Source organism: Stagnihabitans sp., assembly GCF_964946895.1.
The window spans coordinates 55367-110079 of sequence record NZ_CBBQHX010000008.1 but is presented as its reverse complement, the minus strand read 5'-3'; the positions used below and the strand labels follow the sequence as shown (position 1 = coordinate 110079).

Here is a 54713-nt window from a genome sequence, read left to right as displayed (position 1 = left end):
CAAGCTGGGCCGTCGTGAAGACGCCGAGGCGCAAACTCAACCGGCGGCCGACAAAGCCCCGGCGACCCCGGACAAGCCCGCCACGGGCGTGGTGCTGGGGCTGACCCTGCAACCCTTCACCGACGGCATGGCCGCTGATCTGGGCATGCAGGCTGGCGATACCGGGCTGGTGGTGATGAAGGTCGACGTCGCCTCGGAAGCCTATACCAAGGGCCTGCGCGAGGGTGATGTGATCACCGACGCTGGTCAGCAAAAGGTGGCCACCCTGCAAGACCTGCAGGACCGGGTGTCGGAAGCCAAGGATGCCGGCCGCAAGTCGCTGCTGTTGCTGGTGCGCACCCAAGGTGACCCGCGTTTCGTGGCGCTGTCGCTGGAATAAGTGACCTGAAAGACGGAAAAGGCGGCGGGGTCAGACCCGCCGCCTTTTTCATGCGATCTCGTCCAGCAGCCGATTTCGGAAGGCGCGCATCACAGCGACCCACGCTTCGGCGAGGCTGCGGTCGCCGGCACCTGCAAGTCCGCCGGCCCGCCCTGAGCCCGTCTTTGGCAGGTGCGTCAGACCCGGCGCAGGTGTCCCAGATCATGCGCGCCGTCGCGCTGCCCGGCCCAGTGGCGCAGGACTTCGGCCTCCTGGACGCTTACAGCTTGGACGGGTCCACGGCGACCAGCCCGAGTGTCTCGGCCGCTTTCAGCGACAGAACCGGCGTGTCGAGCCCGTGGTCGGCCTGATAGCGGCGGATGGCGGTCATGGTGGCGGGGTCCAGCTGGCCGGTCAGGGTCGCAAGGTAATAGCCCCGTGCCTTCAGGGCGCGCTGCAGGGTGACGATGGTGTCTGGGGTCAACTGGTTATAGCAGGGCGTGCGGATGTAGACGTCCTCGCGGTCGTGCACCATGCGCTGCCGGGCGGTGCTGGAGTAGCTGGCCGGGCGGATCACCTTGCCGGTCTTGTCGCGCAGCTCTGGCTGGTCAAGCACGGTGTCGGTGACGGTTTCGATCATCGCGGGGATGATGTCATGGCCCCAGCAGGCGTCGGCGGGTGTGGCCGGCGGGCCGCCGGCGGACAGGCGGATCGCTTCGGTGCCGAGGTCCTCCGGTTCGGGGGCCGCCACCGGGATCAGCGTGCCGCAGCCGCCAAGGGACAGGGCTGCCACCAGTCCGACCCAAACTGCAACCTTCATATGCCTGCCCCGCCTTTTGTTGCGATCATCATAGGGGCAATGCGACCATTGGAAAAGCCTTACGGCTGATCCCCGGCCCGGGCAATCTCGGCCCGGAACGAGGCTCCGAACTCGGGCGAAAGCAGTCGGTCGAGCATCGGCGACATGTCCTCGATCACCTCGGCCACGACATGCACCACGCCGGCGTCCCGCTGCAAGCGGCCGGTGACGCGCAACAGGCGACCGGCAATCACGGCGCGGCGGTAGCGTTCGTACATGTTGGCCCAGACGACGACATTGGCCACCCCCGTCTCATCCTCCAGCGTCAGGAAAATCACGCCCTTGGCGGTGCCGGGCCGTTGGCGCACCAGCACCAGCCCGGCCACGCAGACCCGCGCCCCGGACGAGGGTTCGTTCAGCCGTGACGCCGGCAAGGCCGCAGGCGGGCGCGGCCAGGTGTTGGGCACGGGGGTGGGGGTCAACCAGTCTGACATGGAACAAAGTTAGAACATCCCGCCCCGCAAGGCAAGTCAGCTGCGGCCTTGCGTCACGATCTTGGTGTGGAACTCCCCGACCGAGTTGCCGTGCGGATAGGGCATCTCCGGCACCGCCACGCCCAGATGCGCGCATAAGGGCTCCCAGCCGTCGCCCAAGCGATGCACCAGAAGCCGGTCAGCCGGGACCTCCTCCAGCACCGCCTCGACATGGGCGCGGTACAGGGCGATGGCATGGTCGCGATCCGCCATCCGGCCGCCGAACACCTGCCCCGCGACCAGCACCTTGGCCACCGCGTCCGGGTCAGGGTTGGCCGCGACGGCCTTGGCGATGGTGTTGGAGAAGCTTTCCCACCAGCTTTCGGCACTCCGCCACGTCAGGATGACCTTGGCCTCGGGGTAAAGCGCCACCAACTCGCGCCAATAGGCTGCCGAGGGCCAGTCGACGCAAGAGCTATAGCCCTCCAGCAAACTGTCCCAATCCCGCACGCCACCCGCCACCATCGCCCGCCAGCGCGCCTTTTGTTCATCGTTTGCAATCACCTCGTACATGTGGTGGCAGGGCCCAAAGCCCAAGACCGTCAACGCGGCCCGCATGGAATCCGTCCCCGTGCGCCCAAACCCTGTGCCAATTACCTTCAAACCCATGCTTTCCTCCCAAATGCCGGATCACAGTGTCAGGAGTGATCCCACTGCGCAACAAGAGGGGTGGCAGCGCGTGCAGGGCTGGGCTAGATAAGTTGCCGAATGGCAATTGCGGGGCAATGCGGCGATGGCGAAGATCACTTATGTCGAATTCGGCGGCAAGGAACACACGCTTGAGGTGGCCAATGGCCTGACCGTGATGGAAGGGGCGCGCGACAACGGCATCCCCGGCATCGAGGCCGATTGCGGTGGTGCCTGCGCCTGCTCCACCTGCCATGTCTATGTCGATCCGGCCTGGGTTGACCGCCTGCCGAAGAAGGATGCGATGGAGGCTGACATGCTTGACTTCGCCTGGCAGCCCGATCCGGCCCGCTCGCGCCTGACCTGCCAGCTCAAGGTTTCGCCCGCGCTGGAAGGCCTGCGCGTGCAGATGCCGCAAAAGCAGATCTGACCCCTTTCAGACTTGTCCAAATATCCCACGGGAGGTCTGGAGGGTGTGAAACCCTCCAGCTGCCTTCCACGGTCGCAATCAGTTGGTCTTGCGCGCCGGCATAAAGGGCAAAGGTGCCACCGGCACGCCGTCTTCCAGCAGCTTGATCGCCTCTTCGGGCTTCGCCTCGCCATAGATCGAGCGTTCGGGCGCGGTGCCTTCGTGCATCTTGCGCGCTTCGGCCACGAAGTTCACGCCCACGTATTCCGAGTTTTCCTCGACCTTGCGCCGCAGCTCGGCCATGGCCTTTTCCATATCATTCTGCGGTGTCGTCAGGGCCTGCGCCTCTGACGTAGTCACCCGCGGCGCCATCAGCGCCTTTTCGACCGAGGTCACGCCGCAGACCGGGCAGGCCACATGACCGGAGCGCGCAAGGCTTTCATAGGCGGAAGCCGACTGGAACCAGCTGTCAAAGCCGTGATCGGCCGAGCATTTCAGAGTGTATCGGATCATGGTCTGGGGTGCCGGGGTTCATGTCACAGGCCCATGACATATGACCGCAGCGCCGGACTTTCCAGCCCGTCTGCGGTCATGTCGCGGACTTGATGCGTTTTGCCCTTGCGCCGGGGGCCAGCAGGCTTGGGTCTTCTGCCAGCCGCTCCAGCATGTCGCGCAACTGCGCCTCGGCGACAAGATGGGCGGCATCAAGGGCCGAGAACCATTTGCGCCGGCGTTCCTTGCGTTCGGGAAAGCTGCTTTTCAGGTTCTGCACCCGCAGCGGAAACACCTCCACCGCGCAGGGCAGGGTGTCGAGATTGCGCAGGACCTTGTCATAGCAATACTGGCCAATCGTGGTGGCGCTGACTTTGCCTTCAACCCCCGCCTCTTCCCAGGCTTCGCGGGCGGCAGCGGCCTCGGGGCCGCGCCCGGGCATCGGCCACCCCTTCGGCAAGACCCAACGACCGGTATCGCGCGAGGTGACCAGAAGCACTTCGGCCTGTCCCTTGTGCATCCGCCAGCACAGCGCCGCGACCTGTCCAGCCGGGACCGTCACGATGGAAACGTCTTGTGCATCTCCCTCATCGTGAGGGATCGGGGATGAAATGGACATATCTGCCTGTGCCTGTCGTCTTGCCCGTCTTGCCTGATGTTCGGGCATCAATGCCGGGGCACCTCAAGCCCGAATCTTGACACATCGGCGCGGCAAAACAAGCGGGTGCGGTACAGTTAGCGGTCCAGAAGCGTCAGTATTTCGTGAATAAGCTCTGCGCCATCGTCTGCGGTGCGCAGGGTTTGGGCACAGGCGGCGGTCAGGGCGGCCTGTTGCGCGCCATCCAGGGCCTGAAGCGCCGTGGCCAGCGTTGCGGGCCCGTCGACCGGAACGGCGGCATTCCCGGCATCAAGGGCGGCATAGGCCGCGGCAAAATTCGCAACCGAGGGGCCATGCAGAATGGCGCTGCCAAAACGCGCGGGCTCCCATGGCGAATGCCCGCCGCGCGGCGCAAGGCTGCCGCCGACAAAGCAGGCTCCGGCGCGGGCATACCATAGGTCCATCTCGCCCATCGTATCGGCAAGGAAAACCGCCTCTTGTCCCGGCATGGCACCGCTGGAGCGGCGGTCCAGCGAAAGGCCGCGCGAGGTCACCAAGGCTGCCACCTCGTCACCCCGGCGCGGGTGGCGCGGGGCCAGGATCAGGTGGTCGAACCGCTCGCGCGCGGCGATGAAGGCGTCCAGCACCGCTGCCTCCTCGCCCTCATGGGTCGAGGCGGCCAGAAGCCAGCGCGTCCGGCCGTCCTGCGGCGGCAGGCTGGGTGCCGGCAAGCGGCGGATGCCCACGGCCTTGAGGTCGCAGTCGGCCCGCAGCCTGTCCTGCAAAAGTCCCAGAGCCACCAGCCGCCGCCCCGAGGCCGGGTCTTGTGCCGAAGCCATGGTCACCGCTGCCAGCGCCCGCGCCATGACCGGTTGCAAGTCCTTCCAGCCCTGAAAGCTGCGCTCTGACATCCGCGCCCCGATCAACGCCACGGGAATGCCCGCAGCGGCACAGGCGGCGAAGCGGCGGGGATAGATCTCGCCTTCAACCGTCAGCAGCAGCTTTGGCACCCAACCGGTCAAAACCCGCCCCAGCGGGCCGCGCAGATCCAGTGGCGCAAAGGCCGCCGTGACGCCGGGCAGGTTCCAGCCCTGCACCATGGCCCGCGCCGTGGCGGTGTTTGTGGTGACCAGAACCGACAGGCCCGGGCGCTGGTCCAGAAGCGTCTCCAGCACCCAGCGGGCCGAGGCGACCTCGCCGTTGGAAGCGCCGTGCAGCCAGACCGCCGGCCCTTGGGCGGGGGGCAAGTGGCCCAGGCGTTCGGACAAGGCCGCTGCCGGTTCTGTTCGGGCAATCCTGCGCCAGACCGCGATCGCCAGCATGACCAGCGGCACCAAAGGCAGCAAGAACCGGGCCAATCCGCGCATGAAACCTCCGCTGAACGATGGCGTTCTTTAGGCCGCCCGGCGGATCAGAGCAAGGTTACAGCGTCGGCGGCTGACGTGCTGGCCAATCCGTCGCCAGGTGCCAGGCTTGGCCCATGGCCAGCACCTTGGCATCCGCGCCCACGGGTCCGGCCAGTTGCATCCCCATCGGCAGGCCGTTGGCGCCAAATCCCACCGGCAGCGACAGCGCGGGCAATCCGATCAGGCCAATCGGAATGACCACTTCCATCCAGCGGTGATAGGTGTCCATCTGGCGGCTGCCGATGCTTTGCGGCCAGCGCCACTCTATCGGGAAGGGCCAGACCTGCGCCGTGGGCAGGGCCACGGCGTCATAGGTTTTGAACAGCCGCGCCATCTGGGCATAGTAGCTGGAGCGGATGACGCTCGCCTTGTACACCGCTTGGGCCGACAGGGTCAGGCCCTGCTCGATTTCCCAGATGGTTTCCGGCTTGATCTGCGCGCGCTTGACGGGATCGCTGTACAGCGCCCGGAAGCCGTTGGCGTTCAGCATGGCGCGCAAGGTGACCCAGGACTGCCACAGCTTTTCCGCAGGGAAGGGCGGCGAGATTGGCTCTACAATCGCCCCCATCTCCTCCATCTGGTGCAGGGCGGCTTGGCACAAGTCCAGAATGCCCGGCTCCATCGCATAGGCGCCGCCCCAGTCGGCGGCCCAGGCGATGCGCTTGCCTTTCAGGCTGGCGCCGTTCAGCGCCGAGACATAGTCGCCCGCAGGCCTGTCAAACGGCACCTCGGGGTTGGGTCCGGCCTGGACCTGCAGCAGGTTGGCGATATCCTCGATGGTGCGGCCCATCGGGCCTTCGGTGGCAAGGGTCGCAAGGTGGGTGTCGCCCTCGGCATCGGCCGGCACCAGACCCCAGGACGGGCGAAAGCCGTAGATGTTGCAGAATGCCGCCGGGTTGCGCAGCGATCCCATCATGTCCGACCCATCGGCCACCGGCAGAAGCCGCGCCGCCAAGCCCGCCGCCGCGCCACCCGAGGATCCGCCCGGCGTGCGTGTGGGATCATAGGGATTGCGTGTCGGCCCAAACACCGGGTTGAAGGTGTTGCTGCCATGGCCCCATTCGGGCGAGTTGGTCTTGCCGATGAAGATCGCCCCGGCCCCGCGCATCCGCGCTGCCAAGAGATCGTCTTTGACCGGCACAAAATCCTTGAACAGGGGCGAACCCCAGGTCGTGCGCAACCCCTTGGTCGCACATAAATCCTTCACCGCAAAGGGCATGCCGTGCAGCCAGCCCGCAGGCGCCGCATCATCGGCCGCCCGCGCTTCAGCCATCAGCGCTTCGCCATCGCGCAGCGACACGATGGCATTCAGCGCCGGGTTCACCGCAGCAATCCGCGCCAGATAGGCCGCCATCACCTCTGACGGGGCGATCCGCCGGGCCGCAATCATCCGCGCCAGATCAGAGGCCGAAACCTGCCAGACTTCCATTTGCTCTTTGTCCAAATACTCTCGGAAGGTTGTGAGGAGGGCAGAAAGCCCTCCTCACGCGGTGGGGGGTGTGGGGGGAGGGCAAGGCCCTCCCCCCAACGCTCCGGTCACTTGTTCAGTTCGGTCCAGATCGCGGTGATATAGTCCTGCGCCTTGCCGGTGCAGCCCAACAGGAAGTGGCCCTTGTCCTTGAACTCGGCCGGGATCACGATTTCCGGCGCGTCTTTCATGTCGGCGGGCATGAAGGCTTCAGACCCCGAAATCCCGTTCGCATAACGCGCGAAGGCGGAAATCAGGGCGGCATTCTCAGGCTCGGCGATGAAGTTCAGGAACTTGTAGGCGTTGTCGACGTTCTTGGCGTCCTTCAGCAGGGCGACCTGGTCCATCCACAGCGGGAAGCCTTCCTTCGGATAGCCGTACTTCACATCCGGGTTGGCCAGACGGGCGCGGAAGATCGCACCGTTCCAGTACAGCGAGGCCATGACGTCGTTGTTCGACATCTTCTCGGTCATGCCATAGTCCATCGACAGCCATTTCGGCTTGGCTTCCAGAAGCTTGTCGCGGACCTTCTTCATCAGCACCGGGTCTTCCGAGCAGGGCTGGCCGCCTTCATACATCGTGGCCAGCGCCAGAACGTCGTTCATTTCCGGCGTCACGTTGACCTTGCCGACCAGTTCCGGCGGCGGGTCGAGGAAGATGGCGCTGGTGTTGATGTCGCCCGAATAGGTCTTCTGGTTCACGGCCATACCGGTCGTGCCCCATTGCCACGGAATCGTATAGGCGCGGCCCTTGTCGTAGGCCACGTCCATCCACTCCGGTGCGATGTTCTTGTGGTTCGGGATCTTGGTCAGGTCCAGCGGAACGATAAGGCCCTTTTGCACATAGATCTGCACGAAGTTGGCCGAGGGCACCACAAGGTCAAAGCCCGAACCACCGGCCTCGATCTTGGCCAAGGCGGTGTCGTTGCTGTCATAGTCGGTGACGGTGACCTTGATGCCGGTTTCGGCTTCGAATTTCTTCAAGAGTTCGGGGTTGGTGTAGTCGCCCCAGTTGTACAGCTGCAGTTCGCCGCCGTCCGCATGGGCGAACCCGGTGGTGGCCAGTATCAAGGCCACGGTGGAGAGGATTTTCTTCATGTCAGTCTCCCGGTTGGTGTTGTTATTGTCAGTCGCTCTTGCGAGTCAGCAAGAAGAAGAGGGTCAGAAGCGCCACGGTCAGCGCCAAGAGAACAGTGGAAATCGCATTGATCTCGGCGGTGACCTGCCGGCGGATCTGGCCCAGCATATAGGTGGGCAAGGTGTCCTGTCCCGCCGATTTGATGAAGACCGTGATGACCACGTCATCAAGCGAGGTCACGAAGGCCAGCATCATGCCCGCAAAGATCCCCGGCAGCAGCAAGGGCAGGGTGACAAAGCGGAAGGTTTGCCAGTTCGACGCGTAAAGATCAGAGGCGGCGGTTTCGAGGGTCAGATCCATGCCCTCCAGCCGGGCGCGGATCGGCAGGTAGGCGAAGGGGATGCAGAACGCCGCGTGGGCCGCGATCAGATAGCCCATGCCCTGATAATCGGTCAGTTGCCGGATCATCGCAAAGAAGATCAGCAGAGCCACCGCCGAGACGATTTCCGGCACCATCAGCGGCTGGTTGATCATGACGTAGATGAAGGTCTGGCCCTTGAAAGCCTTGCGCCGCGTCGTGCCCAAAGCCGCCAGCGTTGCCAGAAAGGTCGAGATCACCGCCGCAGCCAGGGCCAGATACAAGGACCGGATCGTGGCGTCCTTGACCTCGGCATTGTCCCAGGCGACGGCGTACCATTGCAGGGAGAACCCCTCCCACTGGGCGACGGATTTGCCGGCGTTGAAGGAATAGATCACCAGCATCAGGATCGGCAGGTAAAGCGCCACGAAAACGCCGATCGCCACGCCGTTGAAGCCGGGCAGGCGCGAGATGGCGAAGCCCTTATTGGCCATGGGTCGTCTCCCGGTTGGCATAGCGGACATAGACCAGCAGGGCACCGGTCACGATGATCAGAAGCGTGACCGACAGCGAGGCGCCCAGCGGCCAGTTGCGGCCCTGACCGAACTGCAACTCGATGAAGTTGCCGATCATCATGTTCTTGCCGCCGCCCAGAATGCGCGGCGTGACATAGGCGCCCAGCGAGGGGACGAACACCAGAATGGAGCCTGCGATGATCCCCGGTTTCACGATGGGCAGGATCACCCGGCGCAAGACCTGCAAGGGGCTTGCGTAAAGGTCGTAGGCCGCCTCCAGCAGGCGCATGTCGAAACGGTCAAGCGAGGCGAAGAGGGGCAGCACCATCAGGGGCAGGTAGACATAGGTCATGCCGATGAAGACAGCGAAGTCGGTGTAGATCATCTCGATCGGTTTCGAGATGAGGCCGAGTTTCATCATGGCGTTGTTCAGCAGGCCTTCGTTGCGGATGATCTCGTTGATGGCGAAGGTGCGGATCAACAGGTTGGTCCAGAATGGAATGGTAATCAGGAACAGCCACATGGCACGGGATTTCGGCGCGCGGGTGGCGATGAACCAGGCGGTGGGAAACCCCACTATGAAGGTGAAGATCGTGGTCAGTGTCGACAGCTTCACCGAGCGCCAGAAGATCGTCAGGTTGGCATCAGCCCAAGCCAGCGAGCCGTCGAAGATGTCCTTGGTGAACAGGATGCCCTGCCACGCGTCCAACGAAAACCCGGCCTCGACGTTGCCATATTGGCCGGGCAGCATGAAGGAATAGATCACGACGATGATCAGCGGACCCACGGCTGCCAAGGTCAGCACCACCAGCGCGGGGGCGGAGAGAAGCCAGCCGTTGCGGGCGGATTGGGTCACTTGCGCTTGTTCGGCGGGGCTCATTCAGTCCTCCAGAACTTGAATGGCTTCCGGCACGAAGCGCAGACCCACCGATTGGCCGATGGCAAGACCTGCATCGCCGGTGACCGGGCTTTGCAGGCGGGCGACAACCTCGGTGCCATCGGGCAAGGAGACATGGCAATGGGTGTCGGTGCCGAAATAGACAAGGTTGGTGATCTTGGCAGGCAGGGCGTCGGCCTCGGTTTCGGCCACGAGGCGGACCTGTTCGGGGCGCACCGTCAGGGTGACGCGGGCTGCGTTTGACGCAGGTGCGGTGATCTTGATGCCGCAGTCCAGACGGTAGAGGTCGCCGTCACGGGTGGCGGGCAAGAAGTTCGTCTCGCCGATGAAAGAGGCCACGAAGCGGTTGACCGGGTGGTTGTAGATTTCCTTCGGGCTGCCGACCTGCTGCAATTTGCCGGCACTCATCACGCCAATGCGGTCAGACATGGTCAGGGCTTCTTCCTGATCATGGGTGACGAAGATGAAGGTGATGCCGGTTTCAAGCTGCAAGCGCTTGAGTTCGATCTGCATTTCCTTGCGCAGCTTGAGGTCGAGGGCCGACAGGGGTTCGTCCAGCAGCAGCACTTTCGGCGAGGGTGCCAAGGCCCGGGCGAGCGCCACGCGCTGTTGCTGACCGCCCGAAAGCTGACTGGTCTTGCGGTTGGCCAGCGCCTCCAGCTTGACCAAGGCCAGCATGCGGGCCGTGGTGGCCTGCACCTCGGCCTTGGGACGGCCCAGCATTTCCAGACCGAAGCCGACGTTCTGTGCCACCGTCAGATGCGGAAACAGGGCATAGCTTTGGAACACCGTGTTCACCGGGCGCTTGTTGGGCGGCAAGGTGGTGATGTCCGCACCTTCCAGCAGGATCGTGCCGCCCGAAGGCATCTCGAACCCGGCGATCAGGCGCAACAGCGTGGTCTTGCCGCAGCCGGAGGGGCCCAGCAGAGTGAAGAACTCCCCTTTGCGGATCTGGACCGAGACATCATCCAAGGCACGGACGGCGGTGTCGGCATGACCGAAGGCCTTGACGACATTCTTAGCTTCAACGGCGATGGTTTGGGTCACCGCTCACTCCCTATTGTTTTGATCATATTGCGCGGGGGAAAGCGACGCTTGCAAATGATTCCTTGACGTTATGCCACAAGCGGTGGGCGGCGCGCAGCCCAAGGTTGCGCCAGCTCCAGTTCGGCGCACAAAGCGATTAATTCTTCATCGCTGCCAAAGGGCGCTGCAAGGTGGATGCCGATCGGCAGGCCGTCGCTGGATTGGCCCAAAGGAACCGATGCGGCGGGCTGGCCCGAGGCGTTGAAGACTGCACAGAAGGGGGAATAGGCGAAAATTCCTTTCGGACCAATGCGGTAGTCAAGATAATCCGTCGTCGTGTGGGCAAAGCGGCCGACTTTGGCGGCAGGCTCTGCGAGGGTGGCGGACAAAAGGATGTCATAGTCTGAAAAAGCGGCAGCCATCTGGCGGCCAAAGGCGTGAATTTCACCAACCGCCTCAAGATAGCGCAGGGGCGACAGGGTTTCGGCATGGGCCACGGCGCCGCGGCCGACGCCTTCCACCAGATCATCGGTCAGGGCGCGGCCGTGTAACCCACCACGGATCGACAAGGCCGTGCCCACGGCGACGATATCCGTCCAGGCCCGCATCATCATGGGCACGTCGGCGGATGGCAGGGCGGGCAAGACATGGTGACCCAGCGCTTCCAGCAGGCGACCGGTGGCGCGGACAGCCTCGGCCACCTGCGGGTGGATCGGCTGGCCGGTGAAGGTGGTGTCACAGATCGCCACCCGCAGGCGGCGGGGCGGACGGCTGATGGCATCGGCGTGACTTTTATGAAGCGGCGGGGCCACATAGGGCGCGCCAAGGTCGGGGCCAGAGCAGGCGTCCAGCATCCGGGCGGTGTCACGGACAGAGCGGGTCAGGAAGCCGTCAATCGACATGCCTGCCCAGCCCTCGCCCGCAAATGGCCCATCTGGCAGGCGTGCCCGGGTGGGTTTGAAGCCGAACAGTCCGCAGGAGGCCGCCGGGATCCGCACCGAGCCGCCGCCGTCCGAGCCATGCGCAAACGGCACGATCCCCGCCGCCACGGCCGCCCCGGCGCCGCCCGATGACCCGCCCGAGGTGTGGTCAAGGTTCCAAGGGTTGCGCGTCGGACCGCCGTACACCGCGCTTTCCGTCGCAGCACCAATGCCTCCCTCGGGCGACGTGGTGCGGCCGAAGGTGACGACGCCGGTGGCCTGAATTCGGTCGTAGATGGCACTGTTGCCCTTGTAGACCGTGTTGGCAAACAGGCGCGAGCCATTGTGCGAGGGGAAATCCACCGCCTCGCAGCCCAGATCCTTCAGAAGGAAGGGCAGACCGCGGAACGGCCCTTGCGGCAAGCCGGCGGCGATGGCGCGGCGGGCGGCGTCTTCCTGCACCAGCACGACGGCATTCAGGGCTGGGTTGACGGCGTCCACCTTGGCCAGGGCCGCGTCCAGCAATTCGGCGGGGGTGACTTGGCCGCTGGCCACCCGGGCGGCGAGGGCGGTGGCGTCCTCTGCCAGAAAATCGATCATGAAAGGTCCCCGTGCTTGCCGTACATTTCCCGCGATGGTGGGCTGTGAAACCGCGTGCGTCCCAGCCGCTTGCGGCCAGACCATGTCGCAATCAGGCCTTTCAGCGCGGGGCAGGGGTTCACCCTGCGGAACCCGCGCAATGCCGGGCAAGTGGCAACAGAACCTTGCTGAGTCCTTCGACGTTCAACGGTTTGTCGACATAGCCGTCAAAGCACGGACCCGCGCCATCGCCTGTGGATTGGGCGGCGGGATCGGCGGACATGACGACGACCGGCAGGTGCGACGCCGGACCTTCCAGCGCCCGGATCTGCCGCAGCGTTTCGAAACCGTCCATGTCCGGCATCAGAAGATCCAGCAACACCAGATCGGGCGGTGTGGGCCCGGTGATTTCTGCCAAAGCGGCCGCACCGCTGTCAGCCTCGATGGGCTGCGCGCCCAAGAGGCGCAGGTAGGTGCCCGCCACCAGCCGGTTGGTGGAAATGTCATCGACCACCAGCACGCGCACGCCGGCCAGACTGCCATCGCCCAATCGCTCCGGAGCGGGCAGGTCCGTGGCCAGCGCGGGCTCGGTCGCCAGGGTCAGCAGGAATTGCGCCCCGCTGACGGAGGGCAGCAGGACCAGATCGCCCCCCATGCGGCGCGCCAATGTGCGGGCGATGGACATGCCCAATCCGGTGCCGGGGACATTGAGCTGGCCGCGATGAAACGGCTCGAAGATCTTTTCGCGCAGGTCTTCGGGCACGCCGGGACCGCTGTCTGCCACCTTGATGGCCAGAATTCCGGGCTGATGTTCATACACATAGACCGAGATCAGCCCGACTTGCGTATATTTCACCGCGTTGGACAGGATGTTGGACAGGCACTGGCGCAGCCGTTGGCCATCCAGCCGGGCGAAGTGCGGGACGCCAGCATGAACGGTGAAACGCAAGATCAGCCCGGCATCCTCAACCTGCTGGCGGAACATGGCGACGGTGGAGGCGATTTCCGCCCTCAGGTCCAGCGGTTTGGGCCGGATCGGCAACTGACCGGCCTGCGCGGCCGAAAGGTCAAGAATGTCGTCCACCATCACTGCCAGCACCCGCGCCGATTGCACCAGAATGGCCAGCCGTTCGCGACTGTCTGGTGAGGAGGCCAGCGTCAGTTCTGCATTGCCCATGCCCAGAATGGCGTTCAGAGGGGTGCGCAATTCGTGGCTCATCTGTGCCAGAAACCGCGACTTGGCTTGATCCGCCGCCCGTGCGGCCCGGCTTTCGCGCAGGGTTTCGTCGTGCAGATGGTGGACCGACAGCATGGTGATCAGCGCGAAGTAAGCCGCAGCCGCGATGCATGCGGTGGAGATCACGAACCCCGCCGGGTTGCCGGCGTGCAGCCAATACCAGCCGTTGCCCAAGGCCGCAGCGAGGGTTATCACCGTCGCCCCCGTCAGCCCGAGGGGCAGATGCACGGTCCGCACCGTGGCGATATGAATCAGCGAAACCAATGTGGTGCCGACCGCGTAGGACTTCGCCAGCGGATCCTCCAGCTGCCAGCACAGGACCGGCACCAGACAATAGGCCGCTTGCGATAGCGTGTAGCAGGCCAGCATGCCGAAATAGCGATCGGGCTGGCGGGGCGGATCAAGCCGCTTCAAAAGCCTGAAACCCGACAGTTCCGCCGCCATGTCCAGACCGAACAACACGGCGCAGAGCCATAGCGGCAGGAAGACGGCCGAGGTCAGGAAAGCCACGAAGGCCAGAACCCTGCGGTCGATCTCCATGCCGTTTGCCACCGCAAACTGCCGCGCCACTTCTTCGGGCGATTGCCGTCTGGCAAAACGCTGCAAGGAGGCGGGCAGGGTGGGCGACGACGGAAGCGGCATGTCCGATACGATAGAGGCATTCGATCAGAAAAGGGGCAACTCTAAAGAGCGAGTCACTTGGCAGGTGGTTTGACGGCAATTTCCTGCCAGAATTGACCATCTGGTCCGAAGATCAAGATGCGGTTGTCGGTGGTGACGACGGCGACCCAGCCGGTGCCCATGGTGACGGCCGCTGCCGTGGCCCCGGCAGGCATCTGCAGGTGGGCCGGGGCAGTCGGATGCGCCCCGGGCATCGGGAGGCGGGTGACAAGCAACCAAACCACGGTTAAGACGCCACCGATCAGGCTGAGCGTCAATGTCATGACCAGCCACTTCAGCCAGCGCAACGACGGCGGCAGCGTCGCATCATCCTCGGGAGTTTCGGCCATGGTCCCCTCTTATACGTCTGACGACCTGCCGGAGGATGATGCGATCTTCATCTCCATCCCGTTCGGCGCGCCTGTCCGCCTTGATAAGGCGCTGGCTGTCCTTGTGCCAGAGGGGGCCGCCCTGTCGCGCAGCCGTCTGGCGCGGATGATCGACGAAGGCGCGGTGATGCGCGATGGTGTTGCGGTGCGCGACGGCAAGGCGAAGGTGGTCGAGGGCGAGGTGTACCGTATCCAGCTGGATCCGCCAGAGGACGTCGAGACCCTGGCCGAAGACATCCCGTTGTCGGTGATCTGGGAAGATGGCGACCTGATCGTGATCGACAAGCCGGCGGGTATGGTGGTGCATCCTGCGCCCGGCAGCCCGCGCGGCACCTTGGTCAACGCCCTGCTGCATCATTGCGGCGATACTCTGTCGGGCATCGGTGGCGAGCGGCGGCCCGGCATCGTCCACCGCATCGACAAGGACACGACGGGCCTTCTGGTCGTGGCAAAGTCTGACCGTGCCCATCACGGGCTGGCCAAGCAGTTCGAGGAACACTCGGTTGATCGCCGTTACATGGCCGTGGTGCATGGCGTCCCACAAGCCGGCGATCCACGTCTGCGCGGCTTGCGCGGCATCACGGTAGAGGCGGGCGGCATCATCCGCATCGCCACCGAACTGGCCCGACATCGGACCGACCGCCAGCGTCAGGCCGTGGTCTGGGATGGCGTGGGCCGCCATGCCGTGACGCGGGTGCGGGTGATGGAGGACTACCGGGGCGGTGCCGCTTTGGTGGAATGCTGGCTGGAAACCGGGCGGACCCATCAGATCCGGGTCCACATGTCCTATGCCGGACACGGGCTGATCGGGGATCCGACCTATGGCGGCACCCGCAAGCTGGCGCCCAAGACCTTCGAAACCGCAGCGGATCTGGCCAACAGCTTCCCCCGGCAGGCCCTGCACGCCGCCACCCTGGGCTTTGACCATCCGGTGACGGGCGAGCGGTTGTCCTTCGCCTCGCCCCTGCCCGAGGATTTCGCCGGGCTCGTCGCGGCCCTGCGCAGCGCCAGTTGACGGCTGGCGCACCCTTGCCGCGCGAAAATGCGCAGAGAAGGTGCTGGAAGGACGACGGAAAGCGGTTCACGCTGCGTTAATGCCTGCAGGATTAGGCTGCGACACGGTCGGGCACATGCAGGTTAGGGCGGGGCTTGAACCAACGTGGTTGGGTTCCTACTTGATGTAGCCATGTCCGGGGGCGCAGTCGCACCGGATCGTCACAGGGGGCGTCGAATATGAGCACCTATGCAAATCTGCCGGCACCAAGCCCGGAACAGGGGCTGAACCGGTATATGCAGGAAATCCGCAAGTTCCCGCTGCTGGAACCTGAGGAAGAATACATGCTGGCCAAGCGTTGGGTCGACCATCAGGACACCCAGGCCGCGCACAAGATGGTAACCTCGCACCTGAGGTTGGCCGCCAAGATCGCCATGGGCTATCGCGGCTATGGTTTGCCGCAGGCTGAGGTGATTTCAGAGGCCAATGTCGGCCTGATGCAGGCGGTCAAGCGGTTTGACCCCGAGCGCGGCTTCCGGCTTGCGACCTATGCGATGTGGTGGATCCGCGCCTCGATTCAGGAATATATCCTGCGGTCATGGTCCTTGGTGAAGCTGGGCACCACCTCGGCGCAAAAGAAGCTGTTCTTCAACCTGCGCAAGGCCAAGGCCAAGGTTGGCGCGCTGGAAGAGGGTGATCTGCGGCCCGAAAACCTCGCACAGATCGCCAAGGAGCTTTCGGTGTCCGAAGCGGAAGTGACGGCGATGAACCGGCGTCTGTCGGGTGGCGATGCCTCGCTTAACGCGACCGTCGGCTCCGATGGCGAAGGCACGACGCAGTGGCAGGACTGGCTGGAGGATGAAGACAGCGATCAGGCCGGCGACTATGCCGAAAAGAACGAGTTCGATACGCGTCTTGCCCTGCTGACCCAGGCGATGGACGCGCTGAACGAACGGGAACGCGACGTGCTGACCAAGCGCCGCCTGGCCGAGACGCCGATCACGCTGGAAGAACTGTCGGAAAGCTACAAGGTCAGCCGCGAGCGGATCCGCCAGATCGAAGTGCGCGCCTTTGAAAAGCTGCAAGAGCGCATGCGTGACCTTGCCCGCGGAAAAGGCATGGTTGTGCCGGCTTGAGCCGACGCGCCCATGCCGAAGGGCGGTCACGGTTGCAACCCTGACCGCCCCCGCGTATCACCCGCCCTGACACCATGACCAAGCGCCATGTGAGGAGCGGACCCATGACCATGCTGGAAACCTTCATAAAGCCGATGCACCCGGAAGGTTACCGCTTCGTCGGGATCTTCGCGGTCATCACGGCCATTCTGTTCTGGATCTGGGTGCCCTTTGGCTGGATCGGCGTTGGCCTGACCGTCTGGTGCTATTACTTCTTCCGTGACCCCAAGCGTTCGGTTCCCCTGACCGAAAATCTGGTGCTGAGCCCGGCTGACGGTGTGATCTCGTTGATCGAACCGGCGGTGCCGCCGGTGGAGCTGGGCATGGGGCCGCAGCCCTTGACGCGGGTGTCGGTCTTCATGTCGGTGTTCAATTGCCATGTGAACCGGATGCCCGTCGGTGGCAAGATCGAGGCGGTGGCTTACCGGCCCGGCACCTTCGTCAACGCCTCCCTCGACAAGGCGTCGGAAGACAACGAGCGCAATGCGGTGCTGATCTCGATGGTGGATGGCACGCGGGTCGCCGTGGTACAGATTGCAGGTCTGGTGGCGCGGCGGATCGTGTGTTTCACCAAGCCCGGCGCGCAGCTTCGGGCGGGCGACCGCTTCGGCCTGATCCGCTTTGGCTCGCGGTTGGATGTCTACTTGCCGCCCGGTGTGGCGCCGATGGTGGCGCTGGGGCAGACGATGATCGCCGGCGAAAGCATTATTGCCGACCTGTCCTCGCAATCCGCCGCCCGCCTTGCCCGGAGGGAGTGACATGTCCGAAAGCCCGCGCGGCGGATCAGAACTGCATCTGGTCCAGCTTCTGCCCAATCTGATGACGATTTCTGCGATGTGTTCCGGCCTGACCGGCATCCGTTTCGCCGTGGAGGGGTTGTTTACCGCGGCGGTCGGGATGATTCTGCTGGCGGCGGTGCTGGATGGGTTGGACGGCCGGGTGGCGCGGCTGCTGCGCAGCGAAAGCGAGATTGGCGCGGAACTCGACTCGCTGGTCGATTTCGTCAATTTCGGTGTGGCGCCGGGGTTGATCATGTATCTGTGGGGCCTGCATGGCGTGCAAAGCGGCGGCTGGATCGCCACGCTGGTCTACGCCACCTGCTGCCTGCTGCGGTTGGCGCGGTTCAACATCGGCAACCGGATGCTGATGGAAAAAGCCGCCGAGAACCCAAGCGAAAAGCCGACCAGCAACTTCACCGGCGTGCCCTCGCCCGCCGGGGCGATGCTGGCGATGCTGCCACTGTATTTCTCGTTCATGCTGCCTGATGCACCGCATATTCCGGCCTCTGTGCTGGCAGTCTGGATGGTGCTGATCGGTGGGCTGATGATCAGCCGGATCCCGACGCCCTCGTTCAAATCGGTGACCGTCTATTCCGAGAATGTCCGTTTCGTCATCGTGGGATTCGTGGCGCTGGTCGCGGCCTTGCTGACCTTCCCGTGGGAGACGATGGTGGCCATCGATCTGGGCTATGTGGCCATCGTGCTGAAATCCGTGTGGCTCTTTCGCAAGAGCCGCAAGGGTTTGCGCGGTCTTTGATCAAATGGCCCTTGCCGCCCGCGCGGGTTCTTTCTAGCGTTGCGTGACATTTTGGGGGAGACGGCGATGGCGGCAGTGAAATGGGGCGTCCTTGGCGCAGCTAAGTTTGCGCGAGAGCACATGGCTCCAGCGATCCACGCGGCCAAAGGATCGCAGCTTTACGCGTTGGCCACGCATTCAACCGAAAAGGCAGCGCCTTTTGTGGAGTTCTGCCCCGGTCTGAAGGTGCATGACACCTATGACGCGCTGCTGGCCGACCCCGAGGTGGAGGCGGTCTACATTCCGTTGCCCAACCACCTGCATGTCATCTGGACGCTGAAGGCGCTCGCGGCGGGCAAGCATGTGCTGACTGAAAAACCGATCGCCATGCACGCGAGGGAGGTCGATCAGATCATCCACGCCCGCGATGCGGCCAAGAAACTGGCTGCCGAGGCCTATATGATCGTTTTCCACCCGCAATGGCAGCGCGCCAAACAGTTGGTGGAAGAGGGCGCCATTGGCAAGGTCACCCATGTTGACGCGGCATTTTCCTATGACAACCGCTCTGACCTGACCAATATCCGCAACCGCGCCGATGCGGGCGGCGGTGGCATCCGGGATATTGGCGTTTACACCTATGGTTCGGTGCGCTTTGTCACCGGGGCGGAACCGGTGGAACTGCAGTCCAAGATCCGGCGCGAAAATGGCGTCGATGTCTGGGCGCAGGTGACGTCGGTGATGGGCGGGCCGTTGGGTCGCTTCACCTATTCGGCCATGACCTCGATGCGGTTGTTCAACCGTCAGGAAGTTGTGTTCCAGGGTGACAAGGGCATGATCCGCGTGGCAAACGCGCCCTTCAACGCCGCGGTGCATGATCAGGCGCAACTGGAGCTGCATCAACCCGGCAACAAGGTCACCATCGAACGCTTCCCGGGCGTGAACCAGTACAAGCTGCAGGTCGAGGCGTTCAGCCGCTCGGTCCGTGAGGGCGTGCCCTATCCCTGCCCGCTGGAATTTGTGCGCGGCACTCAAGCCATGATCGACCGCGTGTTCCAGATGGAAAGCCCGGTTTCGCTGTAAAAGGGCCGGGCAGCACCCATGTAAGTGCGGCCCATGCTTCCCATATGTCAGGCATGTTCAACCTTGGAGGATGACATGCCCGACCCTATCCCTGCCGCTGGCGAGTCGCTTTGGTTGCGGCTTCTGTGGATGATCCTGATCGGCATTATGATGAGCCTGGCGCAAACCCTGCTCAACGTTCTGGCCGTGGTTCAGTTGATCGTGATGGCGGTGACCACCGCTGTGCCAAACCCCGAGATTGCCGCCTTCGGCAAGCGTCTTGGCCTGTGGCTGGGCAAGGCGACGCGCTATCAGACTGCGGCGAGTGCGGCCAAGCCTTGGCCTTGGGCACCGCTGGACTGAACGCCCGCGCGTTGCTGCAGATCAAAGCACAGGCTTTCAAGTCTGCGATAATGGCCACATCGAAGATGGAGAACACGATGAAAAAGTTGCAGTCCCTTTACCTGATCGCCTCGGACGAAGGTTATCGGCTGGTCCATACCCATGACCTTGATCTGGCAGAGATTTCGCTGGCCGGCACGGATGAGGGTTCTGGCCATGGCCACGGTGTTGCGGTTACGGACAGCAACGGTCCCGAAGGCAAGCTGGAGCAGGAGCGCAACCAGCTTGCCAAGTCCGCCATCGAGACTTTGCAGAAAGTCTGGGCCAAGGGCACCTATGACCGGATCATCATCGCGGCAAGCCCCAAGACTCTGGGCCATTTGCGCGCCGCCCTGCCCAAATCCCTGCATGCCCATGTGGCAGCAGAACTGCACAAGGATCTGCTGAAAATCCCGGTGCATGAACTTGCCGCGCACTTCAAGGAAGTGACCGAAGCGTAAGGGGTGGAGGGCGCCTAGCCCTCCATCGCCTCCAACTCGTCAATGAAGCCTGCAATCATCGACAGCCCGCGATCCCAGAACTTGGGGTCGCTGGCGTCGAGTCCGAAGGGGGCCAACAACTCTTTGTGGTGCTTGCTGCCGCCCGCCTTCAGCATGTCGAAATACTTGTCCTCAAAGCCCGGCAGCCCTTCGGCATAGGTGGCGTACAGCGCATTCACCAGTCCGTCACCGAAGGCGTAGGCGTAGACGTAGAAGGGCGAGTGGATGAAGTGGGGGATGTAGGACCAGAAGGTTTCATACCCGTCCATGAACTCGAACACCGGGCCGAGCGATTGCGCTTGGACAGACATCCACAGCGCGTTGATGTCGTCGGGCGTCAGTTCTCCGTCCGCGCGGGCGGCGTGCAGTTTGCATTCGAAGTCGTAGAAGGCGATCTGGCGGACCACCGTGTTGATCATGTCCTCGACCTTGCCGGCCAGCAGGGTCTTGCGTTCGGCCGGGGTCTTGGCGTTGTCCAGAAGCTTGCGGAAGGTCAGCATTTCGCCGAACACGCTTGCGGTTTCGGCCAGCGTCAGAGGGGTTGAGGACAGGAGTTCGCCCTGGCCAGCCGCCAGAACCTGGTGGACACCGTGGCCCAGTTCATGCGCGAGCGTCATCACATCGCGCGGTTTGCCCAGGTAGTTCAACATGACATAGGGGTGAACGGTGGTGACGGTCGGGTGCGCGAAGGCGCCCGGTGCTTTGCCCGGTTTTACGCCTGCGTCGATCCAGCCCTTGGTGAAGAAGGGGGCGGCAATCTGGGACATGCGGGGGTCGAAGGCGGCATAGGCGGATTGCACGGTTTCCACCGCTTCGTCCCAGCCCACGAGGCGCGGGGTTTCAATCGGCAGGGGCGCGTTGCGGTCCCAGACTTGCAGCTTGTCCAGACCCATCCATTTGGCCTTCAGCTTGTAATAGCGGTGCGACAGCTTGGGGTAGGCCGCGACAACGGCATTGCGCAGGGCCTCGACCACTTCGGGTTCGACGTGGTTGGCAAGGTGGCGACCGGCTTGCGGGCTGGGCATCTTGCGCCAGCGGTCATGGATTTCCTTTTCCTTGGCGAGCGTATTGTGGACCCGGGCGAAGAGTTTGACATTCTTTTCAAAGACCTCGGCCAAGGCATGCGCCGCAGCCTCGCGCTTGGACCGATCGGTGTCGGTCAGGAAGTTCAGGGTGGCTTCCAGCGACAACTCTTCCGGCTCGCCCTCGACCTTGAACATCAGGCCGGCCATCGTCTCGTCAAACAGCTTGTTCCATGCCGAGGCGCCAACGACAGAGGTGTCGTGCAGGAATTGTTCCATTTCGTCCGACAACTGGTGCGGGCGCATGGCGCGCATGCGGTCGAAAACGGGTTTGTAGCGGGCAAGGGCAGGGTTCTGCGCCAGCAAGCCTGCCAGATGCTCATCCTCCAGACGGTTGAACTCAAGGCTGAAGAACACCAACGAGGAGGTGAAGTCGGTGATCTGGCCTTCGGCGTCGGCCATGAATTTGGCACGGTCGCTGTCGAGCGTGTTCTGGTAGTAGCGCAGGCCCGCGTAGGACATGACCCGCCCGCCGGTGGTTTCGATCCGCTCATAGCTTTGCACGCAATCGAGCAGCGCATCGGCGGAAAGGGTGGCAAGTTTGCCCTGATAGGTCGCAGCGAAACCGGCGCAGGATTGCTTCAGCCACGACATGTCGCGCGCGAATTCCGGGCTGTCGGGGCTGGGGTAAAGATCGGTCAGGTCCCAGTCGGGCAGGTTGCCGAAGTTGTCTGCGGAACCGGTGGGGTTGGCGTCAAGGACGGGACGGAATTTGGTGAGCATGAGGACCTCGTTTGGCTTTGGTCTTATGTAGGGGGGCGGGGCAGGAATGGAAACGGGGTTTCGTGGGGCAGGCCGCCGGGGGTTTCACACCCCCGGGCCCCCGTGGGATATTTATGAACAAATGAAGGGGGGCTATTGAAGCGCCTTGAGGGCCGTGGCGCGGTCAGGGCTGAGGCTGGGGTGCCAGGCGATGAGGCGGGGAGCAACAAGGTCGATGCCGGATTTGCGGCGCGGGTTTGGGGTGGTGCCGTCGTAGGCCAGCTCGAATATCTGGCTCGGGATGACCTGGCGGAGGGGGCCGAACCGGTCGGTGGTGTTGGATTTGGCCCATGTCAGGATTTGTGACGTTTCGGGCAGGGTGAGTTTCAGGCGGGTCAGGGGCACGAGGGCGTTGCCATGGGGCAGGGCGAAAGTGGCCTCGGGGCCCGAGTGGTCCAGAAGGGTCAGAAGGGCCAGGCAAGTTCCCGGCGTTTGGTTGATCTCGAGAGGGACGGCAAGTTTGGCGCGGAAGGTGCCGGAGGCGAGGCGGTTCAGGATCAGGCGGGCTGGTAAGGGCAGGGATGCGGCAAGGGTCAGGTAGGCGTCGCGGTCGGTGAGGCGGGCAAGGGTTTCGGTCAGGGTGGGCGCGGGACCTGCGGCGGGGGGCAGCAGCAGGGCTGCGACTTCAGCCTTGTCGAGGGTGACCTTCAGGCAGGCTTCGAGGAGAAAATGTGGGGTGTTGGTCGCCTCGGCCAGCCAGGCGAGAAGTTCGCCGGGGGCCGCAAGACGTTTGGGGCGTTGGCCGGAGAGGATTGCTTGGGCGGTCGCGGCGTCCTGCGGTCCGACCTCGGCGGCGTAGGCGGCTAAGGCCTGGGGCGTGGGGGTGCCTGTGGCGAGGAGAGCGGCGAAACGGATCATGCGATGACACCGGACTGCAGGCCTTGAGTGGCGAGCCACGCGGCGAAGGGCTTGGTGTAGCCATGCATGGTCAGGACTTGGATCGCCCCGGTCGCCTTGACCGCGGAATTGAGGCCGGGCCAGTCGGCGTGGTCTGACAGGGTGAAGGCGGCGGCGGTACCTTTGCGGCGAGCGGCCAGCGCCATCCAGCCGGAGGCGGCCGCGACCTCGTGCGGGCCGAGGGTCAGGGCCCAGTCGGAGGCCATGGCATTCGGCGTGGCGATGATCAGCGCGCCCTTCGGCGCTGGACCATGCAGCGCCGTGGTGGGGGGTAGCGCGTAGCCTTGGGCGCGTAGGGTGGCCGTAACGTCTTCGACCACGGGATGCGTGCAGATTGGGCCAAGACCCGCCAGCCCGGCCATCAGCCGCTGCGCCTTACCGAAGGAATAGGCGAGCAAGACCGCGGCGCGGCCTGCGGCGGAATTGGCCTGCCACCATGCCGCGATCTGGGCCAGAACCTGCGCCTCTGGCTGCCACTGGAAGATCGGCAGGCCGAAGGTGCATTCGGTCAGGAAGGTGTGGCAGCGCACTGGCTCGAACGGCTCGCACAGGGCATCGGCTTCGGTCTTGTAGTCGCCGGAGTTCACCCAGACCTCGCCCTGATGTTCGATGCGGATTTGCGCCGAGCCGGGCACATGGCCTGCGGGGTGAAAGCTGACGGTGACATCGCCGATCTGACGACGCTCGCCATAGGCGATGCCTTCGGCATTGATCCGGCCGAGGCGGTGACGAATCACGGGCAGGGCCTGGTGGGTGCAAAGGTAAGCGCCCATCCCGCGCGCCGCGTGGTCGGAATGGCCGTGCGTGACAAGGGCGCGCGGCACGCGGCCCATCGGGTCGATGTGGAAATCCCCGGCGGGGCAGTAAAGGCCCTGAGGGGTGGCGATGATCAGGGGCGCGCACGACATGGCGGCAGCATAGACCGAAAGCCGGACGGTTATAATCCCGTTTTGTTCCCGACCTGCAGCGCCCTCCGGCGAATCCGCCGTAAAAACAAACTGCATTTCGCCCAATATTTGGGCTTTTCTGCAAGTTAACGCCGTTTTACCGCGCCACCCCCTTTCCGTGGGCTGAAGGGGTGGATTTACTGGTGCCAGACAAGAAAGGTCGCCCGAATGACCCAGCACTTCAACGAGATGTATCTCGACGCCTCCGTCCGCGAGCCCTACGCAAGGTTGGAGGCCTGGATGCGCACCATGCCTGCCGATCTGCGCATCCAGAAACAGGCTGAGGCCGAGGCCCTGTTCCGTCGCATCGGCATCACCTTTGCCGTCTATGGCGAGGGTGGCGACCCGGATCGGCTGATCCCCTTCGACATGTTCCCCCGGGTGTTTACCCACACTGAATGGGCCAAGCTGGAACGCGGCATCAAGCAGCGGGCGCGGGCGTTGAATGCGTTTCTGGTCGATGTGTACGGACGCGGCGAAATCATCCGCGCGGGCCGCATTCCCGGCAATCTGGTCTATCAGAACGAGGCTTACGAGAAGGCCGTGGCAGGCTTCGTGCCGCCCATGGGTGTTTATTCGCACATCGTCGGCATCGACATCGTCCGCACCGGGCCGACCGACTTCTTCGTGCTGGAAGACAACTGCCGCACGCCCTCGGGTGTCAGTTACATGCTGGAAAGTCGCGAGATGATGATGCGGATGTTCCCGGACCTGTTCCGGGAAAATCGCATTGAACCGGTGGATCGCTATCACGAACTGCTGCGCCGCACGCTGACCTCGGTGGCGCCCGCCAAGTGCAAGCATGAGCCGACTGTCGTGATCCTGACGCCCGGGCACTACAACTCGGCCTATTACGAGCACAGCTTTCTGGCTGACCTGATGGGCGTTGAACTGGTTGAGGGGCAGGATCTGTTCGTCGAGGGCGAGTTTGTCTACATGCGGACGACCGAGGGGCCTAAGCGGGTGGATGTGATCTACCGCCGGATCGATGACGCCTACATCGACCCCTTGTGCTTCCGGCCGGATTCCATGCTGGGTGTGCCGGGGCTGATGGATGTCTACCGCTCGGGCGGGGTGTCGATCTGCTCGGCCCCCGGCGCGGGCGTGGCGGATGACAAGGCGGTTTACACCTTTGTGCCGGAGATGATCCGTTTCTATCTGGGCGAAGAGCCCATCCTGAACAACGTCCCCACCTGGCAATGTGCCAAGCAGGATGATCTGAAATACGTCCTCGACCGTTTGCCGGAACTGGTGGTCAAGGAAGTGCACGGCTCGGGCGGCTACGGCATGCTGGTCGGGCCGAAATCGACCAAGGAACAAGTGGAAACCTTCCGCCACAAGATCCTGAAGGATCCCGGCAACTACATCGCACAACCGACTTTGGCCCTTTCAGCCACGCCGACCTTTGTCGCCGAGGGTGTGGCGCCTCGGCACGTAGACCTGCGGCCCTATTGTCTGGTAGGCGAGCGCATCGAACTGGTGCCGGGCGGGTTGACGCGGGTGGCCCTGACCGAGGGCTCGCTGGTCGTGAACTCGTCGCAGGGTGGCGGTGTCAAGGATACCTGGGTGTTGGCGGAGTAAGTCATGCTGTCGAGAACTGCCGATAACCTTTACTGGATTGCCCGCTATATGGAGCGCGCAGAAACGGCGGCCCGCCTGCTGGAGGTGGGGGCGCGCATTTCCTTGCTGCCCACGGCGCACGGATACCGCAACGAGTGGGAGTCGATCCTGCAGTCCACCGGCACCTATGCGGCCTTTGAGGCGAAATACGGCCAGGCGGTGCAGCGCAATATTGAAAGCTTTCTGTTCTTTGACCGGGATAACCCGTCTTCGGTGGCGTCCTGCATCACCCAGGCCCGCGAAAATGGCCGGATCGTGCGCACAGCCCTGACCGGGCAGGTCTGGGATGCCCTCAACACCGCGTTTCAGGAACTGCGCCAAATCGAACGGACACCGCGCAGCGAACTGGAATTGTCCCGCCTGACCGATTGGACGATGAAACATGCGGCCATGGTGCGCGGTGGCATCGAAGCGACCCTGCTGCGCGATGACGGTTATGACTTCCTGAACCTTGGCTACGCGCTGGAGCGGGGGGATGCCACGGCGCGGTTGATGGACGTGAAATACTATGTGCTGCTGCCGCGCATGGGGGTGGGATCGGGCGTCGACAATGACCAATGGTCGATGATGCTGCGGGCGCTGTCGCTGAACCGGGCCTTCCACTGGGCCTATGGCGGCGACGTCAGTGCGGCCAAGATCGCACATTTCCTGATCCTGAACCCGCATTGCCCCCGCGCATTGATCACCTGCGTCACCGACACCAACAACCATCTGGCGCGAATTGCCAAGCTTTACGGCAAATCCACCGATGTGCAGGCCAAGGCACAAGCCCTGCAGGCCGAACTCGACGCCCTGACGCCCGAGGTGATCTTCGAGGAGGGTCTGCACGAATTCCTGTCGCGCTTCATTCTGCACACGGCAGAAATCGCCGGGATGGTTCACGACACTTACCTGTCCGGAGACATGCGCTGATGCTGCTGCTGATCGACCATGTGACGCTGTATCGCTACGATGCCCCGGTGCGGGGTGTGGTGCAAAGCCATCGCCTGACGCCCTCGGGCTGCGAGGGGCAGAGGGTGCTGGAGTGGGAGGTCACCGTGTCAGGCGGCGTCAAGGGCGGCGGCTTTCGTGACGGTGCTGGGGATTGGGTGCAGGGTTGGAGCGTCAAGGGTCCTGTGTCTGAAATATCTGTGCATGTCCGAGGCAGGGTGCAAACCGCCGATATGGCTGGCGTCCTGAAAGGTCACCGGGAGATTGTGGCGCCCGAGGTCTACTTGGCGGAAACTGCCGCCACCGAACTCGCCGGTGGTTTGGTCGCCTTGGCCAAGGCAGCCGAGGGGGCCGAGACCCGGCTGGCCGCAGCCCATGCGATGTCGCGGGCGGTGTCAGAGGCCGTCGCATACAAACCCGGTGCGACCCACGCCCGGACCACGGCCGCCGAGGCCTTGGAGCAGGGCGAGGGTGTCTGTCAGGACCACACCCATATCCTGTGCGCCATTGCCCGGGCCAACGGAATTCCAGCGCGCTATGTCTCGGGCTACTTGCTGGCCGATGCCGAAGGGACGCCGCACGAGGCTGCCCATGCCTGGGCAGAGCTGCACATTCCGGGTCTGGGCTGGGTCGGGTTCGACCCCGCCAACGAATGCTGCCCGGATGACCGCTATGTCAGGCTCGGCTCTGGCCTTGATTCGCGCGAAGCCGCACCCATCCGCGGATCGGCCCGGTCCAATGGGGCGGAAAGTCTGGATGTGACGGTTGCGGTTCTGGCAACGCAGCAATAGGGTCACGCCCTGAGAATATGGGGAAGCGACGATGACCTATTGCGTGGGGCTTTTGCTGAACGAAGGCATGGTGATGCTGTCGGACACCCGCACCAATGCGGGGCTCGACAATATTTCCACCTATCGCAAGATGTTCTTCTTCGAACAGCCCGGGGAACGGGTGATCGCGATCATGACAGCCGGTTCGCTCTCGGTGACGCAAACCACCATCGCCCGTCTGCAAGAGGCGATCGACGACCCGGATGCGACCGAGGACACCTCGATCCTGAAGGCGCCGACCCTGCTGAAAGCTGCATCGATCATCGGCAACATGCTGGCCACCGTGCGGGGCGAGATTGACGAAAAGATGCACGCGATGAAGCAGGGTGTCACCGCCAGCATGATCGTGGCCGGGCAAAGGAAGGGCGGTCCGATGCGGCTGTTCCTGATTTACCCGGAAGGCAACTTCATTCAGGCGACCGAAGACACGCCCTTCCTGCAGATCGGCGAGCATAAATATGGCAAGCCGATCCTTGACCGCGTGGTGAAGCCTTCGACCAGCCTTGCCGATGCGCAAAAGGCGGTGCTGCTGTCAATGGACTCAACCCTGCGGTCGAACCTTTCGGTGGGCATGCCGCTGGATCTGTGCATCATCGAGAAAGACGCGCTGAAGATCGGCCGCAAACGGCGGATCGAGGCGGGCGATGAGCAGTTCCGCGCCATGAGCGAGGCGTGGAGCAAGGCCCTGCGCGACGGCTTCACCCAGATCAACATCTGACGCGCCCTTGGCCGGCAGCCGGGGGTTTCACACCCCCGGACCCCCGTGGGATATTTGGGCCTGAATGAAGGGGCTAGGTTCCGAACAGGGCAATCGCGTCCGCAAGAAACGCATCGCGTATGCCCGGGCGTTCCATCAGGATTTCATGCTCGGCCCCCTGAACGAGGCTCAGCCGGCCCATGCGCCAATGGTGCATGCGGGTGAGAATCGGGGTGGGGTCCACGATCCGCTCATGGCTGCCAAGGGCGCAAAGGGTTCGGACAGCGGGCGAGGGCAGGCGGGCGAGGGCGCGACACTCGGTGAGGGCGGCATGCAGCCAGCCAAAAGACGGGCCGCCGAGCGATAGCGCTGGCTGGGCCAAGGCTTGGCGGCGCATGTAGTCCCACATGTCAGGGTCGGTGGTGAGGGTATTGTCCTGAAACGGCGCTTCGATCACGTAGATCGCCGCACCGGTGCCGAGGACATAGCGGTGGTCGAACTTCAGGGGGCGAGCGACGGCCGACAGGATGGTGGCCACCGGACGCATCAGCGCCGAGATCAGAATGCCCCACATCGGGCCGCTGAAGGCCGCCGATGCGAACGGCAGGTTTCGCAGCAAGGCGCGCAAGCCGATGCAGCCACCCATCGAATGGGCCAGCAGGTGGAAGGGCTGGGGGAGGCCTGCGGACGTCGCATAGGCCAGAAGGGCATCAAGGTCCTGTTGATACTCTGCAAAATCAGAGACATGGCCGACAAGCGGGTCGATCAGCGCGCGGTCCGACATGCCTTGACCACGCCAATCGAGGGTCAGGGTGGCAAACCCGGACTTGGCCAGAACGGCTGCGGTGCGACCATATTTCTCGATGTATTCCGAGCGCCCGGGCAGCAACACGACCGTGCCCTTGGGTGCGGTGCCATTCCAAACGCCGGCCCGGATCCGGGTGCCGTCGGCAGCAGTCAGCCAGATACCCTGCCCATCCGGCGGCCCTTCGGCCACCGTGTTGAACAGGGGGGGCGCGGTCAACTCAGCACCTGGCCCAGTTTCATCGCCAAACCCATCGGGCCATCGACGGTCAGCTTGCCGGACATGAAGGCCGAGGCGGCGGAAAGCTCTCCACCCAGAAGGGCTTGAAACACCTCGGTTGTGGCGGTCAGGGTGACATCGGCCGGCTCATCGCCAGCCCGTGCCCCGCTGGCGTCGAACATGATCGAACCCTCGCCGATAAAGGTGAACTTTGCCACCGCGTCAAAGCCCTTGCCCGCGCGGGCCGTCAGGGCCGCAATCGCAGTATCGATAACTTTGCTCATCTCTGTCCCTTTCGTGATGGCGCAGCACTGGCGTTTTCGGCGCCATGCGTTACCTTGCAGCTTATGAAAGCCCTGCGTCCACTTGCCAATGGTATCCTTGCAGTCCTTCTGCTGATTGCATCGGGACTCTGCCCGGCTTTGGCCGATACCGCAAAGCTGGACGACCTTTTCCAGCAATTGCAGACTGCGACGGACGAGGAAGCCGGGGCCATCACCCAGAACATCTGGCTGGAATGGTCGAAATCCGGATCGGCCTCGATGGACCTGCTGTTGAAGCGTGGGCAAGACGCGCTGGCGGCCGGTGATCCGCAAAGCGCGATTGACCATCTGACTGCGCTGATCGACCACGCCCCTGACTTTCCCGAAGGGTATAATGAGCGGGCGACCGCTTATTTCCAGATCGGCCAGTTGGGGCTGGCGATTGCCGACATTGCCAAGACACTGGCGCTGAACCCAAGGCATTTTGGGGCGCTCTCCGGGCTTGGCATGATCTTTGAACAGCTGAACGAGCCCGACAAGGCGCTGGAAGTCTACCGCGAGGCCTTGAAAATCAACCCGCATATGAAAGATGTGCAGGACGCGGTGAAACGGCTGGACGCCCAGCTTGGCGGGCAGGAGCTGTAAGACAGACATGAGCGAACCCTCACGGGTGACGGCGGTCCTTGGGCCGACCAACACCGGCAAGACTCATTATGCCATCGAAAAGATGCTGTCGCACCGCACCGGGGTGATCGGCCTGCCGCTGCGTCTGCTGGCGCGAGAGGTGTACGACCGCGTGGTCAAGCTGCGCGGGCCCTCCGTCGTGGCGCTGATCACCGGGGAGGAGCGGATCGTGCCGGAGAGGCCCCTGTACTGGGTGGCCACGACCGAGGCGATGCCTTTGGAGATTGGGGCGGACATCGTCATCGTCGACGAGATCCAGTTGTGTGCAGATCCGGAGCGGGGGCATGTGTTCACCAACCGCCTGCTGCACGCGCGCGGGCTGCTGGAGACGCTGTTTCTGGGCTCTGACACAATGCGTCCGGCGATTGCTGGCCTGGTCCCCGGCGTGCAGTTCATGCGCAAGGAGCGGATGTCGACTTTGACCTTCGCAGGTTCGAAAAAGATAAGCCGCATGCCGGAACGCTCTGCCATCGTCGGCTTTTCTGTTGAAAATGTCTATGCCATCGCCGAGCTGATCCGGCGCACCAAAGGCGGTTGCGCGGTGGTGATGGGGGCATTGAGCCCGCGGACACGGAACGCTCAGGTCGCCATGTATCAAAACGGCGATGTGGATTATCTGGTCGCGACCGATGCCATCGGCATGGGGCTGAACCTTGATATAAAGCACGTTGCTTTCGCTTCGACCTCGAAGTTCGACGGGCGGCGGATGCGGATGCTGAACACCCAGGAGATTGGTCAGATCGCCGGTCGTGCCGGGCGCCACATGGAAAATGGCACTTTCGGCGTGACGGGAGAGGCGCGGCCCTTCGATGAGGAAGAGATCGAGGCGATCGAGGCGCACAAGTTCGATCCGGTCCGCAAGCTGATGTGGCGCAATGCCGATCTGGATTTTGGCAGTGCCGACCGGCTGATCCGCAGTCTTGAAGCCCCGACCTTTGACCCCTGGCTGAGCCGTGCGCGTGATGCCGACGATGTGCTGGCGCTGAAATACCTCTCTGCTTTGCCCGAGGTACAGGGGAAACTGACCGGCCCACAGCGGGTGCGGTTGCTGTGGGACGTCTGCCGTGTGCCCGATTTCCGCAGTGCGTCCGACAACGAACACCTGACGCTTCTGGCGCGAATCTTTGATTTCTTGACGGGCCGGGGCCTGTCGCAAACGCGCATCCCCGCCGATTGGCTGAAAAAAGCCATAGAACGCATCGACAAACCGGGTGGCGACATTGACACTATCTCGAAACGTCTGGCCTATATCCGCACCTGGACCTATGTTGCGCAGCGCAAAGGCTGGGTCGAGGACGAAAGCCATTGGCGCGACGAGACGCGTGCAGTAGAAGACCGCCTGTCAGATGGCCTCCATTTGGCGCTGACGCAAAGATTTGTTGACCGGCGCACCAGCGTGTTGCTGCGGCGGTTGAAGCAGAAGGAGACCCTCGTGGCCGAGGTGAATGACAAGGGCGAAGTCACTGTAAGTGGCGAATTCGTAGGCAAGCTGGACGGGTTCCGCTTCCGGCAGGACGCGACCAAGTCGCCGGAAGAGGCGCAGACCCTGCGCACGGCGGCGCTGGCGGCGTTGAAGCCCGAATTCCACCTCAGGGCGGATCGGTTCTACAACGCGCCGGACACTGAGATGGATTACACCACTCAGGGTGGCCTGATGTGGGGCAGTTCTGCCGTGGGCAAGCTGGTGAAGGGCGCTGAAGCCCTGCGCCCGCAGGTCGAGGTCTTCGTGGACGAGGAAGCCGGTCCCGACGTGGCCGACAAGGTGCGCCGCCGCGCCCAGCACTTCATCGACCGCAAGATTGCAGCCCTCTTCGAACCTCTCGCGGCGATGAGCCGGGACGAGGCGCTGACCGGGTTGGCCCGTGGCTTTGCCTTCCGTCTGGTCGAAGCAATGGGTGTCATTCAGCGCGATGACGTGGCGAATGATGTGAAGGCGCTGGATCAGGACTCCCGTGCCGCCTTGCGCAAGCATGGCGTGCGCTTCGGTCAGTTCACCATTTTCCTGCCCCTGCTGCTGAAGCCCGCCGCCACGCGTCTGCGTCTGGTGCTGTGGAGCCTGTGGTCCGGCCTGCAGGATTTCCCCGAAAGCCCGCCTCCGGGCCTGGTGACGATTCCCAATCTGCCCGAAGTGCCGCGCAGCCATTACACGCTGTCGGGCTATCACCCCTCGGGCGTGCGGGCGATCCGGATCGATATGCTGGAGCGTCTGGCCGATATCCTGCGCACCAAGGACAGTCGCGTGGGGTTTGAAGCGACACCGGACATGTTGTCGATCACCGGCATGACGCTGGAACAGTTCGTCGATCTGATGGCGGGTCTGGGTTACAAGGGCGAAAAGGGTGAACGCGCCAAGGTCAAGGCGGCCCCGGTCGTTGCGGCCAAGGTCGAAGAGCCTGTCTCGCTGAACCCGGTGCCGGAAGAGGTCTCGCTGATCAACCCCGTGGTCGATGAGCCTGCGGTTGAGGTCGAAGAGGCCGCGCCCGAAATGGAGGCCTATTTCACCTTCACCTGGGCCCCGAAGCCGCGCCCGCGTCCGGAACGGCCCGCGCGCCCTGAACGCAGCGGCGAACGTTCTGGCGAGCCGCGCGGCGAACGCGCGCCGCGGTCTGGTGCACCGCGCCATGACCGCAACGCCGAACGTGGTCCGCGCAAGGAAGCCGCCCCGGCGGATGCCGCGACGCCTGCTGTCGCCGCCGTCGAAGGTGCTCCGGCAGCCGAGGCCGAGGTGAAGCCGCGCCGCGAGGGGGATCGTGGCGGCTACAAGGGCAATAAACCGCGCGACGGTGGTGGCGAAGGCCGGGGCGAACGTTCAGACCGCAAGCCGCGTCCAAAAGAGGGCGGTCGCGACGGCGGCAAGTTCGAAGGCGGCAAGCCGCAGGACAAGCCGCAGCGCAGCTTCGAAGCCCGTCCGCCGCGTGCGGAAAAGCCCGTTGATCCTGACAATCCGTTCGCTGTGCTCGCGGCGCTCAAGCTGAACAAGTAATTGGCTGGGCCCGGCGATAAGACGACTCTGTCCAGCCCGAAGATGCGGCTGGACAAGTGGCTGGCGCAAGCGCGCTTCTTTCGGCGGCGTGAAATCGCCTCTGACATGGTCAGCGAGGGGCATCTGCGCCTGAACGGTCAGCACTGCGCCAAACCGGGACATGGCGTCTCGGTGGGCGATGTGCTGACCTTTGCGCAGGCCGACCGGATCAGGGTCGTGCGTATCCTGTCTTTGGGCACAAGGCGCGGCCCCGCGCCAGAAGCACGACTGCTCTACGCTGACCTTGATGCCACATCCCCGGTGGATGACGCTTCGACCCTTGAATGATCCTGAAGCCTCGTCTAGTCAAACCTCGCGGAATTCGAAGGATGGACCTGCCATGACCTATGTGGTGATCGACAACTGCATCGCCTGCAAATACACCGACTGCGTCGAAGTGTGTCCGGTGGACTGCTTCTACGAAGGCGAAAACATGCTTGTCATCCATCCCGATGAATGCATTGACTGCGGGGTGTGCGAACCGGAATGCCCCGCCGATGCGATCCGCCCGGATACAGAACCGGATCTGGACCATTGGGTGACCTTCAACCGCAAATATGCCGAACTTTGGCCGGTGATCGTCACCAAGAAAGACGCCTTGCCCGAAGCCACCGAGCGCGATGGCGAAAAGGACAAGGTCAAGAAGTACTTCTCTGAGGCAGCGGGCCTCGGCGGCTGAGTCGCAACAGTTCGGGCGATTCGGACAAATTCGCCAAATTTGGCGGCAACCTTGTGAAAAACCCTTGGGGATCAACCTTCAAGGTTCCTTTAGCGCATAACGCGGACCTTGGTTTTTCGCATTTTTTGTGTTATACACCCGTTACAATCAATGAAGGATGCCTGAAACCCTTCCAGAGCTGCTCGCCTGGGGTGGTTTTGCCGACGAATGTGAGCCTTGGAAACGATGGGTTTATGACCTGTCGCTGTGAATTTTCGTCTGTCCGGGCCGTGCCCCATAGGAAGTGACTGAATGACCAAGAGTAAGAAGCCTGACTTCCACCCGAATGATTTCGTGGTGTATCCTGCCCATGGCGTTGGCAAAATCATGTCCATCGAAGAACAGGAAATCGCCGGGTACCGGCTGGAACTGTTCGTCATCTCGTTCGAGAAGGACAAGATGACCCTCCGCGTGCCGACGCACAAGGCGACCGAAATCGGGATGCGCTCGCTGTCGACTCCGGACGTGGTGACCAAGGCGCTGGACACGCTGAAGGGCAAGGCCCGCGTCAAGCGCGCCATGTGGTCACGTCGGGCGCAGGAATACGAACAGAAGATCAACTCGGGCGACCTGATGGCGATTGCGGAGGTCGTACGCGACTTGCATCGCTCTGACGATCAGCGCGAGCAAAGCTATTCCGAGCGTCAGTTGTATGAAGCGGCGCTGGAGCGGCTTACACGCGAAGTGGCGGCTGTGGCTGGCGTCGATGAAGCGGGCGCGCAGAAGAAAGTCGGCGAAGTTCTGGTCGGCCGCGCGGCCTGACCCGCTTTACAAGTCTGCAAGGGCGGTCCGCTGGGGCCGCCCTTTTGCATGTCGGGAATGGCATCCAAAAGGTCCGCAGCGTCTGGCCATTTATTTGCCCAACGGCTAGGTCACGGGCAACCGCCAAGGAGGCATCCGTGACCCAAACCCCCGCCACCCTGTCTGACATCCGCACCATCCTCGTCAACCTGCCCGCTGCCGATCCAGCGGCCACCGCCGGGGCCGTCGCCCGCAACGGCCAGTTGACCAAGCCACCGGGCGCATTGGGGCGGCTGGAGGATGTGGCGATCTGGCTGGCAGGGTGGCAGGGCACCGACACACCGCGCATCACCGCACCGCAAATCGCGATCTTCGCAGGTAACCATGGCGTGGTTGCAAAGGGCGTTTCGGCCTTCCCGGCTGAGGTGACCGTGCAGATGGTGGCCAATTTCCAGCATGGCGGTGCGGCGATCAACCAACTCGCCCGCAGCTTCGGCGCCAAGATGACGGTTGATGCGATCGAGCTTGACCGTCCCACGGCCGATTTCACCGAGCATGACGCAATGACCGAGGCTGACCTGCTCGCCGCCCTGTTGGTCGGCTGGAACGCGGTCGACCCAAGGGCCGACCTCCTGGTGCCCGGTGAGATGGGGATCGGCAACACCACCTCTGCCGCAGCCATCGCCTGTGCCTTGTTCGGCGGCGCGGCGGAGGACTGGGTTGGGCGTGGCACCGGCGTCGACGACGCGGGTCTGACCCGCAAGGCCAACGCCGTGCGCGCCGGTGTCGCCCGCCTGACCTCGCGCGAGGCGTTGGCGGTGTTGGCCGCAGTGGGGGGGCGCGAGGTCGCCGCCATGACCGGGGCCATGCTGCATGCCCGTGTCCTGCGCATTCCGGTGATCCTGGACGGCTTCATCGCCTGCTCTGCCGCCGCGATCCTGCATGCCGCTGCGCCTGGAGCGTTGGACCACTGCATCGCGGGCCATGCCAGCGCCGAGGCCGCCCACACCCGGCTTTTGGCCGCGCTGAACAAGACCCCCTTGCTCTCCCTCGGCCTGCGCCTTGGCGAAGGATCCGGCGCCGCTCTGGCGCTCGGCATCGTCAAGGCCGCCGCCGAGTGTCATTCGGGCATGGCCACCTTTGCCGAAGCCGGGGTTGCTGCCGGCTGAGGCTTTCGCCTCGCCTTCTCCAAATATCCCGCGGGGATCCGGGGGGCGCGAAGCCCCCCGGCTGGGTCCGCAGAGCGGCGGGCGCCGGGGCTTGCCTCGGCGCCCGCTTTCAGTCCTTGGTGCCATCCATCGGACGCAGCTCGTAAATCTCGTGGATCAGCGCCGTCTCCAGATCGCGGTCAAGCTTCTTGGCGCGTTCGATATAGGCCGGGTTGCGGTCGACTGGCTGGCCCGGCACCCACAACTCTGCCAGATCTCTCATCGCGGCGCGGTCGAGCCGGAAGAATGCCTTCGATACGTTTGCGGCCTCGTATCCTGAAAACCCCATGTTCTCCAACACATAGCGCCCCGCGCGGACAGATGAGTCAAAGGTCTCGCGCACGATGTCGTTGGCACCGGCCTGATACAGTTCATAGACATGTACCCGGTCGAAAGCGCGGGCCACGATGTGGATGTCTGGTCGTTTGGAGCGCACGAATTTGACGATCTGTACGGCTTTGGCCGGTTCATCCACTGCAACCACCAGAACCTGCGCTTCCGAAAGGCCCGCCGCCTCCAGCAGTTCCGGACGCGAGGGGTCGCCGAAGTAGCCCTTCACGCCAAATCGGCGCAAGGTGTCGATCATGGCCATGTCGCTGTCCAGAACCACCGTCGCGATGCCAGAGTTGCGCACCAGCCGGTTGACCACCTGCCCGAAGCGCCCGACCCCAGCGATGATCACCGCGCCCTTTTCGTCGATCACATCGGCGGGTCGCTCCGGATGACGGGCCGACAAGCCGCGGGACAGGGCCTCGTAGCCCAGAAACAGCAGCGGCGTCAGCAGCATCGAGAGGGATATCACCAATTGCGCCATTTGCCCTGCCACGACCGGCAAGGCAGCCTCGTTGCGGGCTATCGAGATGATCAGGAAGCCGAACTCGCCGCCCTGCGCCAACCCAAGCGCAAAGAGCGTGCAGTCGCGCAGACGCAGCCGGAATAGTGCCCCGATCGCGAACAACACGGCGCTCTTGATGACGATCAGGCCCAGCACCAGCGCCAGGACCATCAGCGGCTCGCGGAACAACAGGGCAAAGTTGATGCCGACGCCAACTGTCATGAAGAACAGCCCCATCAGCAGGCCCTTGAAGGGCTGCAGATCGGCCTCCAGCTGATGCCGGAATTCAGAGTTTGCCAGAACCACTCCGGCGACGAAGGTGCCCAAAGCGGGCGAAAGCCCCACCATCATCATCAGGAATGCAATTCCCAGCACCAGAAGCAACGAGATGAAGGTCGACATCTCGGGCAACCGTGCGGCATGGACAAAACGGAAGATCGGGCGCGTCAGGTAATGGCCTGACAGAATGATCGCCGCGACGATCGCCAGGGTCAACGCAGTCACCTGCCATGCGGGCAGGTTCTGGATCATGGTCAGCAAGGGCTCTGCGACACCGGCAGAAGGATCGGCGGGGGCAACCGACGGGTTGGTTACGCCGAAGGTGTTCACAGTCAGTCCGGTCGCCACGGGAAGCGCCAGCAGCGGCATCACCGACAGGATCGGGACCACGGCAAGGTCTTGCGTAAGAAGCACCGCAAAACTCGCCCGTCCGCCCGCCGTTCGCATCAGGTTCTTTTCCGCCAGTGTCTGCAAGACGATCGCAGTCGAGGACATCGCCCCGATCATCCCGGCAATCAGCGCCACCTGTTTGGGTGCCCCAAAGGCGTAAAGCGTGCCCCCGACGGCCCCCATGGTCACCAAGACCTGCAACCCGCCCATGCCCAAAAGCTTGATCCGCATGTCCCACAGGGCCTTCGGCTCCAGCTCCAGCCCGATCAGGAACAGCATCAGCACCACGCCGAATTCTGCAAAATGCTGCAGGTCAGTGGTGCCCGCCCCGGCCAGACCCATCACCGGCCCCATCAGGATGCCCGCTGCCAGGTAGCCCAGAACCGAACCCAGCCCAAGCCTGACAGACAAGGGTACGACAAGGACGGCAGCCCCCAGATAGATCGAGGCTTGCAAAAGAAAACTTTCCATCCGGTCCTTTCAAGTCGTGGTTCTGGTATCCCGGTGACCGGCGAAAATCGGTCGCCTCGCTGCGCAATATATCAGGTTGTGCGTCCAAGATAGGAAGCCCTTGCTGCGGAATAGTCCGCTGCAGTCCGGGAAACATAGGATGTCTGCCGCAGAATTCGTCGGCAAATTGTCCCGGGGGCCAACGTCGCGCTGACGTCAGCCTTTGGGCAGGGCAAGGGTAACGATTTGGCCACCCTTCTGGTATTGAATGGACGTGTCGGTGATTGCATCCACTCGCCCACCGTCAACGCTGTCACCCACCTTGATGGTCTTGACGGTGCCATTGCCCTGCCGAACCATGGCAAAACGGCTCGACACTGTGCCAAAGACCGCCAGAAGCGCCAGTCTGTTGGTGTTCAGGGCGTGTTTGGCGGTCGCCTGTTTGTCGACAGAGGCGCTGACCGGCAAGCGGGGCGCCGGACCCTCGGCCGGATCCGGCTCAGCCTGTGCCTCGGGTGCGGCCGTGTCGTTGCTGACAACCTGCGTGTCTGGCGCAGGTTGATTGAGCGCGGCCTCCACCGCCGTGTCAACGGCCTTGTCCAGACCCGACGGTCGGGCAGGCGGCTTGGGCGAGGTGGCCAGTGCAAAGCCCTTCGCGGCCAAAGAGGCTGAAGCGGCGTTGGCATCTGCGCCAGTGTCGGACGCCAAGGGCGAGGGCAGGTCGGCCGGGCGTGCTTCCGGACGCAAGCTCGCTAGGAGGGCGTCTTCCGGGCTTGTCGCGGCAGTGCCTTGCTGGCCGGGTGCCGGGGCGAGGCCGGCAGGTTTGCCCTTCGGGCGCTTGCCTGCCAGAGTTGGGTCTTGCGCAAGCGCAGGGGCGGCCGCTGCCGGTTCCGCCGTGTCTGGTGTCAAAACTGCGGTAGCGGTCGCCGTGGTTCCCGAGGTGTCAGGCGTTGCCGCCGCCGATGACGCGCGTGTCGCATCCGGGGGCGTGTTGGTGGTCGGTGCGGGGGCCGCGGCCGCGGTGGTTGGTGCATCCGCCACCGGGGCTGTTGCATCTGAGGCCGCAGGGGCGGCGACAGCGGGTGCCAAATCCGCAGGTCGTTCGGGGGGGAGCACCTTCGGCTTGCCCGCAATAAGCAGAACGCCCTCGGGCGTTACGATGCCTTCGGGCGTTGGGATGATGTGGCCATCTGCGTCGAACTTGTAAACCGTGCCGTAGGGCGGTGGAGCAGGTTCGGCGGCGGGGCTCGCATCGGCGCCCGCCGCAAGGGCAGGCAGCGCAAGTGGCCCCGCCGCCTTTGGCGGCGTATCGGCCATTGCCAGCACGATCTTGTCTTGCCCTGCCGTACCGGGGGCTGTTGGCGCCACGCCGGTCGAGGACACCTCGGTCTTCGGGGCTGGTTCCGCCACCGGCGGAGCGGGCGTTGCCGTCGCCTGTGGGGCTGCGGCTGCATCGGCGGTCGGTGTCGATGCAGCCACGGTGTTATCTGTGGTCGTTGTTGGCGCCGCATCTGGCGCAGCACTCGCCACGGTCTGGTCCGCCGTCGGGTTCGAAGCCGGGGCGGTCGGGGTGCTGCTGGTGTCCACAGTCGCGCTGGTCTGGGTTGTCTGAGACGCGGGCGGTGTCAGCTTGGCTGCATCAGGTGCTGCCAAACTGGCCTGCTGCGACGCAGGGGCCGCGGCGTCCGGCGTCGACAGGCTGGCCGCCGGAGAGGACGTCGTGGGGGCGCCGGCGCCTGTCCCCGTCGTATCATTTGCGCCCATCTTCAGGCTGGACCATGCCGCAACCGCAATCAGCAGCAGCAGCAAGATTACTGTCAGGATCAGGCCAAGGTAACGCGGTTTGCCCTTGATGGGGGTTGAGCGGCTGCCGAGCCCCGTAGGCTTGGTCGTGGCCTTGCGGGCCGCCGCTGCGGCCTGTTCTTCCGGCGTGCCCGCCGTGGGCAGTGCCACGACATTACGTTCGCGCCGCGCGCCCAGAATGCCGGCAGCGGTGACCGATCCGGTGCCGGTCTTGCCAGGCTTTGCAGCCGCGGTCTTGGCGGCTCCTGCGGTGGTCTTGACGGGAAAAGGCAGGGTGTCGCGGGGTGAGGCCGGTGCCGGACGCGCCACGTTGGGACGGGGCACCGAGGGACGCTGCGCAGGTGCCGCACCGACCGAGGGAATCTTCGAGACGGCAGGGGCGCTTTGCTTGGCGGCACCCGCCGTCGCGGCGGCGATCGCGGCGGTGCGGCGGCTGGCAAAGGCCGCCACAATCTCGGCTGCCGGGGCAGGCGGGACATCATCGTCCTGAACGCTGGCAAGGTCTGCCACATCCATGGCCATCGGCGCCTCGGGGACCTCGACGACGACCGGCTTGACCGGGTCGGGTTTGGACTGTCGCTGAACGGGCGGCGGCAGCGGATCCACCGCAGGCGCGGCCGGTTTGGAGCGAACCGGGTCTGCCTCGGCTGCGGCCACCGGGGCAACCTCGACCGGTACAATGGCGGGGCTGGCAGCGGGATGAGAGACTGCTGGCGCAGCGACGGGTGCGGGCGTTTCGGCAACCGGTTCAGGCTGTGCGGGCAAATCCGCGACCGGGATGCTTGCAGATGCAGGCTGGATCTGTGGTGCCTCTGACGAGGCTTCTGCGGTCGGATCGCCAGGCGCTGGTTCCTCAGCGGCGGTCTCGGCGATCACCGGCGCGGCGTTTTCGGGCACCATGTCCTTGTCGTCCGGCGCAACGGGCTTGGCCTTGGGTTCGCTGCGGTGGAAGTCGCGCGCGATGACCGTGATCGGATCCTGATCCCGCTCAACCTTCTCACCCTCGGCCAGAAGTGTCGCGGCGAGGGCGGACGGACCAAAGAAGGGCTCGTTCAAAATGGCGGCGTCGTCTGGCACAGCGACGAAGCTGACCGGATTGAAGCGGTGCTCCGTTGCGAAGGCTTCGGCCTCGGCCAGGGTTTCCTTGGCAACCACGGCCACGTTCAGGTCTGCCCCGGTGCCCCACCAGTCATAGACCAGATCGTCAATAGCATAGGGGGTCAGGCCCTCAAGCCCGGCGCGGATCTGGCGCTTGCGCTTTGCAGCATCCGGACCTGGCGCGTGGACGGCCGTATACAGGATCTGCTCGTTCGGGATCACCAGTTTGGTGGTGATCCCGCGCGGCGAGAGGCCAAGCGCGGTAGAGCGCATGTAGCCCAAAGCCTCGGCAAAGTCGGGGGCATCAAGGGCCGTGGATCCCACCTGGCTCCAGCCACGCGAGGTCCGGTGCAGCAAGGTGACGAGACCGTCACGGAAGTCTAGGGCGAACGAAGGTTTCATGAGGAGCGTCTAGCACAGCCATCAGATCGCCGGGAAGTAACCCCGGTTTGGCGGCCTGCTTACAGCAGGATTCTGCCGAATGAAAGAAAAAGCCCGGCCTCCGCCAAGGATCATCTTGCGAGCGGCGTCGTAGAAGGCAATGACGGATCATTCATGGAGGAACCGATGCGCATCCTGACCGCCTTTGCCCTGTCCAGTGTCTTGCTTGCCCCAATCCTGTGCGCCCCGACAGCCGCTTTTGCCGATACGGCCGGCACGATCACCGTCACCGGCAGCGCGACGGTCAATGTGGTGCCTGACCTTGCCACGATCTCGTTGGGTGTCACAACGACGGGTGACAGCGCTGCGGCGGCAATGTCGGCCAACAATGATGCGGTGTCGGCGGTGATTGCGCGGCTGATCGCCGCAAAGGTGGCGGACCGGGACATGCAGACCTCCAGCCTGTCGATCAACCCGAACTGGGTGACCAATGATGCGGGCACCGGGCAGGTGGTGAAGGGGTATGTCGCCTCCAATATGCTGACGGTGCGAATCAAGGCCTTGGACACCACTGGCGCCATTCTGGACGCTGCCATCACCGACGGCGCCAATACGCTGAACGGCTTGACCTTTGGCTTGCAAGACCAGCGTCCGACCGAGGACGAGGCGCGCAAGGCGGCTGTCGCTGACGCCGTGGCGCGGGCCAAGCTGCTGGCGCAGGCGGCGGGTGAAAAGCTGGGGCCGATCGTATCTATCACCGAAGGCGGTGGCGATCCGCCGCCGGGTCCGATGATGTCAAAGATGGTGGGCAGCGCCGCTGTCCCGGTTGCTGCAGGCGAGGTAGGCATCTCTGCCAGCGTCACCATCGTCTGGCAACTGGCGCAGTGAGGGCGGGGTGCGCATCCCTTGCGCACCCCGCGGTTTTCTCAGGCGGTGGCGCGCGTCAGCGCCTGATCCAGATCGGCGATGATATCGCGCACGTCTTCGATCCCGATCGACAGGCGCACCACGTTGGGCAGGGCACCGGCCGCCGCGCGCTGATCATCCGACAGCTGGCGGTGCGTGGTCGAGGCCGAGTGAATAACCAGACTGCGCGTGTCGCCAAGGTTGGCGACATGGCTGAACAGCTTCAGATTGTCGACGAATTTGACGCAGGCATCATAGCCGCCCTTGATCGCGAAGGTGAACAAGGCGCCGGCACCGCCCGGCACGATCATCTTGGCCAGGTTGTGGTAGGGCGAGGATTTCAGGCCCGGATAGGTTACATAATCGACGCGCGGGTCCTGCTCCAGGTATTCGGCCACCGTTTGGGCGTTCTGGACATGGCGTTCCATCCGCAAGGGCAGCGTCTCGATCCCCATCAGGGTGTAGTGCGCGCCTTGCGGGTTCATCGTCATGCCCAGATCGCGCAAGCCCACGGCAATGGAATGGAAGGTGAAGGCCATGGCTCCCAGCGCCGCATGGAAGTTCAGTCCGTGATAGGCCGGCTCTGGTGCCGCCAGCGACGGGAACTTGCCCGAGGCCGACCAATCGAACTTGCCCGAATCAACCACGATGCCGCCAGTGACGGTGCCGTTGCCGGTCAGGTATTTGGTGGCCGAATGCACGACCAGCGTCGCACCATGCTCGATGGGGCGGCAGAGGAACGGCGTGGCGGTGGTGTTGTCGACGATCAGCGGAATGCCGGCCTGGTTTGCAACGCGCGCGATGGCGTCAAGATCGGAAATCGCACCGCCGGGGTTGCAGATCGTCTCGCAGAACAGCGCCCGTGTGTTTTCGTCAATCGCCGCCTCGATCGCCTTCAGGTCGTCAAAGTCGACCAGCTTGGCCGACCAGCCGAACTTGCGGATCGTGTTGGTGAATTGCTGAACGGTGCCGCCGTAAAGCTTGGTGGAGGCGACGACGTTGGTGCCCGGCTGCATCAAGGGAAACAGCGCCATGATCTGCGCCGCATGACCGGACGAGCAGCAAACCGCCCCCGCGCCGCCTTCCAGAGCCGCCACACGGTTGGCCAGGGCCGACACGGTGGGGTTGGTCAGACGGGAATAGATGTAGCCGACTTCCTGCAGATTGAAGAGTTTCGCCGCATGGTCGCTGTCGCGGAACACATAGGCTGTGGTCTGGTAGATCGGTACCTGACGGGCGCCGGTGGCGGGGTCAGGCTCGGTTCCGGCATGGACGGCAAGGGTGTTGAAGCCAAGGGTCATTCTGTCCTCCTTCAGTGGATGGGCGGACGCTAGGGCAGGGCGCAAAATCAGGCAACTGTTAATCAGGCCGTGCGACGAATAAACACGTCAGTTTCTATCGTCTTTTGGGCTATCCATGACAACAAAGGTCGTGATGGCCTGCACCTGCGGCAAAACCCCGAGGATTTCGGTGTGCCAGTGCTTGTAATGCGCCAGATCCCGCGCCTCGACCCGCAACAGGTATTCGACGGTGCCGGTGACGTTGTGACACTCGCGCACTTCCGTTGCGCGGGAGATCGCGCGTTCAAACGCCTCTTGCGCGGCCTTGGTGTGGCTGTTGAGGCCTACCGTCACATAGGCCACAAAGCCGATGCCCACCTTGGCGGAGTCGATGACGGCGCGGTAGCCCTTGATCACGCCGGACCGCTCCAGTTCCTGCACGCGGCGCAGGCAGGCAGAGGGCGAGAGGCCGACCTTTTCCGCGAGGTCCAGGTTCGAGATGCGACCGTCCTGCGACAGGACGCGCAATATCCGGGTGTTTATATCATCCAGTTTCGTCATTTATTGCAAATAATGCTATTGAAGCGGACAGATTGCAATCCTTCGTCCCGTAAGGTGGTGAAGAATTGCGCCATGACACATGACATCCTTCTTGCGCTGATCTCTTTCGCCTTCGTGACCTCGGTGACACCGGGACCGAACAACCTGATGTTGATGGCCTCGGGCGTGAATTTCGGCTTTCGGCGAACGCTGCCGCATATGCTGGGGGTCAGCCTTGGACATGGACTGATGGTGTTTCTGGTGGGCTTCGGCCTGTCAGGCGTGTTTCAGGCGGTTCCCGCGAGCAAGCTGGCGCTGAAGGTGGTCTCGGTCGCCTATATGCTGTGGCTGGCGTGGAAGATCGCCCATGCCTCTGCCCCCGGAGAAGGCACGGCGCGGCCGCATCCGATGACCTTCCTGCAGGCGGCGGCGTTTCAGTGGGTCAACCCCAAGGCTTGGGCGATGGCTTTGGGGGCGATCAGCAACTACGGGCAGGGCGGGATTTCGGCGGTTCTGGTCGTCTGCGTGGTCTTTGCCAGCATCAATCTGCCCTCGGTGTCGTTGTGGTGCTACGCCGGGGAGAGGCTGCGGGCCTTCCTGTCCAATCCGCGCCGTCTGGTGCAATTCAACTGGACGATGGCGGGTTTGCTGGTGCTGTCACTGTGGCCGGTGCTGGAGATTTAGCCGGCTGCCATCGCCGAATAGGCCGTCCGCCCGGCCACCAGCGTCAAGCGCGGCGCTGGGGTGCCCCCCTCTGGCCAGTCGATCAGGGTCAGGTCGGCGCGCTGGCCCACTGCGATCTCGCCCCGGTCACTCAGGCCAGAGGCGCGGGCGGGGTTGGTGGAAACCAACTTCCACAGGGCTGGCAGGGCGTGGCCATCCGCTTGCAACCGCGCCACGGCGGTCAGCATCGCCGGGTAGAAGTAATCCGACGCGAGGATATCGCAGAGCCCCCGCTTGAGCATGTCAGAGGCGCCGGGTGAACCCAGATGGCTGCCGCCCCGCGCCGCATTGGGGGCACCGAAGACGATCCAGTCGCCGGCCTCACGTGCCGCTTCAGCGGTGTGGGCATTCATCGGAAACTCGCTGATCCGGGCGCCAAGGTCACGATAGAAGCGCCGGGTTTCGATCTGGCTGTCATCGTGGCTGAGCATCGGCACAGCGGCGGCCCGTCCTTTGGCAGCCACTTGTTCGATGATGCCGGACACTTGCGGGCGACGGTTCCATGTGTGGCGGATCAGGTCGACGAAGTCTGCAACCGAAAGACCTGACCGTTTGGCGCGCTCAGCCATTTTGGCGGCGAAAGCGGCAGACGTCATGTCGGCCAGCGGAAAGGCCGGGTCTTGGTCGAACGGACGGGATTGCAGCGGGGTGCCCGGGTGCAGAACCGCCATCGAGGTGTGATCGTTGAAGGCGATCGACGGCGCCAGTGGCCCGGCCAAGGCTTGCTCGATCAGGGGCACAGCCTCAAAGCAGAATGTCTCCCACCGCAGTTGCACGCGGTTTTCCACTGTCAGTCGGGGGCCGAGGGCGGCCAGCGCCTCGACCACCCGGCGCGCGGTCGCCACCGAGCGCAGCCCCGGCTCCCAAGACAGGGTCAGGGCGTGATAGGCGGTGGCGATGCCATTGGCGGCCAACTGGCGGTCGGTTTCCAGTAAGGCGGCCTCCAGCGGGAAATCGACGCCGGGACGCGGCATCAGTTGGCGCTCGAAGGCGTCCCCGTGAATGTCGATCATGGCGGGGGCGAGGATCATGCCTTTGGCGTCGATCACTCGGGCCCCATGGCGGGGCATGTCCAGCCCGACGATCTTGTCGCCCTCAATGCGGACCGAAACCCGCGCCAGTGCGCCGGGCAGCAGAACCCGCGCTCCCTCGATGATGATCGCGTCCATGCGGGCTCCTGTCGTGTCAGCTTCTGGCTGCATGGCAAAGCGGCGTGACAGGGTGATGACACTTCGTCACCGTAGCCAAAGACCCTCGCGTTTCAAGGTGTTGCGGATTGCCTGTTCGCGCACGGGCAAGTTGGCGCGGTCAAAAAGCGCCCGCGCCTCCAGCCCTTTGCGCTGATAGATCATGCGGCGGAACGGGTCGTGGGATTTGAGAACCTTCTTGACCGCATTGCGTCCGGCCACCTCTTCCAGCACCGCCACGGCGCGGTCACTTTCGCGGGCATAAAGCAGCGGCAGGGTGCGGTAATGGCAAGTGACCGCGCCATCCATTCCATTCAGATCCGGCCCCGGACGACCGCCGCCGAAGGAATGGATCACCAGGGGCAGCACCACCTGATCAAGCCAGGGGTTCATCTCCTGACAGGCCAGCGTCGCGGGCGGCCGGTCGCGGATCTCGGTTGCGTAGGCCAGAAAGCGGGCGCCGAAGGCCTGCGGGCTTTCATGAAAGAACCAGCCCGCGTTGAAGTAAAGATAACGCTTCCAATATTCATCCGGCTGAGAGGTGTCCAGCGAACTGGCGTAGTCGAGCCCGAGCCGGTCATACAGCGATTGCCAGATCTGCCCGTAGCCCGGACCGTACAGCTCTATCTGCGGCCAGGTCCCCTCGCGCCGCATAGAGGCGGAAGGTTTGGTGAAATCGAAAGCCACTTTGGCAAAGCGGTCCAGCACCAGCGTGTCGGAATCCAGAAACAGGAAGGGTTCGTCTGGCAGCGCGGTCAAAGCCTCGATCTTGTTGCCGTAGGGGTAAGAGGCGCCAAAGACCTTGTTGTCGAAGGGCAGAACTTCCGCGCCAAGATCGGACAACAGGCCAAGTAGGGCAGGGTCGGTGATCCGCGGGTCCTCGGGCCACTGGGGGCCGTGCTGAGGTTCGGCGATGAAGATCTTGCCAGGAAAGTCCGGATCCTGCGCCCGAATCGAAGCCACCAGCAACGCCGCCTCATAGGCCAGCCGCCCGGATTGACCGATGGCGAGGATGTTGAAGACCTGACGTTCCACGCAATACACCTTCGGCCCAAACGTCCCGCCATTCCCGGCAATGGGGCCGGGAATGTCAAGGCTTCGTTAGGCTTTGGGGGTGAACCTCAGGCTAAGGCAGGACATGCCGCCGTCCAGCTTGGCGCATTCAGAGTTGCCAATCTCACGCACCGCGAAGCCCGCCGTGACCAGCTTGTCGCGGGTGCGCGGAAAGCCTGCGGGCATCAACACGATGTCATTGAAGCGGATCGCGTTGGCGCAAGCCTCTTCGCCCGTGGCCGTATGGATGACCTTGTATCCGCTGAAGCAGCCAGAGACGTCCAGCCGTTGGGTGGACAGGATGGTTTCGGCGTCCAAAAGCGAGCAGTCGGTCTTGAAGTGCAGCACGCCAGGAGGGGTGAAGACCTCACGCACCTTATGGCCCCAGTCAGCGACCTTGGCCGCCAGTTCGGCAATGCCTGCGCCATTGGTGCGGGCAGAGCGGCCAATCAGAACCTCGGTTTCGGTGGTCAGGATGTCACCGCCTTCGATGAAGCTGTCCGCCCCGTCGATCCAGCGCACATCGCCATAAAGGGACACCAGATTTGGCGCCATCTGCGCCGCTTCGCCCAAACGGGTCGGCGCACCGGGGCGCATGACGATAGCACCCTCAGGCAGGCACAGGGCCGTGTCCTCGACAAAGACCGAATCCGGGAACGCCTCCAGAGCCTCCAGTTCCACCACAATGGCCCCGGTCGAGCGCAGGGCGTCGATATAGTCGGCGTGATGCTGGCGCATCAGCGAAAGTGAGGGCGTACCGGTATCAACCGCCCGCAGGCCATTGATGATAGACGCCGCAGGCTTGCGCGTGATGGCATGGGAAAAGCGGTAAGACCGGTCGGACATTGGAAACCTCATGCCAAAGCAGATGGGAGGGCTATTGCCCTGCCGCATCTTGCTTCGGCAATATCCGGTAGAATGGTGGGCGACCCTGGAATCGAACCAGGCATGAGTCGCCTCGGGAGAGTTACAGTCTCCTGCCACACCTTGTAGCATGTCGCCCACTGAGCGGGGGAGATAAACAAGGGGCGCAGGGGCGTCAAGGGGGCCAATCGCAATGGTTTGCGCTTGCGTGAAATCCTTTGCGGGGCCAAATGGAGGTCGAAAGACGAGGGGACCATGAGCGGTTATAGCGAAAGCACCAAGCCCAGTTGGGTGATTGACAAGGAACGGGCCAAGCGGGCCGAGGCGAAAGAGACGTTGTGGCTGTTCGGCATCCATGCGGTGCGCGACGCTTTGTTGAACCCAAACCGCGAAAAACTGCGTCTGGTCCTGACCAAGAACGCGGCTGACAGGCTGGCGGACGCTTTGCCCCATGCTGGCATTGAACCAGAAATCGTTGACCCGCGGAAATTCCAGGTGCCGATCGCGGAAGATTCGGTTCACCAGGGCGCTGCGATGGAAGTGAAGCCCCTGAACTGGGGCAAACTTGAGGACGTCTGCATCTCGGGCAAGGGTAACGCGCTGGTGGTCTGTCTTGACCGCGTGACCGATCCGCACAACGCGGGTGCTGTTCTGCGTTCCGCCGAAGTGTTTGGCGCGCGTGCCGTGATTGCCCCGCGCCACCATTCTGCGCCCGAAACCGGGGCGCTGGCCAAGACCGCCTCGGGTGCGCTGGAACGTCAACCCTACCTGCGGGTGACCAATCTGGCCGATTCCATGGTGACCCTGCGTGAGATGGGCTATGTGCTGATTGGTCTGGATGGGGAAGGCACCGTGACCTTGGCCGAGGCCATGACCAATGCCGGAAACCGTGCGGTGGCGCTGGTGATGGGGGCTGAAGGGCCGGGCTTGCGCGAAAAGACGCGGGAAACTTGCGATGTGATCGCCCGCATTCCTTTTGCGGATGCGTTCGGGTCCCTGAACGTGTCGAACGCAGCGGCGATTGCGCTTTATGCGGCGTCTGTCCGTTGAAACACAAACAATCCTAACCTGCACAAGTTTGTGAATGCTTTTGCGGAAGTTGCCCCTTTAATGGCTTTCTCGCACTCTTATATCTGAAGGGAAGGCATGGCCCGGAACGCCGCTTTCAGATCACTGTCCCTCGTTCCGCACTGGCGCCCGGCTTTTCGTCCGGGCGCTTTTTTCTTGGGGAAATCATGGTTGAAGATGATTCGATTCGCCGCATCCTGACCGAAACCAAGGTGATCGCCCTTGTCGGCTGGTCTCCCAAGCCTGACAGGCCCAGTCATGGCGTTGCGGCCTACCTTGCCCGGCGCGGCTACCGTGTCATCCCGGTCAATCCAGGTCAGGCGGGCCAGATCAGCCCTTGGGGCGAATCTGTCCGTGGCAGCCTGTCCGAGATTGGCGAACCGGTCGACATGGTCGACATCTTCCGTGCATCCGACTCGGTGGGGCCTGTGGTGGATGACGCCATTGCGCACCTTGCTGGACGCCGCGCCATCTGGATGCAACTTGGTGTCGTCAACGAGGCCGCCGCCACCACCGCCCGCGCTGCTGGCCTTGAGGTCGTGATGAACCGTTGCCCCGCCATCGAGATTCCTCGCCTCGGCCTCTGATCTCTTGGAAGATGGGGGTCCGCTTCCGCGAAGTCGGCATCAAGCGCCACGCCCCTCTGGCACGCCGTGCCACTTTGCGCTAAGGGACGCCATCCCAAACAGGAGCGTCCGATGAAAGCCGCCGTCATCACCTTCCCCGGTTCCAATTGCGATCGCGATCTGGCCGTGGCGTTCGAAAAGGCTGGATTTCAGGTGGCGCGGGTCTGGCACAAGGACACAAGCCTGCCTGCGGGCACCGATGTGGTTGGCCTGCCGGGCGGATTTTCCTTCGGCGACTATCTGCGATGTGGCGCCATTGCCGCCCAATCGCCCATCGCTACAGCCGTCAAGGCCCATGCGGAGCGTGGTGGTTTTGTGCTTGGCGTCTGCAACGGCTTTCAGGTCCTGACCGAAATGCACCTGTTGCCCGGGGCCCTGATGCGCAACGCCGGGTTGAAATTCGTCTGCCGCTCGGTCGGGCTGCGGGTGGCCACGACGAACAGCGCCTTCACCTCGGCCTTTGGCCGCGGTCAGGAAATCAGCGTGCCGATCGCGCACCATGATGGAAATTTCACCATTGATGCCGAAGGGCTTAAGGCCCTGAAGGATCAGGACCGTATCGCCTTCACCTACCTCGATAATCCCAACGGCGCCACGGCGGACATCGCGGGGGTCCTGTCGGCCAACCGCCGCGTGCTGGGCATGATGCCGCATCCGGAGCGTGTGGTGGAAGCGGCGCAGGGCGGCAGCGACGGGCTGGCGGTTTTCGCCAGCCTGATGGGCGGGATGGCGCTGGCCTGACCCTTTCCCCCGGGGCTTTCCTTGAGGTGACCCGGTCACAGGCCTAGATTTGTGCGCATGAGCGACAAAGTCCCCCAGAAATCCCGCACAGACCGCCTTCAGGGCGGCTCGTTCTGGATCAAGGTGATCGTTGCCATCCTGATCTTGTTTGCCGTTGCCGTGGTTCTGATCACCAATCGTTGGCTGACCGAACGATTTACCGAAACGACCCGCAACAAGGCGGAACTGCGGCTGGCGCTTTACAGCGGCAACGTGGTGTCGGAACTGCAGCGCACGTCCGTGGTACCGCTTTTGCTGTCCCGCGATCCCGCGATTTCCGAGGCCTTGGTGAAAGGCGATTTCTCGCGCACCACGCAACGGCTGGTGCAGGTGCAGGCTGATATCGGTGTCGCCTCAATCCTGCTCCTAGACAGCTCGGGTCGCACCGTGGGGGCCACCAACCGCAACCTTTTGGGCACCAATTACCGCAACGCCGACTTCTACGTCGCCGCGGCCCGCTCAATGGACACTGTGTTTTCGGCCTCGCAGCGCGATGGCGGCGGCTTCCAGTTCACCTATAGCCAAGAGGTGTTTGCGGAAGGCAAACCGATGGGCGTCATCGTGGTCGCGGTCGATCTGATGAAGTTCGAGCGTGCCTGGGCTGCCTTGCAGGATGTGGTACTGGTCACCGATTCCGAAGGCCGTGTGATCTTGTCCACCGAACCGCGCTGGCGTGGCCAACCGCTGGACGCGGCGATTGCCGCACCAGATAGCCCGTCGGCGCTGGACCTTGCGCTGAACCGCGCCTTTTCGGTGACGTCAGACCTGACGCAGAACCATCCAGACGCCTATGTCCGGGGCGTGGCCGTCTTGCGCACCGACAACCGGATGACCTTCCGCGGTTGGCGCATGGCCAGCTTCACCGCCTATGATTCGGTGCGGGAACGGGTGAATGGCATTCTGGCGTTGGAGATCATGGGCTTTGCCATCCTCGCCGCCATGACCTTTTATCTGCTGTCGCGCCGGGCCTGGTCCGAAACTCTGTCGTTCCGGCGCGAGTCGCTGGAACTGCGCCAGTTGAACGCCCGTCTGCAGCGCGAAATTGCCGAGCGCGAGAAGGTTCAGAAAGACCTCGCCGTGGCCGAACAGACCCTCGCCCAGTCGTCCAAACTGGCGGCCCTTGGGGAAATGTCTGCGGCCGTCAGCCACGAGTTGAACCAACCGCTGGCCGCGATGAAAACCTACCTTGCCGGCGCCCGCCTGCTGCTGCAGCGCAAGCGGCCCGATGAGGCGCTGTCTTCGTTCCAGCGGATCGACGACCTGATCGACCGCATGGGTGCCATCACCCGCCAGCTGAAATCCTATGCCCGCAAGGGTGGGGAGGCGTTTGAGCCGGTGGACCTGCGCATCTGCCTGTCGTCCGCATTGGCGATGATGGAACCGCAACTGAAATTGCGCGTTGTGAAGATAACCCGCTCGATTCCGCGGCAGGCGGTCATGGTCATGGCCGACCGGCTGCGGCTGGAGCAGGTCATGATCAACCTGCTGCGTAATGCGTTGGATGCTACCAAAGATGTGAAAGAACCACAGATTGACCTCATGCTCGCTTCGGGCGACATGGCCATCCTGTCGGTGCGCGACAATGGCCACGGGATTGCCGATCTCGTGAACCTGTTCGAGCCGTTCTACACCACCAAGAAAGCCGGCGAAGGTGTCGGGCTGGGGCTGGCGATCAGCTCTGGCATTGTCACCGACCTCGGTGGGCGACTGACCGCGCACAATGCTGAAACCGGGGGCGCGGTGTTTGAGATGCAACTTCCGATCCTGCAGGCCGAGGCGGCCGAAGATCGCGGGCAAAACGTAAAAGCAGCGGAATGAGGGATTGATGGCGCGAGCGATGAAGGTGGCAATCGTCGATGACGAAGCCGATATGCGGCAATCCATCAGCCAATGGCTGGCCTTGTCTGGGTTCGATACCGAAACCTTCCCCTCCGCCGAGGAGGCTCTGAAGTCGATCGGCGCCGATTTCCCCGGTGTCATCGTGTCCGACATCAAGATGCCCGGCATGGATGGCATGGCCTTCCTGAAAAAGCTGATGGGAATGGATTCGGGGCTGCCGGTCATCCTGATCACTGGCCACGGTGACGTGCCGATGGCGGTGGAGGCGATGCGGGTTGGCGCTTTCGACTTTCTCGAAAAGCCGTTCAACCCGGACCGGATGACGGAACTAGCCAAGAAAGCGACGCAGGCACGCCGGATGACGTTGGACAACCGGGCGCTGCGCAAGGAGCTGTCGGACGGTTCGGTTCTTATGAAGAAGCTGATCGGCACCTCGCCGGTGATGGAGCGGCTGCGCGAAGATATCCTCGACCTCGGTCAAGCCGACGCCCACGTGCTCATCGACGGCGAAACTGGCACCGGCAAGACCCTGGTGGCGCATGCATTGCATGCTGTTGGCCCGCGCGCCGGCCGCAAGTTCGTGACGATCTCTTGCGCCGCATGGTCGGAAGACCAACTCGCCTCCCGTCTCTTCGGGCCCGCCGAAGACGGCACGATCCCGCTGGTCGAAGAGGCGCGCGGTGGCACGATCTGCCTTGAGGATATCGAGGCCCTGTCAGGGTCCATGCAGGCCCGCCTGCTGACCATGATCAACGAACAAGGCACCCCGCCGGAAACCCGGATCATTGCCATCTGCAATCGCCACGCACCCGACAAGACGTTGGAAGACACGCTGCGGCCCGACCTGTTCTACCGCTTGGGTGCCATGACCATCGTCTTGCCGCCGCTGCGAGCCCGTGGCGAGGACATCCTGACGCTCTTCAACCGCCTGACGGAGCAGTTCTCGGAGGAATACGGCTGCGACGCCCCGCAGGTGACGGCCCAGGAAGCCGCGCAATTGCTGCAGGCACCTTGGCCCGGCAATGTGCGCCAACTGGTCAACATCGCTGAACGCGCTGTCCTGCAGAACCGTCGCGGTTCCGGCTCCATCGCCTCGCTTCTGATGGCCGACAACGAAGCCACCGGTCCGGCGCTGACCACCGAAGGCAAGCCTCTGAAGGACTACGTCGAAGCTTTCGAACGCATGCTGATCGACAACACGATGCGCCGCCACAAGGGCTCCATCGTCGCGGTCATGGAGGAGCTTTGCCTGCCGCGGCGGACGTTGAACGAGAAGATGGCGAAATACAGCTTGCAGCGGCAGGATTACGTCTGACACCGGGGAAGGGGGGCCGTCTGCCCCCCTCGCGCCAAAGCGCTCACCCCCCGAGAGTATTTCGCAAGGAGCAAATGCAAGGGGGCTCTTTTTCCTGCTCCCATCGAAATATTCCACGGGGCTCAGGGGGCGCCAAACCTCCGACCTCGGCCAAGCAGACTAGCGCTTGGAAAGCATGAGCCAGATCCCATCCTTCGCGCGTACTGTCAGATGCGCAACCGGAACCGGTGCACGCCCGGGCACTGCCTCAAACCGGAAGGCCTTGGTCATTTGCGCAAGCAGAAGCGGGCCTTCCACCATGGCAAAGCCAGCCCCGGTGCAGACGCGGGGACCGGCGGAGAACGGCATGAAGGCGTCGCGGGCGCAGGTTCGGTTCTCCTCGCGGCTCCAGCGGTCGGGGTCGAAACTGTCGGGTGCGGTCCAGAAGCGGTCGTTGCGGTGCAGGTGCCAGGGGGAGAGCACCACTTGCGCTCCGGGCCTGACGGGGCGGCCGCGGAAGTCTTCCGGGCAGGTGTTTTCACGGACCATCATCGGCACTGGCGGGTAGAGGCGCAGGGTCTCGCGGAAGACATCCCGGGTGAATTTCAAGCGAGAGAGGGCGGCAAAATCTGGCGCGTCGGGCAGGGTGGCAGCCTCAATCGCCACGCGGTCCTGGACCTCGGGGTGCGTCGCCAGCAGGTACAGCGCCCAAGCGAGGGCAGAGGCCGAGGTTTCGTGGCCGGCAAGGAAGAAGATCGCCACCTGATCGACCATTTCCGCAGTCTGGAACCGCTGCCCGGTCAGGGGATCGACGGCGGTCATGATCTTGGTGGCAAGGTCGTCCGGGGCCTTGCCGCGGGCGATCTCAGCGGCGCGCGCTTCCGTCAGGCGGGTGATCAGGCCCCGTATGATGCGGGCCGAGCGTTTCGTGGCGCGGCGATGAAAGCGCGGGAACCAGTCGGGCAGGGGCAGGAAGGCTGCAAGGTTCAGGATCGGCTGGGTGCGCTGATAGGTCTTGAACTCGGTGAAGGTGGCGGCGGCGATTTCGTTCTCGATCGGGATCGAGAACAGTGTGCGGAAGATCACGTCGGCGGCAGCGTGTGAGGTTTGCTCTTCGATTTCCACCTCGCCTTCCTTCAGGCGCGCGACGGCCGCTTGACCCGAAGCCCAGATGGCAGGGAACGTGTCACGCAACCTGCCGCCCTCGAAGGCGGGGTCGATGATGCGGCGCTGGCGTTTCCAGACCTCGCCGTTGGTGACGAAGACGGATTGGCCAAGGAGGGGGCGCAGGCCTTCGGCGATGCGGAGCGATTTTGGGAAGTCATCGGGGCGCTCGGTCAGGACGCGGGCGATCAAGGCGGGGTCGTTGATCAGGTAACTGCGGAAGAAGGGGGTGCGGAACTCGGCCATCAGGGCGTGGTAAAGGCGGGCGGGCTGGGCAGACAGGATATCGGCGCGGAACAGTTTCAGGTAGCGCAGCAGCGAGACCTTGTCGGCGCGGGGCGTGGGTTTGGGCGGGATCATATGCTGCGCCACGGGGAAAGCGGCGTCTCGATCCGCGATTTGGAAGGCGGGCGGTCACGGTAGCGATCAGCGAGCGTTTTGGGGCCGGCGGTGATCTGGAAATAGTCATAGTCGCCGGGCCGGTCAAAGGCGCAAAGGTATTGAAAATGCAGGCGGAAGAAGCGCCAGCGCAGTTCCTTCCAGCGCTCGGGCGACAGGGTTTGCGTAAAGGCGGCGGAGATGATGAGGGGCCAGCGTTTGTCTGGCGGGGCCACTCCAGTGACCGAAACCGGATCACACAGCGCAAAGGCGCAGCCGTCGCCGGGGGCAGTGACATCGACCCAAGTCAGTTCGGGCCGTGCCGACAGATAGGCCAGATCGCCGCGCAGGCGCTGCGCTTTGGGCAGGAAGGACAC

General features: G+C 63.6%; 54 protein-coding genes and 1 tRNA gene (2 of these 55 running past the window's edge). 26 read left to right on the top strand and 29 right to left on the bottom strand.

What is annotated here, in order from left to right:
• On the top strand, positions 1-379 hold the 3' end of the coding sequence (locus tag AC1Y2B_RS07475; RefSeq protein WP_482252483.1) for a Do family serine endopeptidase. The gene continues 1058 nt to the left of window position 1, outside the view; 379 of the gene's 1437 nt are visible here — the last part of the coding sequence; its start codon lies beyond the left edge, outside the window; the stop codon is at positions 377-379.
• Between the two features lie 259 nt (positions 380-638).
• Here the strand turns inward: AC1Y2B_RS07475 and AC1Y2B_RS07470 are convergent, their stop codons facing one another.
• From AC1Y2B_RS07470 to AC1Y2B_RS07460, 3 genes are read right to left on the bottom strand one after another with little or no spacing between them, the layout of a single operon-like run.
• Positions 639-1178 carry a peptidoglycan-binding domain-containing protein gene (locus tag AC1Y2B_RS07470; RefSeq protein ID WP_482252445.1) on the bottom strand — a complete coding sequence of 180 codons (540 nt, stop codon included), beginning with the start codon at positions 1176-1178 and terminating at the stop codon, positions 639-641.
• A 59-nt stretch (positions 1179-1237) separates the two neighbouring features.
• The gene (locus AC1Y2B_RS07465; protein ID WP_482252444.1) at positions 1238-1651 is read right to left on the bottom strand and encodes an OB-fold nucleic acid binding domain-containing protein; all 414 of its coding nucleotides are present in this window, start codon (positions 1649-1651) and stop codon (positions 1238-1240) included.
• A 36-nt stretch (positions 1652-1687) separates the two neighbouring features.
• Complete coding sequence (locus tag AC1Y2B_RS07460) at positions 1688-2299, bottom strand: sulfotransferase family protein (protein ID WP_482252443.1); 612 nt, start codon at positions 2297-2299, stop codon at positions 1688-1690.
• A gap of 124 nt (positions 2300-2423) precedes the next feature.
• Between AC1Y2B_RS07460 and AC1Y2B_RS07455 the strand changes: the two genes are divergently transcribed.
• On the top strand, positions 2424-2747 hold the full coding sequence (locus AC1Y2B_RS07455; RefSeq protein WP_482252442.1) for a 2Fe-2S iron-sulfur cluster-binding protein: 324 nt from the start codon (positions 2424-2426) through the stop codon (positions 2745-2747).
• Between the two features lie 78 nt (positions 2748-2825).
• Here AC1Y2B_RS07455 and AC1Y2B_RS07450 read toward each other — a convergent pair whose 3' ends face one another.
• The 11 genes from AC1Y2B_RS07450 to AC1Y2B_RS07400 all read right to left on the bottom strand — a co-directional run bounded on the left by AC1Y2B_RS07450 (position 2826) and on the right by AC1Y2B_RS07400 (position 14310).
• Positions 2826-3239, bottom strand: coding sequence for a DUF1178 family protein (locus AC1Y2B_RS07450; protein ID WP_482252441.1), 414 nt, complete (start codon positions 3237-3239; stop codon positions 2826-2828).
• 76 nt (positions 3240-3315) lie between these two features.
• The gene (locus tag AC1Y2B_RS07445; RefSeq protein ID WP_482252440.1) at positions 3316-3837 is read right to left on the bottom strand and encodes an NUDIX hydrolase; all 522 of its coding nucleotides are present in this window, start codon (positions 3835-3837) and stop codon (positions 3316-3318) included.
• A 116-nt stretch (positions 3838-3953) separates the two neighbouring features.
• On the bottom strand, positions 3954-5183 hold the full coding sequence (locus tag AC1Y2B_RS07440) for a 3-deoxy-D-manno-octulosonic acid transferase (RefSeq protein ID WP_482252439.1): 1230 nt from the start codon (positions 5181-5183) through the stop codon (positions 3954-3956).
• A gap of 55 nt (positions 5184-5238) precedes the next feature.
• Positions 5239-6651: an amidase gene (locus AC1Y2B_RS07435; RefSeq protein WP_482252438.1), complete on the bottom strand. Its 1413-nt coding sequence runs from the start codon at positions 6649-6651 to the stop codon at positions 5239-5241.
• 107 nt (positions 6652-6758) lie between these two features.
• Entirely contained in the window at positions 6759-7787 is a 1029-nt protein-coding gene (locus AC1Y2B_RS07430; protein WP_482252437.1) for an extracellular solute-binding protein, read from the bottom strand.
• Positions 7788-7815: 28 nt separating this feature from the next.
• Complete coding sequence (locus AC1Y2B_RS07425; RefSeq protein ID WP_482252436.1) at positions 7816-8619, bottom strand: ABC transporter permease; 804 nt, start codon at positions 8617-8619, stop codon at positions 7816-7818.
• Complete coding sequence (locus tag AC1Y2B_RS07420) at positions 8609-9520, bottom strand: ABC transporter permease (protein WP_482252435.1); 912 nt, start codon at positions 9518-9520, stop codon at positions 8609-8611. The genes AC1Y2B_RS07425 and AC1Y2B_RS07420 overlap by 11 nt, the downstream gene beginning before the upstream one ends.
• Positions 9521-10585 carry an ABC transporter ATP-binding protein gene (locus AC1Y2B_RS07415; protein WP_482252434.1) on the bottom strand — a complete coding sequence of 355 codons (1065 nt, stop codon included), beginning with the start codon at positions 10583-10585 and terminating at the stop codon, positions 9521-9523.
• A 68-nt stretch (positions 10586-10653) separates the two neighbouring features.
• The gene (locus tag AC1Y2B_RS07410) at positions 10654-12084 is read right to left on the bottom strand and encodes an amidase (RefSeq protein ID WP_482252433.1); all 1431 of its coding nucleotides are present in this window, start codon (positions 12082-12084) and stop codon (positions 10654-10656) included.
• A gap of 118 nt (positions 12085-12202) precedes the next feature.
• On the bottom strand, positions 12203-13942 hold the full coding sequence (locus AC1Y2B_RS07405; protein ID WP_482252432.1) for an ATP-binding response regulator: 1740 nt from the start codon (positions 13940-13942) through the stop codon (positions 12203-12205).
• 53 nt (positions 13943-13995) lie between these two features.
• On the bottom strand, positions 13996-14310 hold the full coding sequence (locus tag AC1Y2B_RS07400) for a DUF6476 family protein (RefSeq protein WP_482252431.1): 315 nt from the start codon (positions 14308-14310) through the stop codon (positions 13996-13998).
• Between AC1Y2B_RS07400 and AC1Y2B_RS07395 the strand changes: the two genes are divergently transcribed.
• The 7 genes from AC1Y2B_RS07395 to AC1Y2B_RS07365 all read left to right on the top strand — a co-directional run bounded on the left by AC1Y2B_RS07395 (position 14309) and on the right by AC1Y2B_RS07365 (position 19934).
• Entirely contained in the window at positions 14309-15364 is a 1056-nt protein-coding gene (locus tag AC1Y2B_RS07395; RefSeq protein ID WP_482252430.1) for an RluA family pseudouridine synthase, read from the top strand. The genes AC1Y2B_RS07400 and AC1Y2B_RS07395 overlap by 2 nt on opposite strands.
• Before the next feature lie 218 nt (positions 15365-15582).
• Complete coding sequence (gene rpoH, locus AC1Y2B_RS07390) at positions 15583-16479, top strand: RNA polymerase sigma factor RpoH (protein WP_482252429.1); 897 nt, start codon at positions 15583-15585, stop codon at positions 16477-16479.
• Positions 16480-16583: 104 nt separating this feature from the next.
• Positions 16584-17276, top strand: a complete 693-nt coding sequence (locus AC1Y2B_RS07385) for a phosphatidylserine decarboxylase (RefSeq protein WP_482252428.1) — start codon at positions 16584-16586, stop codon at positions 17274-17276.
• A gap of 1 nt (position 17277) precedes the next feature.
• Positions 17278-18054, top strand: a complete 777-nt coding sequence (pssA, locus tag AC1Y2B_RS07380) for a CDP-diacylglycerol--serine O-phosphatidyltransferase (protein ID WP_482252427.1) — start codon at positions 17278-17280, stop codon at positions 18052-18054.
• Between the two features lie 66 nt (positions 18055-18120).
• A complete protein-coding gene (locus AC1Y2B_RS07375; protein WP_482252426.1) occupies positions 18121-19113 on the top strand; it encodes a Gfo/Idh/MocA family protein in 993 nt (330 codons plus the stop codon).
• A 75-nt stretch (positions 19114-19188) separates the two neighbouring features.
• On the top strand, positions 19189-19455 hold the full coding sequence (locus AC1Y2B_RS07370; RefSeq protein WP_482252425.1) for a DUF4389 domain-containing protein: 267 nt from the start codon (positions 19189-19191) through the stop codon (positions 19453-19455).
• 77 nt (positions 19456-19532) lie between these two features.
• A complete protein-coding gene (locus tag AC1Y2B_RS07365; protein WP_482252424.1) occupies positions 19533-19934 on the top strand; it encodes a baeRF12 domain-containing protein in 402 nt (133 codons plus the stop codon).
• A 14-nt stretch (positions 19935-19948) separates the two neighbouring features.
• Here the strand turns inward: AC1Y2B_RS07365 and AC1Y2B_RS07360 are convergent, their stop codons facing one another.
• The 3 genes from AC1Y2B_RS07360 to AC1Y2B_RS07350 form a co-directional block, all read right to left on the bottom strand.
• Positions 19949-21778 (bottom strand): M3 family oligoendopeptidase, encoded by a 1830-nt coding sequence (locus AC1Y2B_RS07360; RefSeq protein ID WP_482252423.1) that lies wholly within the window; start codon positions 21776-21778, stop codon positions 19949-19951.
• A gap of 132 nt (positions 21779-21910) precedes the next feature.
• The gene (locus AC1Y2B_RS07355; RefSeq protein ID WP_482252422.1) at positions 21911-22675 is read right to left on the bottom strand and encodes a hypothetical protein; all 765 of its coding nucleotides are present in this window, start codon (positions 22673-22675) and stop codon (positions 21911-21913) included.
• Positions 22672-23622 carry a ligase-associated DNA damage response exonuclease gene (locus AC1Y2B_RS07350; RefSeq protein WP_482252421.1) on the bottom strand — a complete coding sequence of 317 codons (951 nt, stop codon included), beginning with the start codon at positions 23620-23622 and terminating at the stop codon, positions 22672-22674. The genes AC1Y2B_RS07355 and AC1Y2B_RS07350 overlap by 4 nt, the downstream gene beginning before the upstream one ends.
• 207 nt (positions 23623-23829) lie before the next feature.
• On the opposite strand from AC1Y2B_RS07350, the gene AC1Y2B_RS07345 reads away from it, so the two are divergent.
• Genes AC1Y2B_RS07345 through AC1Y2B_RS07330 form a run of 4 tightly spaced genes read left to right on the top strand, consistent with a single transcriptional unit; the run spans position 23830 to position 27759 of the window.
• Positions 23830-25242, top strand: a complete 1413-nt coding sequence (locus AC1Y2B_RS07345) for a circularly permuted type 2 ATP-grasp protein (protein ID WP_482252420.1) — start codon at positions 23830-23832, stop codon at positions 25240-25242.
• A gap of 3 nt (positions 25243-25245) precedes the next feature.
• A complete protein-coding gene (locus tag AC1Y2B_RS07340; RefSeq protein WP_482252419.1) occupies positions 25246-26193 on the top strand; it encodes an alpha-E domain-containing protein in 948 nt (315 codons plus the stop codon).
• Positions 26193-27002: a transglutaminase family protein gene (locus tag AC1Y2B_RS07335; RefSeq protein WP_482252418.1), complete on the top strand. Its 810-nt coding sequence runs from the start codon at positions 26193-26195 to the stop codon at positions 27000-27002. Before AC1Y2B_RS07340 ends, AC1Y2B_RS07335 begins: the two co-directional genes overlap by 1 nt.
• Before the next feature lie 31 nt (positions 27003-27033).
• Positions 27034-27759, top strand: coding sequence for a proteasome-type protease (locus AC1Y2B_RS07330; RefSeq protein WP_482252417.1), 726 nt, complete (start codon positions 27034-27036; stop codon positions 27757-27759).
• Between the two features lie 73 nt (positions 27760-27832).
• Here AC1Y2B_RS07330 and AC1Y2B_RS07325 read toward each other — a convergent pair whose 3' ends face one another.
• Both AC1Y2B_RS07325 and AC1Y2B_RS07320 read right to left on the bottom strand, forming a co-directional pair.
• Positions 27833-28762: an alpha/beta hydrolase gene (locus tag AC1Y2B_RS07325; protein WP_482252416.1), complete on the bottom strand. Its 930-nt coding sequence runs from the start codon at positions 28760-28762 to the stop codon at positions 27833-27835.
• On the bottom strand, positions 28759-29046 hold the full coding sequence (locus AC1Y2B_RS07320) for an SCP2 sterol-binding domain-containing protein (protein ID WP_482252415.1): 288 nt from the start codon (positions 29044-29046) through the stop codon (positions 28759-28761). Before AC1Y2B_RS07320 ends, AC1Y2B_RS07325 begins: the two co-directional genes overlap by 4 nt.
• Positions 29047-29109: 63 nt before the next feature.
• Here AC1Y2B_RS07320 and AC1Y2B_RS07315 point away from each other — a divergent pair, with 63 nt between their 5' ends.
• From AC1Y2B_RS07315 to cobT, 6 genes are all read left to right on the top strand, one after another.
• Positions 29110-29670: a tetratricopeptide repeat protein gene (locus AC1Y2B_RS07315; RefSeq protein WP_482252414.1), complete on the top strand. Its 561-nt coding sequence runs from the start codon at positions 29110-29112 to the stop codon at positions 29668-29670.
• 7 nt (positions 29671-29677) lie between these two features.
• Positions 29678-32692: a helicase-related protein gene (locus AC1Y2B_RS07310; RefSeq protein ID WP_482252413.1), complete on the top strand. Its 3015-nt coding sequence runs from the start codon at positions 29678-29680 to the stop codon at positions 32690-32692.
• The gene (locus tag AC1Y2B_RS07305; RefSeq protein ID WP_482252412.1) at positions 32693-33019 is read left to right on the top strand and encodes an RNA-binding S4 domain-containing protein; all 327 of its coding nucleotides are present in this window, start codon (positions 32693-32695) and stop codon (positions 33017-33019) included.
• Between the two features lie 52 nt (positions 33020-33071).
• Positions 33072-33410: a ferredoxin FdxA gene (fdxA, locus tag AC1Y2B_RS07300; RefSeq protein ID WP_482252411.1), complete on the top strand. Its 339-nt coding sequence runs from the start codon at positions 33072-33074 to the stop codon at positions 33408-33410.
• A gap of 291 nt (positions 33411-33701) precedes the next feature.
• Positions 33702-34211 carry a CarD family transcriptional regulator gene (locus AC1Y2B_RS07295; protein ID WP_482252410.1) on the top strand — a complete coding sequence of 170 codons (510 nt, stop codon included), beginning with the start codon at positions 33702-33704 and terminating at the stop codon, positions 34209-34211.
• Between the two features lie 137 nt (positions 34212-34348).
• Positions 34349-35359 carry a nicotinate-nucleotide--dimethylbenzimidazole phosphoribosyltransferase gene (cobT, locus tag AC1Y2B_RS07290; protein ID WP_482252409.1) on the top strand — a complete coding sequence of 337 codons (1011 nt, stop codon included), beginning with the start codon at positions 34349-34351 and terminating at the stop codon, positions 35357-35359.
• Between the two features lie 109 nt (positions 35360-35468).
• Here the strand turns inward: cobT and AC1Y2B_RS07285 are convergent, their stop codons facing one another.
• Positions 35469-37373, bottom strand: a complete 1905-nt coding sequence (locus tag AC1Y2B_RS07285; RefSeq protein WP_482252408.1) for a cation:proton antiporter domain-containing protein — start codon at positions 37371-37373, stop codon at positions 35469-35471.
• A 195-nt stretch (positions 37374-37568) separates the two neighbouring features.
• Positions 37569-40655, bottom strand: a complete 3087-nt coding sequence (locus tag AC1Y2B_RS07280; protein ID WP_482252407.1) for a hypothetical protein — start codon at positions 40653-40655, stop codon at positions 37569-37571.
• Positions 40656-40820: 165 nt separating this feature from the next.
• On the opposite strand from AC1Y2B_RS07280, the gene AC1Y2B_RS07275 reads away from it, so the two are divergent.
• Positions 40821-41522 carry an SIMPL domain-containing protein gene (locus tag AC1Y2B_RS07275; RefSeq protein ID WP_482252406.1) on the top strand — a complete coding sequence of 234 codons (702 nt, stop codon included), beginning with the start codon at positions 40821-40823 and terminating at the stop codon, positions 41520-41522.
• A 38-nt stretch (positions 41523-41560) separates the two neighbouring features.
• Here AC1Y2B_RS07275 and AC1Y2B_RS07270 read toward each other — a convergent pair whose 3' ends face one another.
• A complete protein-coding gene (locus AC1Y2B_RS07270; RefSeq protein WP_482252405.1) occupies positions 41561-42841 on the bottom strand; it encodes an O-acetylhomoserine aminocarboxypropyltransferase/cysteine synthase family protein in 1281 nt (426 codons plus the stop codon).
• 87 nt (positions 42842-42928) lie between these two features.
• The gene (locus AC1Y2B_RS07265) at positions 42929-43381 is read right to left on the bottom strand and encodes an Lrp/AsnC family transcriptional regulator (RefSeq protein WP_482252404.1); all 453 of its coding nucleotides are present in this window, start codon (positions 43379-43381) and stop codon (positions 42929-42931) included.
• Between the two features lie 72 nt (positions 43382-43453).
• Here AC1Y2B_RS07265 and AC1Y2B_RS07260 point away from each other — a divergent pair, with 72 nt between their 5' ends.
• Positions 43454-44044: a LysE family translocator gene (locus AC1Y2B_RS07260; RefSeq protein WP_482252403.1), complete on the top strand. Its 591-nt coding sequence runs from the start codon at positions 43454-43456 to the stop codon at positions 44042-44044.
• On the opposite strand, the gene AC1Y2B_RS07255 is transcribed toward AC1Y2B_RS07260, so the two are convergent.
• From AC1Y2B_RS07255 to AC1Y2B_RS07240, 4 genes are all read right to left on the bottom strand, one after another.
• Entirely contained in the window at positions 44041-45252 is a 1212-nt protein-coding gene (locus AC1Y2B_RS07255) for an alpha-D-ribose 1-methylphosphonate 5-triphosphate diphosphatase (protein WP_482252402.1), read from the bottom strand. The two genes, AC1Y2B_RS07260 and AC1Y2B_RS07255, sit on opposite strands and share 4 nt — an antisense overlap.
• Positions 45253-45318: 66 nt before the next feature.
• A complete protein-coding gene (locus tag AC1Y2B_RS07250; RefSeq protein WP_482252401.1) occupies positions 45319-46305 on the bottom strand; it encodes a hypothetical protein in 987 nt (328 codons plus the stop codon).
• Between the two features lie 66 nt (positions 46306-46371).
• Positions 46372-47169 (bottom strand): dimethylarginine dimethylaminohydrolase, encoded by a 798-nt coding sequence (locus AC1Y2B_RS07245; protein ID WP_482252400.1) that lies wholly within the window; start codon positions 47167-47169, stop codon positions 46372-46374.
• 73 nt (positions 47170-47242) lie between these two features.
• Positions 47243-47326 (bottom strand) — tRNA-Tyr (locus tag AC1Y2B_RS07240).
• A gap of 116 nt (positions 47327-47442) precedes the next feature.
• On the opposite strand from AC1Y2B_RS07240, the gene rlmB reads away from it, so the two are divergent.
• From rlmB to AC1Y2B_RS07215, 5 genes are all read left to right on the top strand, one after another.
• Positions 47443-48237 (top strand): 23S rRNA (guanosine(2251)-2'-O)-methyltransferase RlmB, encoded by a 795-nt coding sequence (rlmB, locus tag AC1Y2B_RS07235; protein ID WP_482252399.1) that lies wholly within the window; start codon positions 47443-47445, stop codon positions 48235-48237.
• A gap of 185 nt (positions 48238-48422) precedes the next feature.
• Positions 48423-48842, top strand: coding sequence for a CoA-binding protein (locus AC1Y2B_RS07230; RefSeq protein WP_482252398.1), 420 nt, complete (start codon positions 48423-48425; stop codon positions 48840-48842).
• A gap of 111 nt (positions 48843-48953) precedes the next feature.
• The gene (gene purQ, locus AC1Y2B_RS07225; protein ID WP_482252397.1) at positions 48954-49622 is read left to right on the top strand and encodes a phosphoribosylformylglycinamidine synthase subunit PurQ; all 669 of its coding nucleotides are present in this window, start codon (positions 48954-48956) and stop codon (positions 49620-49622) included.
• Positions 49623-49679: 57 nt separating this feature from the next.
• Complete coding sequence (locus AC1Y2B_RS07220; RefSeq protein WP_482252396.1) at positions 49680-51479, top strand: sensor histidine kinase; 1800 nt, start codon at positions 49680-49682, stop codon at positions 51477-51479.
• A gap of 7 nt (positions 51480-51486) precedes the next feature.
• A complete protein-coding gene (locus AC1Y2B_RS07215; protein ID WP_482252395.1) occupies positions 51487-52815 on the top strand; it encodes a sigma-54-dependent transcriptional regulator in 1329 nt (442 codons plus the stop codon).
• A 159-nt stretch (positions 52816-52974) separates the two neighbouring features.
• Here the strand turns inward: AC1Y2B_RS07215 and AC1Y2B_RS07210 are convergent, their stop codons facing one another.
• Both AC1Y2B_RS07210 and AC1Y2B_RS07205 read right to left on the bottom strand, forming a co-directional pair.
• The gene (locus AC1Y2B_RS07210) at positions 52975-54318 is read right to left on the bottom strand and encodes a cytochrome P450 (protein ID WP_482252394.1); all 1344 of its coding nucleotides are present in this window, start codon (positions 54316-54318) and stop codon (positions 52975-52977) included.
• Positions 54315-54713 carry the end of a hypothetical protein gene (locus tag AC1Y2B_RS07205; protein ID WP_482252393.1) on the bottom strand. The gene runs 819 nt beyond the window's last position, so only the last 399 of its 1218 coding nucleotides appear in the window; the start codon falls outside the window, past its right edge — the gene reads right to left on this strand; the stop codon is at positions 54315-54317. The genes AC1Y2B_RS07210 and AC1Y2B_RS07205 overlap by 4 nt, the downstream gene beginning before the upstream one ends.

Excerpts from the sequence above, each read along its gene's own strand:
- AC1Y2B_RS07470 (WP_482252445.1), bottom strand. The coding sequence starts at position 1,178 with ATGAAGGTTGCAGTTTGGGTCGGACTGGTGGCAGCCCTGTCCCTTGGC.
- AC1Y2B_RS07465 (WP_482252444.1), bottom strand. The coding sequence starts at position 1,651 with ATGTCAGACTGGTTGACCCCCACCCCCGTGCCCAACACCTGGCCGCGC.
- AC1Y2B_RS07460 (WP_482252443.1), bottom strand. The coding sequence starts at position 2,299 with ATGGGTTTGAAGGTAATTGGCACAGGGTTTGGGCGCACGGGGACGGAT.
- AC1Y2B_RS07455 (WP_482252442.1), top strand. The coding sequence starts at position 2,424 with ATGGCGAAGATCACTTATGTCGAATTCGGCGGCAAGGAACACACGCTT.
- AC1Y2B_RS07450 (WP_482252441.1), bottom strand. The coding sequence starts at position 3,239 with ATGATCCGATACACTCTGAAATGCTCGGCCGATCACGGCTTTGACAGC.
- AC1Y2B_RS07445 (WP_482252440.1), bottom strand. The coding sequence starts at position 3,837 with ATGTCCATTTCATCCCCGATCCCTCACGATGAGGGAGATGCACAAGAC.
- AC1Y2B_RS07440 (WP_482252439.1), bottom strand. The coding sequence starts at position 5,183 with ATGCGCGGATTGGCCCGGTTCTTGCTGCCTTTGGTGCCGCTGGTCATG.
- AC1Y2B_RS07435 (WP_482252438.1), bottom strand. The coding sequence starts at position 6,651 with ATGGAAGTCTGGCAGGTTTCGGCCTCTGATCTGGCGCGGATGATTGCG.
- AC1Y2B_RS07430 (WP_482252437.1), bottom strand. The coding sequence starts at position 7,787 with ATGAAGAAAATCCTCTCCACCGTGGCCTTGATACTGGCCACCACCGGG.
- AC1Y2B_RS07425 (WP_482252436.1), bottom strand. The coding sequence starts at position 8,619 with ATGGCCAATAAGGGCTTCGCCATCTCGCGCCTGCCCGGCTTCAACGGC.
- AC1Y2B_RS07420 (WP_482252435.1), bottom strand. The coding sequence starts at position 9,520 with ATGAGCCCCGCCGAACAAGCGCAAGTGACCCAATCCGCCCGCAACGGC.
- AC1Y2B_RS07410 (WP_482252433.1), bottom strand. The coding sequence starts at position 12,084 with ATGATCGATTTTCTGGCAGAGGACGCCACCGCCCTCGCCGCCCGGGTG.
- AC1Y2B_RS07405 (WP_482252432.1), bottom strand. The coding sequence starts at position 13,942 with ATGCCGCTTCCGTCGTCGCCCACCCTGCCCGCCTCCTTGCAGCGTTTT.
- AC1Y2B_RS07395 (WP_482252430.1), top strand. The coding sequence starts at position 14,309 with ATGGTCCCCTCTTATACGTCTGACGACCTGCCGGAGGATGATGCGATC.
- AC1Y2B_RS07400 (WP_482252431.1), bottom strand. The coding sequence starts at position 14,310 with ATGGCCGAAACTCCCGAGGATGATGCGACGCTGCCGCCGTCGTTGCGC.
- rpoH (WP_482252429.1), top strand. The coding sequence starts at position 15,583 with ATGAGCACCTATGCAAATCTGCCGGCACCAAGCCCGGAACAGGGGCTG.
- AC1Y2B_RS07385 (WP_482252428.1), top strand. The coding sequence starts at position 16,584 with ATGACCATGCTGGAAACCTTCATAAAGCCGATGCACCCGGAAGGTTAC.
- pssA (WP_482252427.1), top strand. The coding sequence starts at position 17,278 with ATGTCCGAAAGCCCGCGCGGCGGATCAGAACTGCATCTGGTCCAGCTT.
- AC1Y2B_RS07375 (WP_482252426.1), top strand. The coding sequence starts at position 18,121 with ATGGCGGCAGTGAAATGGGGCGTCCTTGGCGCAGCTAAGTTTGCGCGA.
- AC1Y2B_RS07370 (WP_482252425.1), top strand. The coding sequence starts at position 19,189 with ATGCCCGACCCTATCCCTGCCGCTGGCGAGTCGCTTTGGTTGCGGCTT.
- AC1Y2B_RS07365 (WP_482252424.1), top strand. The coding sequence starts at position 19,533 with ATGAAAAAGTTGCAGTCCCTTTACCTGATCGCCTCGGACGAAGGTTAT.
- AC1Y2B_RS07360 (WP_482252423.1), bottom strand. The coding sequence starts at position 21,778 with ATGCTCACCAAATTCCGTCCCGTCCTTGACGCCAACCCCACCGGTTCC.
- AC1Y2B_RS07355 (WP_482252422.1), bottom strand. The coding sequence starts at position 22,675 with ATGATCCGTTTCGCCGCTCTCCTCGCCACAGGCACCCCCACGCCCCAG.
- AC1Y2B_RS07350 (WP_482252421.1), bottom strand. The coding sequence starts at position 23,622 with ATGTCGTGCGCGCCCCTGATCATCGCCACCCCTCAGGGCCTTTACTGC.
- AC1Y2B_RS07345 (WP_482252420.1), top strand. The coding sequence starts at position 23,830 with ATGACCCAGCACTTCAACGAGATGTATCTCGACGCCTCCGTCCGCGAG.
- AC1Y2B_RS07340 (WP_482252419.1), top strand. The coding sequence starts at position 25,246 with ATGCTGTCGAGAACTGCCGATAACCTTTACTGGATTGCCCGCTATATG.
- AC1Y2B_RS07335 (WP_482252418.1), top strand. The coding sequence starts at position 26,193 with ATGCTGCTGCTGATCGACCATGTGACGCTGTATCGCTACGATGCCCCG.
- AC1Y2B_RS07330 (WP_482252417.1), top strand. The coding sequence starts at position 27,034 with ATGACCTATTGCGTGGGGCTTTTGCTGAACGAAGGCATGGTGATGCTG.
- AC1Y2B_RS07320 (WP_482252415.1), bottom strand. The coding sequence starts at position 29,046 with ATGAGCAAAGTTATCGATACTGCGATTGCGGCCCTGACGGCCCGCGCG.
- AC1Y2B_RS07315 (WP_482252414.1), top strand. The coding sequence starts at position 29,110 with ATGAAAGCCCTGCGTCCACTTGCCAATGGTATCCTTGCAGTCCTTCTG.
- AC1Y2B_RS07310 (WP_482252413.1), top strand. The coding sequence starts at position 29,678 with ATGAGCGAACCCTCACGGGTGACGGCGGTCCTTGGGCCGACCAACACC.
- fdxA (WP_482252411.1), top strand. The coding sequence starts at position 33,072 with ATGACCTATGTGGTGATCGACAACTGCATCGCCTGCAAATACACCGAC.
- AC1Y2B_RS07295 (WP_482252410.1), top strand. The coding sequence starts at position 33,702 with ATGACCAAGAGTAAGAAGCCTGACTTCCACCCGAATGATTTCGTGGTG.
- AC1Y2B_RS07285 (WP_482252408.1), bottom strand. The coding sequence starts at position 37,373 with ATGGAAAGTTTTCTTTTGCAAGCCTCGATCTATCTGGGGGCTGCCGTC.
- AC1Y2B_RS07280 (WP_482252407.1), bottom strand. The coding sequence starts at position 40,655 with ATGAAACCTTCGTTCGCCCTAGACTTCCGTGACGGTCTCGTCACCTTG.
- AC1Y2B_RS07275 (WP_482252406.1), top strand. The coding sequence starts at position 40,821 with ATGCGCATCCTGACCGCCTTTGCCCTGTCCAGTGTCTTGCTTGCCCCA.
- AC1Y2B_RS07270 (WP_482252405.1), bottom strand. The coding sequence starts at position 42,841 with ATGACCCTTGGCTTCAACACCCTTGCCGTCCATGCCGGAACCGAGCCT.
- AC1Y2B_RS07265 (WP_482252404.1), bottom strand. The coding sequence starts at position 43,381 with ATGACGAAACTGGATGATATAAACACCCGGATATTGCGCGTCCTGTCG.
- AC1Y2B_RS07260 (WP_482252403.1), top strand. The coding sequence starts at position 43,454 with ATGACACATGACATCCTTCTTGCGCTGATCTCTTTCGCCTTCGTGACC.
- AC1Y2B_RS07255 (WP_482252402.1), bottom strand. The coding sequence starts at position 45,252 with ATGGACGCGATCATCATCGAGGGAGCGCGGGTTCTGCTGCCCGGCGCA.
- AC1Y2B_RS07245 (WP_482252400.1), bottom strand. The coding sequence starts at position 47,169 with ATGTCCGACCGGTCTTACCGCTTTTCCCATGCCATCACGCGCAAGCCT.
- rlmB (WP_482252399.1), top strand. The coding sequence starts at position 47,443 with ATGAGCGGTTATAGCGAAAGCACCAAGCCCAGTTGGGTGATTGACAAG.
- AC1Y2B_RS07230 (WP_482252398.1), top strand. The coding sequence starts at position 48,423 with ATGGTTGAAGATGATTCGATTCGCCGCATCCTGACCGAAACCAAGGTG.
- purQ (WP_482252397.1), top strand. The coding sequence starts at position 48,954 with ATGAAAGCCGCCGTCATCACCTTCCCCGGTTCCAATTGCGATCGCGAT.
- AC1Y2B_RS07220 (WP_482252396.1), top strand. The coding sequence starts at position 49,680 with ATGAGCGACAAAGTCCCCCAGAAATCCCGCACAGACCGCCTTCAGGGC.
- AC1Y2B_RS07215 (WP_482252395.1), top strand. The coding sequence starts at position 51,487 with ATGGCGCGAGCGATGAAGGTGGCAATCGTCGATGACGAAGCCGATATG.
- AC1Y2B_RS07210 (WP_482252394.1), bottom strand. The coding sequence starts at position 54,318 with ATGATCCCGCCCAAACCCACGCCCCGCGCCGACAAGGTCTCGCTGCTG.